This window comes from Pedobacter anseongensis (assembly GCF_037482965.1).
GTDB lineage: Bacteria > Bacteroidota > Bacteroidia > Sphingobacteriales > Sphingobacteriaceae > Pedobacter > Pedobacter anseongensis.
On record NZ_JBBHKB010000001.1, the window covers coordinates 1,498,778 to 1,556,448 of the forward strand.

Consider the following 57,671-nt stretch of genomic DNA (forward strand, 5'->3'; position numbering starts at 1 on the left):
GGTCAGGATATCATTCCTACTTGGTCTAACTATAACATCTTTACTTCTTATGCGGTTACTGCTAACGATTTAATTCGTATTAACCAGTATGCTGGATGGGGTGACGATAGAGAGATGATCTTCCAAAATGACCCTGTAGGTGCTCCTGGTATCTTCAACGTTGTTCCAACTAGTGCAGCTCAATTAGGTGCATTCCCTTTCCAAGTTGGTGCTAAATTTAGATACAGCAGAAACCAAGGTAATCCTACTGCTGAGTTTACATTAACTCAATCAGATATCGATAGATTGCAAGTTACTGGTGGTACAGCATTTGGTTATTTAACTTATGCTAAAGCATTACCTTCTTCTGTAGCTCTAGGTCAAAACTTAGTATTGGCTTCAAACAAAAACGTTCAAGTTAAAAACAGTACTACTAACTTCGCTACTCAGTATACTGCAATGACTAACTTTGACTTAAAATCGTTAGTTCCAAACTTTGAGAAATACAGACAAGACGGTAAAGTATTTGTTAAATACAAATATTATAATGCTAAAAATGCTGCTGGTGCTCAATCATTAGTTATTCACCCAGGAAATGATGCTGGTTGGGTTGCAATTGATGCATTTGCTAATGCTTTTGTAACTGGAACTGGTGGTTATAACAACAATGTAAACCCATTCGTAGGTAACTTTATGGCTTCTGGTGCACCGTTTGGTACAATTGGTACACCTGTTACTGTAGGTCCTAACCAAGTTGCTACTGTGGCTGCTGGTGCTGGTGCAACTGCAACACTTATTCAAAATGGTTTATTGCGTTTAAACTGGGATATCACTTCAGGTACAGGTTTCGGTAATGCTTCAGTTGCTACTATCGTTGGCCCAACTACTTTACAAAATGGTGGTAACGTATTAGATCCAGTAACTGCTGCTTTCGCTGCAACTGCTGGTCCTGCAACTGCTCAATTTGTAGCTCGTGGTTTTGAAACTACTTATTATTCAAGCCCTGCTTTAACAGCAACTAATAACGCTGGTAACGCTGTTGCATTAGGTGGTGTTGCTCCAAACCAAACTGTTCAACAACTTATTAGAACTGGTGGTCAAGAAGCTTCATACTTCAGTGCTACTAGTACTACTGGTACTAACTTAGTTAAATTAAGTGTATTTGTTATTCCAGGTGATGTTGTTTCAACTTTAAAAGCTAAAGGTGTTGATGTTAATAACGCAACAGAAGTTAGCAAATACGTTAAATTATAATTATTATTCTTTAGAGTTAAATTATATATAATTTAATGCAAGCAGTCCCTCAAAGAGGGGCTGCTTTTTTATTTTATACGAATTTTGTATATTTACCTACTACGTCCATTTATATGAAGAAATCTAAGTTTATTCCTGTCTTATTAATAGTTTCTATAGCTATTGCTTTTTTTTCTTTCAAAGAAGACCTCTTCTTAGTTTCTAAGAATATGGATATATTTGCCTCCCTTTACAAGGAAATTAGCATTAACTATGTTGAGGATACCGATCCTTCAGATTTAATGCGCACTGGGATCGATTCGATGTTGGAGGGATTGGATCCCTACACCGAGTATATTCCAGAATCGGAAATTGAAGAGTACAAACTTAAATATGTAAGCACCCAATACGGTGGTATCGGAGCTGGTACCGTCTCAATTGAAAAAAAATTATACGTAAATGAGGTGTTGGAAGGAAATCCAGCTCATAAACAGGATATTAGACCTGGTGATTTAATTGTAAGCATTAATGATATTCCTACATTTGGAAAGGATCGGATACAGATTAGTCAGCTTCTACGTGGCCCAAAAGGCTCGCCGGTAAAATTGCAGTTAGAGCGAGCAGGTGTAATTCTCGAGAAGTCGGTGGTTAGGGATGAGATTAAACAACCAAATGTGAGCTATTCCGGAATGCTCGATAATCAACTCGGTTATATCAAATTAGATAAATTTCTAGAGAATTCTGCACAAGAAGTTAAGGATGCATTGATTGCCATCAATAGGCAACAGCCAAAAGGTTTAATCTTAGACTTAAGAAATAATGGTGGTGGAATATTGCAGGAAGCGGTTAAAATTGTTAACCTATTTGTGGAGGAAAATTTACTTGTCGTAGTTCAAAAAGGTAGAAACCCGGCAAAAACTGTGAGCTATAAGTCGGTGGCTAAACCAATGGCACTAAATTTGCCTTTGGTAGTTTTAATTAATAGCAGTTCTGCTTCTGCGTCTGAAATTGTAGCCGGCGCTTTACAAGATTTAGATCGCGCAGTTATTATTGGCCAACGTAGCTATGGTAAAGGTTTGGTGCAACAAACCTTTAATCTTCCTTACAATAGTTTAGTTAAAATTACTGTTGCGAAGTATTATACGCCATCTGGTAGGTGTATTCAAGCATTAGATTATGCACATAAGGATCAAAATGGTATGGCTGGGAAATTTGCAGACTCTGTTATGAAAGCTTTCTCGACAAAAGCTGGCCGAACAGTTTATAATGGAAATGGAATTTACCCAGATCTTATTGTGGCACCATCACTCCATAGTTCAATTACTCAAACATTGGTGGCAAATAACCTCTTTTTCAACTACGCTAATCAATATAGAACTACCCATAAAGCGATTGGGGATGCGAAATCTTTTCAGCTAAGTGATGCAGATTACCAAGCTTTTTTAACTTCCATTAAGGGTAAGGATTATACTTATACTGCAAATACGGAGAAATTGCTTACCCTACTTACTGCTGAAGCTGAGAAAGAGAATAGATTAACGAATATGAAAGCTGATTTGGATTTATTGAAGGAAAAACTGCTCGCTACCAAGAAAAATGAATTAGAAAACCACAAGCAAGAGGTTAAACAAGTACTTGAGACCCAAATTGTAGGTCGTTATTATTTCGATAAAGGTAAAGTTGAACAATCTTTTCAATATGATCAAGAAGTTAAGCGTGCAAAAGCTCTTTTTGCTGCTAATTTCCAAATTTTATCCATTTTAAAAGGCGAAGGCGGATACAAAACAATTGGTTCGCCTAAGAAAATTGCCAATCAAAGTGAATAGTTACCGTTTAGGCTATTCTTCAAGAGTAGCCTAAAAGGTAAATTTATTTTATAACTAAAATCTAAGTTTAAAATATCCATTTATTTGACTTAGTATAGCTAGAAGTGTTAAATTTTGTTAAAATGTAAACTCTAGATAATCAAGTATTTACAATTATTTTTAGATTCAAAGTTTTGTTTTTAACATACTTTTAACCATATTTATACATTAAACAACAATTAACTAACTAATAACTAACCTAAATTTATTAATTTATGAAAAAACTTGTACTAAGTTTATTCATTTTGTGTGCTATAACTGTTACGGCGTTCGCTCAAGATCGCGTAGTAACAGGTACAGTAGTTGCAAGTGAAGACGGATTGCCCATTCCAGGTGCAACTGTAAAAGTAAAAGAGGCTCCGGCAGTAGTTGTGGCTACAGGAGTAGATGGTAAGTTTTCATTAAGAGTTCCTAATTCTGGTAAAACTTTAATGATTTCTTATTTAGGCTACACACCAATAGAGGTAGCAATTTCAGGTGCTAGCGTTGGTACGATTAAGTTATCAGCTGATGCACAAACGTTGAATGAGGTTGTGGTTACAGCGGGTGGTGTAAGCATCTTACGTCGTGAGCAAGGTAACCAGTCGACTACAATTAAATCTGAATCATTAACACAAGGTAAGGCTTTCAACGTTGCGAGTGCATTATCTGGAAAAGTTGCTGGTTTACAAGTAAACGCAGTTGGTTCAGGTGTTAATCCTTCGGTACGTTTGGTGTTACGTGGTAATCGTTCATTATTAGGTAATAACCAGGCTTTAGTGGTGGTTGATAATATCATCGTTCCAAGTTCTATTTTGGGTAACTTAAACCCTGAGGATATTGAAGATATCCAAGTATTAAATGGTGCTGGTGCTGCAGCCTTATATGGTTCTGATGCATCAAACGGAGCTTTGATCATTACAACTAAAACAGGTAAAGCAGGTGTAACTCAAATTAAAGTTGGCCAAACTACTAGTCTTGAGTCGATTTCTTATTTACCAAAAGTTCAAAAACGTTTTGGTTCAGGTACAGGTCCGGATGATATTCCTACTTATACCCCTTACGAGAATCAGCAGTATGGTCCAGAGTTTGATGGTAGCATGAAAGAAATTGGTAAACCTTTAGTTGATGGGTCGATCCAAACTGTACCTTATTCTTATAATGAGAAAGAAGGAAAACAAGCATTCTGGGAAACTGGTGTAAATAACCAAACTGATTTTAGCATTTCTTCTGGTGATGAAAAAGGTTCATATTATCTTTCATCTCAGTATTTTGATCAAACAGGTACTGTTCCTGGTGATAAATATAACCGTTTTACAATTCGTTTGAACGGAGCTAAAAACTTAGGTAACAATGTAGACTTCTCATTTAATGCGAACTATGTTCAGAATCGTTATGATTTAGGAGATTCAGGTACAGCATTTAACAACGTATTGATGACTCCAGGACAAGTGCCATTAACGCGTTATAAAGATTGGAGAAATGATCCATATTCTACGCCTGATGGTTTCTATAACGAGTATTATGACAGTCCTTATTTTACTTTGGGTAATGCTAGAACGTTAACAAGAAATGATTATTTGACTGGTTTGGTTCAAGTTAAATATAACCCAATCAAACCTTTAACGTTATTGTTCCGTGTGGGTTTAAATACGCGTAACGTATCGTCTAAATCTTGGTCTGATCGTTATACTTTTTCTTCTTATAGATTGGGAATTACGTCTAACTTTAGCAACAGACCAGGTAGTGTAAGCGATAATTCACAATATTCTACACAACTTAATCCTGAGTTCCAGGCGCAATACATTAAAAAATTAAGTAACGATTTCTCGTTAAACATCATTGGTGGTGCGAGCGTTCGTGACAACATCGCTAAAAGTGTTAGCGCTTCGTCATCTGATATGGTTACAGCAGGATTATACAACGTAAGTAATACTAGAGGTAATACCGCTGGTAGCGAAAGTAATAATCGTGTTCGTCAGATGGGTGTTTATGCTGATGCACGTTTAGGATTTAAGAGCTATTTATACCTTCACGTAACTGCTAGAAACGATTGGAGATCTATCCTATCACAAGATAACTGGTCGTTATTTTATCCAGCTGCCGATGTGTCATTCATTGCTTCTGATGCATTGTCATTCTTAAAGGAGTCGAAAGTTATCTCGACGTTAAAACTTAGAGGTGGTGTATCAAGAGTTGGTCAAGTAAACATTGGTGCTTATGGATTAACACCAACATTTGGTCAGCAGTATGGCTATCCGTATGCTTCAGTACCTGGATTTGGTGTGGGCGACCGTGTGGTTGCACCAAACATCAACCCAGAGATAACTACTCAATTTGAGGCGGGTTTCGATTTAGAGATGCTTAAATCTAGAGTAAATTTAACCGTAACAGGATATAAATCGAGTACGGTAGATCAAACTGTAGGAGTAAACATTCCAAACTCAACTGGTTTTACTTCGTATTTAACAAACACAGGAGAAGTACAAAATAGAGGTATAGAGACAAGCTTACGTTTAGTACCAGTTCGCACAGCTTCAGGATTAGAAGTTTCGCTTGGTGGTAACTTTACCTATAACGATAACGAAGTGGTTTCGATTAGTTCAGATCAAACTTTCGTAAGTTTGGGTACATTTGGTACAGCAAACATTGTTGCTCAAGTTGGTCAGCCTTTCCCTTTGTTAAAAGGTACAACCTATAATAAAGATCCACAGGGTCGTATCATTGTTGATCGTTTAACAGGTTTCCCTAGTGCAACAACTGCTACTAGTATCTTAGGTATCACTGAGCCAAAACATCGTTTAGGTTTAGACTTAACCGCATCGTTTAAAGGTTTACGCTTTGCAACTGTATTCGAATATCGTTCTGGAAACGTAATTTATACAGGTGCTAGTACTGGTTTCGATTTCTCTGGAGCTGGTATCAGAACTACTTATTTTAACAGAGAGCGTTTTGTAGTGCCTAATTCATCGTATCTTGATCCAGTTACCAATACCTATGTTGCAAATGATAACATTACAGTTAGAACAGGTGGTGTAGATTTCTGGACAAATGGTCCATCTAATACAGCTGTTAACTCTAACTATACGTATTCAGGTGCATTCTGGAAATTACGTGAGGCATCTTTGTCTTATCAGTTGCCAAAATCATTTATCAGCTCAATTAAGTTTATAAAAGGTGCTGAAGTTAGTGTTCAAGGACGTAACTTGTTCTTGTGGGCTCCTAAAACCAACTTGTATACCGATCCAGAGTACAGTGCTTTAGGTTCTGATAGCAATGCAGTAGGTTTCACATCATTAAGCCAAACGCCTCCAGGTAGATTTTATGGTTTAAGTTTATCATTAACCCTATAGAAATAAAGAATATGAGAAAATATTTTAAATACATATTGTTAGGCATGGTGGTGGTGTCAGTAAGTTCTTGTAAAAAGTTCTTAGACATTAATACCAACCCAAATAGCTTAACTTCTGCTACACCAGGTTTAGTATTGCCACAGGCAATTACAGGTGCAGCATCAATTAGTAACACATTTAGTAGAAATATGGCCGATTTTTCTGGCGCTGAGGCAAACGCAGGTGGTTTCGGTGGTTTCGGTTCGGTAGTTACCTACGATTTCGGTACAGGTAACTTTAACGGAATGTGGACGTCTTCTTACGATAACGCTAATGATTTTCAGTACATCTTAGATAATACTGCTGGTGAGCCATTGTTGATTTACTCAACAAGTATTGCTCGTATTATGAAATCTTTTGCTTTTGAGCGTTTAGTTAATCAGTACAACGACGTACCTTATACCGATGCACTAAAAGGAACTGCAAGTTTGCAACCTAAATATGATAAAGCGGAAGATGTTTACAAAGCATGTATCGCTGAATTGGATAAAGCAATTGCAGACATAACAACTGGTCAAGCTAACGCCGCAACTACTAAGATAGCTGCTACTGCCGATCCATTATTTGCTGGAAATATGGATTCATGGAAAAAGTTTGCAAATACTGTTAAGTTACGTATGTTAATTAAGATGGCTGGAGTGCCAGCTCAACAATCTTATGCTACAGCGGCCTTTAATAGTATGAATACTACTTTAGGTTTCTTAACTACTGATGCAATTAATCAACCTGTTTATGAAAAAACAGTTAGGCCTAGTCCAGTTTATGCTTCTTTAGGTTTTACAGGTACAGGAACCAACGTAAATACCTCTAGAATTCCAACTAAATGGATGTTTAGCTTCTACGACGGAACTAAATTGGCTGATAAGGGAAGAGGAGAAGTAATCTATAGAAACTATCCTTCTACCCCTAAGAACCAATTGGGCGATGAGTCTACAGGTGTACCTGCGGCGTTATCAGCTGGTTCGGCATGGTTTACAGGAAATAACGCTGCCTTAAGCTTACCAGGTGTTGTAAAAGGGCCAGGCATGGGCGTACCGGTAATGTTGGCTGCTGAAAGTTACTTTTTACAAGCTGAGGCTTATGCACGCGGTTATTTATCTGGTGATGCAGCAGCAGCATTTAACAATGGGATTACACAATCGTTTACCTATTTGTTCAAAAATGCAAGCAATGTAGTTGATCCAAGTAAAGATGTGGCTGCAGCGGTTACAAAGTACAAAAATGACAACGCCATTAGCCCATTAGCTAATTTTGCTTTAGCGACTACTGTTGAAGAAAAGGTTGAAGCCATTATCACTCAGAAGTATATCGCTTTAAACGAGATTGCTAATGATGAAGCATTTAATGAGTTCAGACGTACGGGTTATCCGCGTATTATAAACGGATCAACTGTTCCTACAGAGACTTTTGCTTCTAGACAATCGATCTCTACACACCCAACTCGCCTACCAACACGTGTGCTTTACCCACAACAAGAGTACAATTTGAATCCTGCAAATGCGCCGGCTGGTATTGACAAATTCAGTTCACGTATATTTTGGGACTTAAATTAATTTAAGTTTAAATTTAAATAATAAGAAAAATGAAAAAGATCATATATAAAGTCTTCGCACTAGCAGTGGTTGCAATAGCGTTTACATCTTGTTTGAAAGATGATTCAATGGTGTTGGATCCTGATAAAGCTGAAGGTAACGTAGTAGAGTTTGGCAATACTGGCTCTACTACCTCTCCGGGAGGTGCCCCGTTTTTTGTGTACACACCGCTTACACTAGACCCATCGGTAGCTACATCAGTAATTAAAGCCTCGGTAAGATGGGCTGGCGCAGAAAATGTAGCTCCTCAAGACATCACTGTAAACTTAGCTGCTGCTCCAGAAGCAATTACCGCTTGGAATGCCGCTTACCCTAATGCAGCAGCGTCTGCAAAATATAATCAGTTGCCCAGCAATGCTGTTACTTTCCCTAGTACGGTAACCATTAAAAAGGGAGAGAAGGTTGCTAACTTTGATATCTCTGTTAAAGCTTCATTACTTAACGCTTCTCAATCGAATGTATTGGGTATTAAGGTGGCCTCAACTAGCTACGGCAAAGTTAGTGGTAATTTTGGTACGGTTATTTATAACCTACCCCTAAAAAGTATTTGGGATGGTAAGTATACATATAACGTAACTAATACTTATGGTACAAGAGATGGAAATATTCCAGCTCCTCCAGGATATACTGAAGAAGGTATTGAATTGAGAACTGTAGGGCCGAACTTGCTTGAGGTTACCTATTTAGCGCAAACTTACAGTGGTTATGCTAGATATCAGTTCAGTGGTGATAACACTACCATTACTGGTGTAGTTGCGTTTAGTGGATCACTCCGCGCTTCTAACATTGATGAAGTAGTATTAGTAGACCCTATTAACAGAAAGTTTATTCTTAAATGGACTTGGTTAGGCAGAGGTACTACTGAGACTTGGATTCGTACAGGAGATAGATAGTTCTGTTTTATAAAAAGAAAGGGCTGCTTGAGTTTTCGAGCAGCCCTTTTTTGGTTGCATTGTTTTTTTTGTAGAAAATTTTATTTAAATTTGATATACACAAATACGATATACCATGAAAATTTTTTTAGCCACAAGCTTGTTAGCAGGCTTAACCACACTTTTAGTATTAAGTGTTGAAAAGACAGGTAAGTTAGTTGATCAGTCTAAAGTTACCTATAATATTACCGAAGATAAAAAGCTCGAAGGCGCCTTCATCATCGAAGATGCAGCCAATGTAACGCGTTTAAGAGGGAGTTATAAAGATAATAAGCGCTCAGGAGATTGGTATGCTTTCAATTCAGCAGGAAAAATGGTGTTACGCTATAACTACACCGCTAATAAATTGTTAAGCCTAGATCAGAATGCCATTGCAGGCTTAGAAATTAAGGTAATTGATAAAGATCCGAATATAGCGAATAGTGCGCGCATACCGGTTCCTATTTGCTCGGTTGATCAATTTAAAAGACTTTTAGAGGAAGAATTAAAAGATCAGATTCCACCAAAGGAACGGTCTGGAAAAGCTAAAGTAACCGCAGATTTCTTGGCCATGGTTGATGCAAACGGACAAGCCAAGTATGTTGCCAACTATGTAATCAACAATTTGGAATATAAAGCCAATCTATCTTTCAAAGACAAATTGTTCCGTATGGAGTGGTTACCTGCCGAAAGCGAAGGTAAAACCTATAAGTCTGAAGTTCGTTTTTCGAGCAGCTTCGAGATCGACCCGGCCTCGTTTAACAGAAGATTTGTCTGGAATTATTAACGGATAAAAAAAGCGCTTTAATTTTTGGTTAAAGCGCTTTTTTATTTAATCCATTGCATGGAGTCTAACTTTAAGACCATCCATACTTTGGTTTAACTGCAATTGGCAAGCTAACCTTGAGTTGGGCAATACATCCGGCAGTGTATCTAGCATCGCATACTCGTCGTCAGTCATTTCGTTCAATTTTTCTCCACCTTCTATCACATCCACACAACAGGTGGCACATAATGCCATGCCACCACAGGTAGCTAAAATATCATATTCGCTTGCCTTTAAAAATTCCATTAAGCTTAAGCCCATGTCTGTAGGGGCGGTTAGCTCGCTGATGTTGCCTTCTCGATCTTCTACTTGTATGGAAATGTCTGTCATGTTTAAAATTCTGTTACGCCGTTAACTGTAGTGTATTTCATGGTGTATTTAATACCAGGGTTCATGTACTGATAAGCGCTATGGCTCATTAGGGCAGCTTCGTGAAAACCACATAGAATTAACTTTAGTTTATTTGTATAGGTATTTATATCGCCGATAGCGTAAATGCCCGGTATATTGGTGCTATAATCGTCGGTATTAACTTCAATAGCACTTTTACTGATATTAAGGTTCCACTGTTCTATAGGCCCTAATTTTGGGCTTAAGCCAAATAGTGGAATTAAATGATCGGCTTCGAACGTAGTGGTCTCCATGGTACGATTATGGATTACCTCAACGTGTTCCAATTTACCATCACCCGATACGGAATTAAGATTGCTATTTAACACGAGGTTAATTTTTCCGCTTTCGGCCAATTCCATTACTTTGTTAACCGAATCGGGCGCGCCACGGAAACTTTCGCTTCGGTGGATTAAAGTTAGCTCAGAACAAATATCAGCTAAGAAAATGGTCCAGTCTAATGCCGAATCTCCTCCTCCAGCAATTACCATTTTTTGTCCACGGTATTTCTCTGGATCCAAGATCATATAATTTACGCCTCTGCCGTTTTCGAATTGCTCTAAACCAGCAACAGCCGGCTTGCGTGGCTCGAAACAGCCTAATCCTCCTGCAATAACCACTACTTTAGCTTCGATAATGGTACCCATATTAGTAGTTAACACAAAATCGGCTTCCCCACGTTTTTCTAAGCCTTCGATTCGTTCGCCAAGGGTATAGCCCGGATGGAAGGGCTTTGCCTGCTCTACTAGATTATCGACAAGTTCTTGCGCAAGCACCGTAGGATAACCGGGAATATCATAGATAGGTTTTTTAGGATAAATTTCTGAAAGCTGCCCACCAACTTGTGGGAGGTAATCGATTAAATGGCAACGCATTTTTAACAACCCGGCTTCGAAAATCGCAAAAAGACCAACTGGTCCGGCACCTATAATGGCTATATCTGTAGAAATCATGACTAAAATTTTGTGCAAAGTTACGAAATACACTACACTATTTAGACATGTTCCAGACTATTTCGAAAATAATCTATAAAATTGGTAGTGTTTAAAGGTGTCTTACTGCAAAACACGCTCCGTGTCCCATGCAAAAAAATATTATCTTTGCCCTAAATGAAAAACATTTACTTCGCTTCTGATTTCCATTTGGGTGCACCAAATTATATCGATAGTCGTGATCGTGAAAATCGCATAGTAAGGTGGCTTAATTTTATTGAACCTTCGTGTAGCGAACTTTTTTTAATGGGTGATGTATTCGATTTTTGGTTCGAGTACAATAAGGTTATTCCGAAAGGCTTTGTTCGCTTGCAAGGCAAATTAGCACAGATGGCCGATAATGGAATAAAAATTTATTTCTTTAAAGGCAATCACGACATGTGGGTAGATGAATATTTCACCAAAGAGCTGGGCATTGAAATTATTAGCGATGAGCTCATCATCGATCGTGGTGGAAAGAAATTTTATTTGCATCATGGCGATGGCTTAGGTCCTGGCGATGCTAAATATAAATTCTTAAGGAAAGTATTTAGGAATCCGTTTTGCCAGTGGTTATTTGCGGTGCTGCCGCCACGGATTGGCTTGTTTGTGGCAAATGGTTGGTCGGGCAAGAGCAGAATAGCAAACGCAAAAAAAGAGGTTTTTACAGGCGAAGAAAATGAATGGTTAGCAATTTTTGCCAAAGAGCAGTTGCTAAAGGAGCATTTCGATTATTTTATATTTGGACATCGACATTTACCCCTTGATATTAAGTTAAGCGAAAATAGCAGATACATAAATATAGGCGAATGGATTAATTACAATTCGTACGCTGTTTTTGATGGAAATGAATTGAAAATGAAATATTTTGAACCTACAAGCTAGACGCTCAGTTTAACTACGAATTACTATATACTAACTACTAAAAATTTCCTTATTTTTGCAGTATGTTAGAAAAACTAGAAGCGATAAAGTTGCGTTGGGAAGATGTAGAAGAGCAGCTGAGCAATCCTGATACCATACAGGATATGAAGCGTTTTGCAGCTTTAAATAAAGAATATAAAGATTTAGGCAAGATTGTAGACGAATACAAAATCTACAAAAATGTAATGAGTAATATCGAAGCCAATAGAGAGATCTTGAGTACTGAAAAGGATCAGGAAATGCGTGAAATGGCTAAGGAAGAATTGGATTTACTATTGGCACAACAAGAGAAAATGGAAGAAGATATCCGTTTAATGCTGATTCCAAAAGACCCTGAAGATGCAAAAAATGCGGTGTTTGAAATTAGAGGAGGAACCGGTGGTGATGAAGCAGCGTTATTTGCGGGTGATTTATATCGGATGTATAGTCGCTATTTTGAGCAAAAGGGCTGGAAAGTAGAAACGGTTGATGTAACCGAAGGTACAGCTGGTGGCTATAAAGAGGTAATTTTAAAGGTGAGCGGAGAGGATGTGTACGGCCAGCTAAAATACGAATCTGGTGTACATCGCGTACAACGCGTGCCTGATACCGAAACACAAGGCCGAGTGCATACTTCGGCAGCATCGGTTGCTGTTTTGCCAGAAGCCGAAGAAATTGACCTTTATATTAATCCTGCTGATATCGATCTTCAAACCTCACGATCGGGTGGTGCAGGTGGACAAAATGTGAACAAGGTAGAAACTAAGGTGCAGTTAACACACCGACCGTCGGGGTTGGTAGTGGTTTGTCAGCAAGAGCGTTCGCAATTGGGAAATCGTGTAATTGCAATGGAAATGCTTCGTAGTAAATTGTACGACATTGAGTTACAGAAGAAAAATGGCGATATTGCGGCTAGACGTAAAACGATGGTGTCTACGGGCGATCGTTCGGCCAAGATTAGAACGTATAACTATCCCCAAGGAAGGGTAACCGATCATCGTATTGGTTTAACATTATATAACTTAAATGGCGTGATGGATGGCGGGGTTCAAGAATTGATCGATGCCCTGCAATTTGCAGAGAATGCAGAGAAGATGAAAGAAGGCTCTGTAATTTAAGAACTTACAATTATTTTGTTTTTTTTATTGGAAAGTTAATTAAAGACACTATATTTGCAATCCCGAAAGGGAAACGGACCGGTAGTTCAGCTGGTTAGAATGCCGCCCTGTCACGGCGGAGGTCGCGGGTTCGAGTCCCGTCCGGTCCGCTGGTTTAACTACCGAACGCTATAAAAAGCCTGTTTTCGCAAGAAAACAGGCTTTTTTGTTTTAGCAACTTGTCAGTTTATTCAGTTTTTCGGGATCGGAACCAAAACCTGTGGATTAAGCAAATAATTTGGGATCATGTACAAAAGTTGTGGACTCATAGCCTAAAATTCTCTAAAGGCCGTTATATTTTAACTACTTATTAAATGCTGTGAAATATTTGACATATTTGTTCTATATTTTAAGGTATGTTTAGCAAAGAAGAATATAACAATCGCAGGAATCGATTAAAGTCGAATTTTAAAAGTGGAATTTTGCTTTTCCTTGGGAATGAAGAAAGTCCGATCAATTTTTTCGATAATACGTATCACTTTCGCCAAGACAGCAGTTTTCTATACTATTTCGGTATAAATGCTCCAAAGCTAGCTGCCATTATCGATATTGATGAGGATAAAACCATTGTATTTGGCGATGAAATGAGTTTAGACGAAATTGTGTGGATGGGTCGTCAACAAACCTTGCAAGATAAAGCTTTACAAGCGGATGTTAAACAAGTTGAGCCTTCAAATCGCCTTTCGGCTTACGTGAAAAGTGCACAAGATAAAAAGAGAGAAATTCATTTTCTTCCCCCATACCGGGCCGAAAATAAAATAAAATTGGCTTCTTTGCATTTGGACGCACCCTCTTTAACCTTTATCAAGGCCGTAGTGGCCCAGCGTTCGATAAAATCGAACATTGAACTTGCCGAATTAGATCTTGCCTCTTCAATTTCGGCAGATATGCATATTTTAGCCATGGAGTTGGCAAAACCAGGAATGAAAGAGCAGGAGATTGCCGCTGCATTGCAACAAGTTGCCTTAAAAGATGGTGGTAACCTAGCTTATCCGGTGATTTTAACAGTAAACGGCCAGATTTTACATAATCATTACCATGGCAATACGTTAAAGGAGGGAGATTTGGTGTTGAACGACTCTGGTGCCGAAACGACTATGGGCTATGCGGGGGATCTAACACGTACTTTCCCGGCTGGGAAGAAATTTACTACACTGCAAAAAGAAATGTATTCGGTGGTTCTAGATGCTTACAGCGCATCGGTACAAGCCCTTAAACCTGGCATTAAATATTTAGATATCCATTATACCGCCTGTTTAAAACTTGCCGAGGGTTTAAAAGGCCTGGGCCTGATGAAAGGAAATCTACAAGACGCAGTTGCTCAAGGAGCACATGCACTCTTTTTTCAATGCGGTACGGGGCATATGATGGGACTCGATGTGCATGATATGGAAGATTTAGGAGAGCAATACGTAGGTTACACCGAAGAATTTAAAAAAAATACTACGCAATTTGGCTTAAAATCGCTACGATTAGGGAAGCAACTCGAAACAGGGTTCGTAATAACCGTAGAACCGGGACTTTATTTTATCCCTGAGTTAATCGAAAAATGGAAAGCTGAGCATAAATTTGCTGAATTTATCAATTACGATAAGGTAGATGAATTTAAAACTTTTGGAGGCATAAGAGTGGAAGACGATTATGTGATTACAGCAAACAGCTATCGAAAATTAGGTAAGGAATTGGCGATTTCGATTGCGGAGATTGAAGAAATAAGAGAGAAAGCATATTCCCACTAAATCTATTTTGAAACATTAAGGCATTAAGAAAATTAAGGTATTTGGTAAGCAAATGGCCTTTATAGCCTTAACTTCTTACTGTTAAGAGTATAAAACTAACGCTATACAAAATGAAAATAAAACTTACCTTTTTAACCTTAATTTGTGGTTTAGTGTTAAACTTAAACGCACAAGTGCCTAAAAAATTTACAAAGGCAGATACCCTTAGAGGCTCATTAACACCCGAAAGAACCTGGTGGGATGTGCAACGTTATGAACTAGCCGTTACGCCTAATTTCGTCGCCAAAACCATCTCAGGTTCGAATGAAATTGCTTATAAAGTGGTAAAGGCAAATAATGGAAAGTTAAAAATGCAAATCGACTTGCAAGAACCTCTTATAATTGATAGTGTAATTTTCAACGCAAAAAAACAATTATCTTTCGAAAAAACAGGTAGCATTTGGCTTATAAAAGTGCCTGCACAAAATGTATCTGAGCTCAATAAAGTAAAAATATATTACCAGGGAAAAGTGCATCAGGCTGTTCGTGCGCCATGGGATGGTGGATTTATTTTCGGCGTGGATTCGTTAAACCGACCATATATGACGGTAGCTTGCCAGGGTTTAGGCGCTTCAATCTGGTATCCTAATAAAGATCATCAAAGTGATGAGCCAAATAAGGGGGCTTCGCTAACCATGACCGTCCCCGATTCGCTAGTGGCCATTGGCAATGGCCGATTAGCAGTTAAGAAAGTAAATGGAAACGGAACATCCACATGGAAGTATAATGTGGTGAATCCCATCAGCAATTATTGCATCATCCCGTACATTGGAAAATATGTAAACTTTAAAGAAACGTATAAAGGAGAAAAAGGCCCGTTAAGCTTAAACTATTGGGTGCTCGATTATAATTTGAAGAAGGCAAAGGCTTATATGCCAGATCAAGTGCACAAGATGTTAAAGGCTTTTGAATATTGGTTTGGCCCTTATCCTTTTTACGAAGATGGCTATCAATTAATAGATGCCTCTCATACAGGTATGGAACACCAATCGGCCGTTTCTTATGGCAATAAGTATAAATTTGGTTATGGTGGAAGAGATGCGTCGGGCTATGGCTGGGGTATGAAATGGGATTTTATCATCATCCACGAAAGCGGACACGAATGGTTCGGAAATAACCTTACCACAAAAGATTTGGCCGATATGTGGGTTCATGAAGGCTTTACCAATTATAGCGAAACCTTGTTTGTAGATTATTATTTTGGCGAAACGGCAGGCAATGAATACAATTATGGCATTCGAAAAGGCATCAGAAATGATAAACCAATTATACCGGCTTATAATGTAAATGCTCAAGGTAGTGGCGATATGTATCCGAAAGGGGGAAATCTATTGCATTCTATCAGACATAGCTTAAATAATGATGGGCTATTTAGAGGGATATTGAGAGGCTTAAATAGCCAATTTTATCATCAAACGGTAACTTCAGCACAGGTAGAAAGTTATATTTCTGCACAAGCAAAGTTTAATTATGGAAAGGTGTTTGATCAATACCTACGCACTACGCAAATTCCAAGTTTAGAATTTTATATCGATAAGGGTAAAGTATATTATCAGTATAAAAATTGTGTAGACGGGTTTAATTTGCCGCTCGTGTTAAAAAAGGGAAACGTGGTATTAAAAGTTTATCCAACAACCGCTTTGCAATCGTTAAGCTTAACACCTGCCCAATTGGAATTATTCACGCCAGATGTTATAGATAAAATTTATTATCTAAAAGTAAAAAATATTAAAGGAACTTAACAATCATCGACTTAAATTTTGCTAATATATCCCAGAATGAGCGATTACTATCAACATCTGCCTCGCCGCAGTCGATCGTGTTGCTTCTTTTGATAACCGTTTTAGTAAGATTTTGAATGATGTTAAGCTTTATCAATTCATTTAAAGCAGTTGCAAATTTACTCGCATACAAATGCCCCCAAATCTCGACCATTAACGAAGCATGGGTTATTTTTAAAGGCTTGCCAAATATTGTTAAGTAGTCGGCCTTAATTAATTTTACCAATTTTAGCGTATGTGTATTTAAATCAGCGCTGAGGAACGCTAAAAGCTGCTCAGATCCTTGTATGCGAATCAATTTTGGCACAAACTGCACGACTACTTTACAACCATCCAATTCATATTCCCTTTCCATTGGCATAGGCTAGTTTCATGTAGTATTTTACTTCTTCATTAATATCATCGATGGTAAAGATTCGTAAATGATGATTAAAATCGGCAGAGCCGGGCACCTTCGCAATCTTGCTAAAACAAAGATTGTCGGTATATGCGGCTTTAAAAGGCAATACAATATCGATATAATTTTTTCCTAGACGAATGATATAAGCGAAATTTTTGTGGGCTTTAAAGGCAATCATTGTTTTCGTAGCATGTGGAGTTATTTCTCCCATTTGCACATAAACATTAATAAAGTAATTGCACAACCGAATGGTATGTTCACTTTTCCCAATTATAAGTTCTGAAATTGTCATTTATTTAAGTAAAATGGCCCCGCTGGGGACCATTTTTAATTGAAAAGTTCTTGCTCATCGCGATCGGCTACACGAATTTTCTTTAGAAAATCATCAAAAGCTGGTCCATCGTGATCGGAATAGGTGCCATATGCATCTAACATATAGCCAATATCACCGTCCTTATCTAAAACGACATAGAGCACAGAATTATCTCCTGGATCAGACATACCTTCGAAGCGATAGGTTTTCACAATGGTTAAATCTTCTGGTTTATATATTTTGTTGAGGTTAGCCGATTGCATTTTACCATGATCGGACATCTTTATTTCGTTATCTTTTCCTTTAAGTCTTAATTTTTCTAAAATTTGACTAAGCGTGTTCATTTCTGCGGGCTGTTCCATGTTCGTTATAATTTATATAACGATAAAACAACCGGACTGCCGATTGGTTTTTAATTTATTTGATTGAATTTTAAACCCATACGAACGTTAGACAAAAAAGCCTTAGATTTATATCCAAGGCCTTCTATTTTTTAATGTTACAGGCTAAACGCTGCAGAAACTTTAGCTACGAAATCTAATTTTTCCCAGGTAAATAGCTCTACCGTAACATTTTTTTCTTCACCATTAGGGGTTCTAAAAGTTTTGGTTACCGTTTCTGGTTTACGGCCCATATGTCCGTAAGCAGCAGTTTCGCTATATATAGGATTTCTCAATTTTAAGCGTTGTTCGATAAAGTATGGACGCATATCAAATAGCTCTTCAACGATTTTTGCAATCTCACCATCGGTTTTGCTTACTTTAGCTGTGCCGTAAGTGTTGATGTAAATTCCCATTGGTTTTGCCACGCCAATTGCATAAGATACCTGTACTAAAATTTCGTCAGCCACGCCAGCCGCAACAAGGTTTTTTGCAATGTGACGCGTAGCATAAGCCGCACTGCGATCTACCTTGCTTGGATCTTTACCCGAAAATGCACCACCACCATGAGCGCCTTTACCACCGTACGTATCTACAATTATCTTTCTACCGGTTAGCCCAGTATCGCCATGTGGACCGCCGATTACAAATTTACCCGTTGGGTTAATGTGATATTCGATTTTATCGTTAAATAAGTGTGCGTATTGTGGATTATTTTTGATGATGCGTGGAATAAGAATCGTTATAAGATCTTGTTTTATCTTAGCCAACATGGTGGCTTCTTCATCAAAATCATCATGTTGTGTAGAAATTACGATGGCATCGATACGAACAGGTTTATTATTATCGTCGTATTCTAAGGTAACCTGCGATTTTGCATCGGGTCTTAGGTAGGTAATTTCTTTATTTTCGCGCCTTAAAACGGCAAGTTCTTGTAATAATTTATGCGATAAATCTAATGCCAAAGGCATAAAATCTTCGGTTTCGTTGGTTGCATAACCAAACATCATTCCCTGATCACCCGCACCTTGCTCTTCTTTAGTACTTCTATCAACCCCTTGGTTAATGTCTTGCGATTGTTCGTGAATGGCCGATAAAATGCCGCAAGAATTAGCCTCGAACATGTATTCACTTTTAGTGTAACCTATTTTTTTAATTACATCCCGAGCAATCTGCTGTACATCAAGGTATGTTTTCGATTTTACTTCTCCCGCTAAAATAACCTGGCCTGTAGTTACCAATGTTTCGCAAGCAACCTTCGATTCGGTGTCAAATGCTAAAAAATTATCAATTAGGGCGTCTGAAATTTGATCTGCAATTTTATCTGGGTGACCTTCAGATACAGATTCTGATGTAAATAAATATGACATTTTGGATGATTAGTTTAATTAGCACTTTTTTTTACGTGGTTGCAATCCAGCTCTTATTTAAGAGCATCGCAAATCGGTCCACCTTTTTAATGCTACAAAATTACTATAAATATTATTAATAGTCAAAAAATATCAATTATTTTGTCCTACCTTAAAAGCAATCCATTGTTAAAATCAAATATCTTATTTATCATTAATCCAATATCAGGAGGCAAGGAAAAGCAAAAAATCCCGGCTTTGATAGATAGGTATTTAGATCGTTCGAAGTTTAATGCCAATTTTAGTTTTACTTCTTATATTGGGCATGCGGCCGAAATTGCAGAAGAAGCCGCCAATAAGAATTTTGATATTATAGTGGCCGTTGGTGGCGATGGAACCATTAATGAAATTGCGGGCAAACTTATCGGTCAACAAAAAATACTAGGCATTATCCCTTTTGGATCAGGAAACGGTTTGGCAAGATCGTTAAATATACCCATGAATGTTAGGAAAGCAATTAAGGTAATTAATGAACTCAACATAATCACGATAGATGCCGCAACACTAAATTGTAAGTACTTTTTTAATATGGCTGGGTTAGGTTTTGATGCCCATATTAGCGCTGTTTTCGCAGGGAATAAAACGCGAGGCCTAAAAGGCTATCTTCAAATGGTGCTCAAAGAGATAAAATCTTATCGATCAGAAACCTACGAAATTACAATAGATGGAATAATTTACAAAAGAGATGCATTTATCTTAAGTGTGGCTAACTCTTCGCAATATGGAAATGATGTGCACATTTCGCCAAAATCTACGCTTGATGATGGATTATTAGAAGTTTGTATTGTGAAGCCATTAGCATGGTATAAACTTCCAGTGCTCGCTTACGAAATGTTTAGGTCTAAAACACACCACTCGAGATGGGTAGAAATTATTAGCGGTAAACAAATTAGCATTATTAGGACCATAGAAAATTCGATACATATAGATGGGGAGCCTTTTTTTATGGGGAAGAATATTGATATTGAAATTATTCCAAAGGCTTTGAATGTAATAACAACTAGATAGCCGCAGATGGGCAGATTTGGATGTTAAAATCTGCGTATCTGTAGCCAAAAACAAAAAACATGGCAAAAGAAAAAAGGAAAATCATCAACGACTTTGGCGGAATCATGTATTCTACTGATCCGTCGTTTGTGTACGAAGATCATCAATCTGAAAACGATGAACACCTAACAAACGCCCAACAAGACTTAAGGGTAACACTCGACCGTAAAAATCGTGGTGGAAAAGCCGTGACGCTCGTTACTGGATATCGGGGTAACGACGATCAGTTACACGTGTTAGCGAAGTTTTTAAAAAGTAAATGTGGGGTTGGAGGGGCAGCAAAAGAGGGTGAAATATTAATCCAAGGAGATTTTAGGGATAAGGTGATTTTACTGCTTCAAAAAGAAGGCTATAAAGTAAAAAAATCTGGCGGTTAATTATAGTTTAATTATCTGATAATCAATCATTTAAATGTTAGTGTATTTGCCACAATAAGTAAAATTTTTCCATAAAATTCATATTTTTTGCGTGAATATCTGCTTAGCTTTGCAGCGTATTAAACCAAATATATGAGCAGTATGAATTTAAATGGCGTGGGCAATCTACGTGCTAAATCTGTTAAATATCAGCTAAGCGTAGCCGAGTTAGTTGAGGAAGCATTAAAAAATGGCGAAGGAACCTTGGTCGATTCTGGCGCACTTGCTGTTGATACCGGCAAATTTACGGGCCGCTCTCCAAAAGATAGATTTATTGTTTGCGATGAATTAACACAAGATACGGTTTGGTGGGGCGATATTAATCTCAAATTTAGCCCTCAACATTTCGATGTTTTATTAGAAAAGGTACTTGAACATTTAAGTGATAAGCAAATTTATGTACGCGATTGCTATGCCTGTGCCAGTGAAAACTATAAAACGAGTATAAAAGTAGTGACAGAAGATGCTTTCCAAAATTTATTCGCACATCACCTGTTTTTGAGATACGCTGAACAAAAGGAGGTGCCTGAGCAGAGTGAATGGACAATTATTTCCGCGCCTTCATTTAATGCCGACCCAAAAACGGATGGTACACGACAAGGTAATTTCTCTATATTAAATTTTACAAAAAAAATTATTCTCATTGGAGGCACGGCCTACACTGGGGAAATAAAAAAAGGCATTTTTTCGGTGTTAAATTTTATTTTGCCGTCGCAAAAAAACACGTTATCAATGCATTGCTCAGCCAATGTGGGAAATGATGGAGATACTGCTATCTTTTTTGGGCTTTCAGGTACCGGAAAAACTACGTTATCTGCTGATCCAGAACGTGGCTTAATTGGCGATGATGAGCACGGTTGGAGCGATAGCGAGATTTTTAATTTCGAAGGAGGATGTTACGCAAAATGTGTAGACCTCACCAAAGAAAAGGAGCCTCAAATCTTTAATGCCATTAAATTTGGCTCCCTTTTAGAGAATACCAATTATTTTTTAGGTACACGAACGGTCGATTTTTCGGACATTACGAAAACAGAAAATACGAGAGTAGCTTATCCTATAAATTATATAGGTAATGCCGTTTCGCCTTCGGTTGCTAGCATACCAAAAAACATCTTCTTTTTAACAGCCGATGCTTGTGGGATATTGCCTCCAATTTCTAAATTAAACCCGGGTCAGGCCATGTTCCACTTCATTTCTGGCTATACAGCAAAAGTTGCAGGTACAGAAGCAGGAGTTACCGAGCCGCAATTAACTTTTTCGGCCTGCTTCGGAAAAGCATTTTTACCTCTTCATCCTGCTAAGTATGCCGAACTGTTAGGTAAAAAGATGCAACAACACCAGGTAAATGTGTGGCTAGTAAATACTGGATGGAGTGGTGGGGCTTATGGAGTAGGGCAACGAATGAAGCTAGGCTACACTCGAGCAATGATTACAGCTGCTTTAAAAGGAAGTTTGGAGAATGAAGATTTTATAGAGCATCCTGTATTTGGCTTACTGATGCCTAAGAAATGCACAGGTGTACCATCAGAAATATTAGACCCAAGGAATACGTGGATGGATAAAAGTGCGTACGATATAAAGGCAAATGAGCTTGCCATTGCATTTTTGAATAATTTTAAGCAATTTGAAACGTTTGCTTCAGAAGAAATCCAAAATGCACTACCCAAAGTTGTTGAAAACATAATTTAATGTATTTTTTTTCCATAAAATTTGGTTTTAATTAAATTTTTAGTTTTAATTGTGAAAGATTGTCTCGACAAAAGGCAATCTTTTTTAGTTATACACCTATGGTTACCTAAAAGGCGACAAGCAACGTAACGAATTAATTGTGTAATGATTATTTAATTTGTAATTTAAAATCAATTTATAAATTTGTTACCGCAACAATAACGTTTTAAAATCGTTGTGTGTATTACTATAATATTTAAATAATTTATCTAAATTTAAAAACAAGTACTAAAAACTAAAAAACTAAAAAAAAATGGCAAACGCACCAAAACCAACAACAGTTAAAAAAGAGAGCTCTACTGCATCTAATGTATTTGCAACGCTCGTAATTCCAATTTGTATCCTTATCGGGATAAGTTTATTCATATTTGTATTGGGTAGACCTGGTAACTTCAGTATTCCTGATGATATTGCTAAAAACAACAGTACTGTATCATTAGCTTTTTATAATGACGATACCCACAGTTTTTTACCACATCCAGGTAACTATGGCGGTATGGCTTACAAAGGTGGTTTCATCGTTCCAATTCTAATGGGTATGCTTTTAATGGTATTCGTGTTCTCAATAGAGCGTTTAATTGTAATTGGTAAAGCTACCGGTAAAGGAAGTTTAGATTCTTTCGTTAAAAAAATTCAATCACTTTTAGCTTCTGGCAACATTGCAGCAGCATCTGCTGAATGCGATAAGCAAGAAGGTTCTGTAGCGAATGTAATCAAGTCTGGCTTGAAGAAATACAGCGAAATGGAAGTTGAAGCAAATATGGATACCGACCAAAAGTGTTTAGCTATTCAGAAAGATATTGAAGAAGCAACTTCATTAGAAATGCCAATGTTAGAGCAAAACTTAACAATTATTGCTACGTTGGTATCTGTAGGTACATTAATGGGTTTGTTGGGTACAGTAACAGGTATGATTAAGGCGTTTGGTGGTTTGGCTAACTCAGGTGCACCAGATCAAGCGGCGCTAGCAACAGGTATTTCTGAGGCTTTGATTAATACAGCTACTGGTATCGGTACGTCTACCGTTGCAATTATCATGTATAACATCTTAACTTCAAAAATTGATAAATTAACGTATGCAATTGATGAAGCAGGATTTAGCATCATCCAAACTTACGCTAGTACACATAAATAAAAATTATTTTAATTTTTTTTTGCCGGCTTTATGGAAAACCGGAAAAATTAACATCATTAATTAAAATATTATAATTTTTAGATTATGCCTAGAGTAAAAGTTCCAAGAAAGAGTACGGCAGTAGATATGACTGCAATGTGCGATGTAGCCTTCTTGTTGTTAACTTTCTTTATTTTAACGGCAACTTCTCGTCAGCCAGACCCTTTGGATATTAAAATTCCATCGTCTACGGTTCAGATAAAAGTGCCAGATAAAGATTTAGCAATTTTAAGTGTTGGTAAAGGAAAAGTGTTCATGGAAATTATTGGACAGGATGTAAAAAAGTTGACGCTTCAAAAAATGGCAGAACTTTATGGTACTTCCTTCACTCCTAAACAATATCAACGTTTTGGTGTAATATCAGCTTTCGGCGTTCCGATGAACCAGTTAGCCAATTACATTGATATGAGTGGGGAGGAGCGTACCAAGTCGGGGCTAGAAGTTGGAATACCAACAGATTCGACCCAAACTGGTGAGTTGTATAGATGGATTGAGGCTTCGAGAAGAGCAACTGCTGATTTGCACAATACTAAAATGCGTATTAGCATTAAAGGAGATTCTAATGAGGAATACAAGGCCATTAGAGATATTGTAAACGTTCTTCAAAAACAACAAATTAACACATTTAGTTTAATCACATCAGCAGAAGCTGCTGCTAAATAAAAGATAAGATGGCAGAATTAAATACCGGCGGCGGTGGTGATAAAGGTGGTAAAGTAAGAAGCAAAAAACAATCTACACGTGTTGATTTAACAGCAATGGTAGATTTGGCTTTCTTGTTGATTACCTTCTTTATGCTCACCACCTCATTATCAAAGCCCCTTGCAATGGATATTGCAAAGCCTGATAAGGACGAAAAAAATGACAACAGATTGGAAGTTAAGCAGTCGTTAACCATGACCGTTATCTTAGGTAAACAAAATAAGGTAATGTGGTATATGGGTATAATGGGCGAATCTTCGCCAACTATCGAAGGCTATACTGGCGTAATGAAATCGTTGTTAGAGAATAAGAAAAAAGTGAAGGATGCTTCAGGTAAAGATATTATGGTGATTATTAAACCAACCGACGTGGCTACATATAAGAATTTTGTAGATATGATGGATTTATTAAATATCACCAAAACTAACCTTACTGCACCTGCAGTGGATGACGACCCTAAACATCTAACACCAGAAGAAAGAGAATTCATGAAGAAACAGGGAATTCTATAAATAATTAATAATACTTAAAATATTAAGCAATGTTTGGATCTAAAATAGATTTATTTAATAAAGAGTGGCTTGATGTAGTGTTTGCTAAAAAGAACAAGAGCTACGGAGCTTATGAGCTTCGTCAGACAAATGCAGCAAATACCAGCAAATCATTACTTATTGCATCGGTGGTATTTATCCTACTCTTCATGGCACCAAAGATCTACGCTTTGATTGCAGGATTGGTACCAGAAAAAGAGCCGGAAAAACAAACAGAGGTTGTTATGCAAGCACCTCCACCACTCGACGAGAAAGTGATACCACCGCCTCCAGTTGAGCCACCACCACCTAAGACGGATCAAATCAAGTTCCCTCCTCCTATTGTAAAACCGGATGAAGAGGTGCGTGATGAAGAACCACCTAAGGCAGTAGATTTGAAAGTAGCAGATCCCGGACAGAAAACCATTGAGGGCGATCCAACTGCGGATATCGTGCAGATTGCGCCAGCTGGTGAAGGGCCAAAGCAAGCTAAAATTGTAGAGGATAATACAATTTATGATCAAGTGAGTATGGAAAACCCACCTACGTACCCAGGCGGTATTCAGAAGTTTTATGATTGGGTAGGTAATACGGTTAAGTATCCGGCTATGGCTAGTGAAAATAACATACAAGGTACCGTTTACATTACGTTTACGATTGAAAAAGATGGTACGCTTACAGATGTTAGAGTTGAGGGCCGTAAATTAGGTTATGGCCTAGACGATGAGGCGATTCGCGTATTGCGATTAAGTAGGAAATGGAATGCAGGGATGCAAAATGGTAAGCCTGTACGTGTGAAATATAATATTCCACTTAAATTTACAATGCCGCAATAAGCATGTTGAATTTGAATTTTTTTAAACAGAAATCGCCTCAACAGCGATTTCTGTTTATTTTGGGGATATGCATGGTTACTATTTTTGTAACTCTGGCTATTGTGCTTATATTTTTTAGTGATATACTTAGATTAGACCCTGACAAATTTCCGAAAGAATACAGAATTGCATTTGCTATTTTGTTGGTGATTTATGCAGGGATACGGTTTGGGCGAATAATTAAACAGAACGATTAGATGATGAGGACTTTAAGTGTGGTATTAATTCTGCTGCTATTTATTTCGTGCAATAGGGGAAAAAAAAGTAAATCACTATCAGATAGCCGAACATCAGGCAAAACCACAATATTGGTTGATGAATCTTTTTCTCGAGTGCTCAATGATCAAATTGAAGTATTTACTAGTGATTATCCTGATGCAAAAGTAACCACTATAGCTGGGAATGAAGCAAAGATTTTGCCTGAACTTTTAAGTGGTAAAAAGCGGATGATTATTTTATCGCGCCTGCTAAAACCGAGTGAAGAATATTATTATAAACAAAAACAAATTGCTATTTTTAGCGATAGATTTGCCATAGATGGGATAGCCTTAATTACCAATAGCCAAAATACCGATACGCTGATTACAGCTAAAGAAGTTTTTGATATTTTAAGAGGGGTAAATACCGGCAAAAAACTTGTTTTTGATAATGCCAATTCAAGCACTGTTAGGTACTTTATGGATTCGGCAAAAGTTACCACCCTACCAAAGTCGGGTGTGTATACGTTAAACACCAACCAAGATGTAATTAAGTATGTTGCCGAGCACAAAGATTATATCGGTGTGCTGGGAATTAACTGGCTAATAAGGAATGAGGGTGACAGTTTGGCGGATGTGGCCAAAGTTAAAATAATGGCAGTTAAAGGGTTAAAAGGTAAAAATTTTTATACACCCACCCAAAATAACCTAATAAATGGGGTGTATCCTTTTTTAAGAAATATTTATATTATAAATTGCGAGGGTACAAACAGTTTAGGCACAGGATTTGCAAATTGGTTAAATAGTCCGAGAGGACAGTTAATCGTACTTAAATCTGGACTAGGTCCACATAAGATGATTTCAAGAGACATTAATATTAGATAACTAAGATTTTAATATTAAATAAATAAGTATTATATTTAAACTAAATTAATAGTTTTACTGTAGGAGAACCATAATTACTATAGAAAGCTACATATCAATTTAACAAATGACGACGATGAAAACGATCAAGAAAACAATAGCCTTAACATTAGGCTTGATAGTGATGGGTGGGGCTGCCTCATTTGCTCAAAGTTTAGCTGACGCTAAGAAGGCCATAGATGCAGAGCAGTACCAAAAAGCGACAGGTATGCTTAAAACATTAACTGTTTCGGATGCTAAAGAAGGTGAAGTTTATTTTAATTTAGGCAATGTTTATCTCGCATTAGATGAGGTAGATTCTGCAAAAGCAATATTCAGTAAAGGAACGGTTGCTGATCCGAAAAATGCATTGAATTATGTGGGTTTAGGCCATGCAGATTTGTTTAAAAAAGATCCTGCAGCAGCAAAGGTAAATTTCGATAAAGCTATTGATTTAGGTAAAAAGGATTATGAAACCTACATGTATATCGGTAAAGCCTATTTTGAGCTCCCTGAAGGTTATAAGCCTGATTATGAAGCGGCATTACCCTATTTACTTAAAGCTGATGAGTTAGATAGCAAGGATAAAGATCCTGAAGTATTTATTGCATTGGGTGATTATTGGGCAGATCAAATAAGCAATTCAAAAGCATATGAGCAATATTCAAAAGCTTCTGATATTGATCCGAATATTAAACGTGTAAAAGTACAGGTTGCAAGAATGATTAAAATGGCTGGGGGTTATGCTGATGCGGAGGCGAATGTGAAAAAGGTAATCGAAGCTGATCCTAATTATGGCCCAGCTTATCGCGAGTTAGCGGAGATTCAACTCCAATGGTCACTTAAGGATCCTACGGCAGAAGCAAAACGTACAGAAGCGTTAGCAAGCTACAGAAAGTATTTAGACTTAACCGACAAATCGTTCGACTCTCGTTTTCGTTACGCTCAGTTCCTAGTTTATGCTGCAGATTGGACTGCATTAGCTAAAGAGTTGCCGACCTTAAAGACAGATCCAAGCAATCCGAAAAGTTTTGTAATTAATCGTTTGCAAGGGTATTCGGCTGTAGATACGAAAAATTTCGACCTAGCTGTAAAGAGTTTAAACCAATTATTTGCTAAACCAGAGGACTCATCACGTATTGCAGTTACCGACTACTTTTTATTAGGTAGAGCTTATGAAGGCTTGGGAAATGACAGTTTAGCGATAGCTTATACTACAAAAGGTGTAGAATTGGATACTACTAAGGCTGAAGAATTAGCTCAAATTGGACAGAAATTGTATACTGCTGGAAAGTATGATAAAGCGGCACAAGTACTTAAGAAAAGTATCTCCTTAAAGCCAGGAAATATAAATAATCCAACAAATTATTATTATTTAGGTTTATCTAACTATTTTGCCTATTCTGATGAGTTAAAAGCTGGAAAGCCAGGAACTAGACAATACTTGGTTGAGGCAGATACCGCATTTGCAATGGTTAATATTTTAGCTCCGGCACATGATGTTGATGGTGCGTATTTGTATAGGGCTCGGATTGGTAAAGTATTGGATAACACCGAGGCTCCCGTTGGTTTGGCTGTGCCACATTATTTGAAATATATTGATGTGCTAACCGTTACGCACCCTGAAAAAGGAGCTGCAAATCCAAAAGCCTTAATTGATGTATATAATTACTTAGCATCTTATTATTCGGTAAAGGATAAAGACAAAGCAATAGGGTATTTAAATAAAACCTTGGCTTTAGATCCTGCAAATGCATTTGCTACTCAAAATTTAAAGGTATTAAATGGCGGAACACCTCCGCCACCGGCACCTCCAAAAAAATAATAGTTAAAGAATTAAATAAATAAAAAGGCAGGGTTTGTAAATCCTGCCTTTTTATTTTAATTTTGCATAAAATACTTATCATGGAAACCACCAGTACTGCTCAAGATTTCTTACCCATTATATTTCAAGTTATAGTTGCATTAGGTTTTGTAGTGGTAACCTTGTTTGCTACACATTTCTTAGGGCCAAAGCGTAAAACGAGCGATAAGTTATCTACTTTCGAAGCGGGCGTGAAAGTAGTGGGCAATGCGCGTCAGCCTTTCTCTATTAAATATTTTTTAGTTGCAATCTTATTCGTGCTTTTTGATGTAGAGGTAATCTTCATGTACCCATGGGCTGTTAATTTTAGAGAGCTGGGATGGAATGGTATTATCGAAATGTTCATATTTATGGGCACACTTTTGTTAGGGTTTATCTATATTTTGAGGAAGAAAGCATTAGATTGGAATTAGTTTAGTTGCGGGTTGCCTGTTTGCGTTTCACAACTCACAATTCACAACTCACAATTGAGGAACTTATTCTTTCTTAGCAGGTAATTCAATACACACAAGCCAAAAATTATTTATATCCATTCTAAATAATTATCGCTTCCATTTTTTAGTGCTAAATATTGTAAATTTGCTGCTTATTCTGTATTAGGAATAAGCATTTTTTGTTTATTAACATGAGTGAAATTAATATAGTTGATGCGCCCCCAGGCATAGAAGGCTCTGGCTTTTTTGCCACTAACCTCGATAAGGTTATCGGTTTGGCTCGCTCACATTCATTGTGGCCTTTACCTTTTGCCACATCTTGCTGCGGTATCGAATTTATGGCTACCATGGGTTCGCACTACGATTTTGGTCGTTTCGGAGCCGAAAGATTAAGTTTTTCTCCACGTCAGGCCGATCTTTTAATGGTAATGGGTACCATCGCAAAAAAAATGGGACCGGTTTTAAAACAGGTATACTTGCAAATGGCAGAACCACGTTGGGTAATTGCCGTTGGTGCTTGCGCATCGAGCGGAGGTATTTTCGATACCTATTCTGTATTACAAGGAATTGATGAAATTATACCGGTAGATGTGTATGTTCCAGGTTGTCCTCCACGGCCAGAAGCTATCTTAGATGGTTTTGGAAAAATACAAGAGTTAGTAAAAAATGAATCGGGAAGAAGAAGGTATTCTGATCAGTACAAACAAATGTTAGCTTCTTACGGAATAGAATAATGGCTAAAGTAACAAATACAGAGATCATTGATTTACTTGGCGAGAAATTTGGCGAGCAGTTATTTGATGTAACAGAGCCTTATGGTTTGCTCACTTTTTCAACGCATAAGGATAGATTAATCGCAGTTTTATCTTTTTTGAAAGACAACGGAAAAATCAATTTTAATTTCCTTACTGATATTACAGCGGTTCACTATCCAGAGAAAAATCAAATTGCAATAGTTTATCATTTGCATAGTATGGTAAGTGGCATACGGGTAAGGTTAAAAGTTTTTCTTCACGAAAATGATCCTACTATTCCAACTGCGTCCGTCTTGTGGAACTCAGCAAATTGGATGGAACGCGAAACGTATGATTTTTTTGGAGTGAAGTTCGAGGGGCATCCAGATTTAAGAAGAATTTTAAATATGGACGATTTGGGCGTTCACCCTATGCTTAAGCAATACCCATTAGAAGACCCGAACAGGGTTGATAAAAAAGACGAATACTTTGGTAGATAAACAGAAATGAAACATAATCAACCAGTATATACAGATAACGATCCTCAGAATGAGTTGGTAACCCTAAATTTAGGACCAACGCACCCTGCAACCCATGGTGTTTTTCAGAACGTATTGCAATTAGATGGCGAGCGTATAGTAAGTGGCGTATCTACAATTGGATATATCCATCGTGCATTCGAAAAAATTGCGGAGCATCGTCCTTTTTATCAAATTACACCCCTAACCGACCGTTTAAATTATTGTTCCTCACCCATCAACAACATGGGATGGCACATGACGGTCGAAAAACTATTGAGTATTCAAATTCCAAAGCGTGTAGATTATCTACGGGTGATTATTATGGAATTGGCCAGAATATCAGATCATATTATTTGCAACACCATTATTGCACAAGATACAGGTGCAACAACAACATTCCTTTATCTATTCCAGTTTAGAGAACATATTTATGAAATCTATGAAGAAATTTGTGGAGCACGTTTAACTACGAATATTGGAAGAATAGGTGGCTTAGAAAGAGATTTTAACGAGATTGCATTTGCAAAGATTGATAAATTCTTAAAAGAGTTTCCTGTTGCGTTACGTGAGTTTGAAAGTTTATTGAATCGGAACCGTATTTTTATTGACCGTACCGCTGGCGTAGCGGAGGTTACACAAGAAAATGCATTGAGTTTCGGGTGGACAGGCCCGCTTCTACGTGCAACGGGTGTGGATTATGATGTGCGCACCAGCGAGCCTTATTCTTCTTATCAGGATTTCGATTTCGACATTCCTGTAGGTACTAGTGGCGATATCTACGATCGTTACTTAGTTCGTAATGAAGAAATGTGGCAAAGTGTTCGCATTATTGAACAGGCTATGGAAAAAATAAAATCGGAGCCTAAAGGTATTTTTCATGCCGATGTGCCCGAATTTTATTTACCAGGAAAAGAAGAAGTTTACAATAATATGGAAGCATTAATCTATCACTTTAAAATTGTGATGGGAGAAATTGATGCTCCGAAAGCAGAAGTTTACCATGCTGTAGAAGGTGGTAATGGAGAATTGGGATTCTATTTAATTAACGATGGCGGAAGAACCCCTTATCGTTTACACTTTAGAAGACCAAGTTTTATTAATTATTCGATGTTCGCCAAAATGAGTGAGGGCATGCTGTTATCAGATGCCATCATTAATATGAGTAGCATGAACATTATTGCAGGAGAATTAGATGCTTAAAGTAGAAGAACAACAACCTGTAGCATTTTCGTCAGCTTTGTTGGCTAATTTTGATGAAATAGTAAAACGTTACCCTGTAGGGAAGCAAAAATCGGCATTGTTGCCCATTTTGCACTTGGTACAGGCCGAGTTTGGGTGGACGAGTGCGCAGGCAATGGATAAAGTAGCTGAATATCTAAACATTGAGCCTATTGAAGTGTATGAAGTTGCCTCTTTTTATAGCATGTACTTTTTGCAACCAAAAGGGAAATACGTTTTGGAGGTTTGCCGTACTGGACCATGTTGTTTGGTGGGTGCCGAAAAAATTATGAGCCATATTGAAGGGAAATTAGGCGTTAAAGAGGGTGAAGTAACGGCAGATGGACTATTTAGCTGGAGAGGTGTAGAGTGTTTAGCGGCCTGTGGATATGCACCTGTACTTCAAATTGGTCCAGAATATACATTTTACGAAAATTTAACCGAACAATCGGTTGATGAATTGATTGACAATTTACGCAAGAAATAATGTCACGTAAACTATTACTCGAACATATAAACGTACCTGGCATTAATACGCTAGAGGTATACCGTCAAAAAGGCGGTTACCGTGCTGTTGAAAAAGCGATTAGAACTTTAACACCTGATGAAGTGGTGGAAGAAGTAAAAAAATCGGGTTTACGCGGTCGTGGTGGTGCAGGTTTCCCTACGGGGATGAAATGGAGTTTTTTGGCTAAGCCAGAAGGCGTTGCATGCTATTTGGTATGCAATGCTGATGAGTCAGAACCTGGAACGTTTAAGGATAGGTATTTGATGACGTATATTCCGCATGCATTAATCGAAGGAATGATTGTGTCGAGTTTCGCTTTAGGCGCAAATACGTCGTATATCTATGTACGTGGCGAAATGATGCCGCAAATCCGCATCCTTGAAAAGGCAATTGCCGAAGCCAAAGCAGCTGGGTTTTTAGGTAAAAATATATTAGGATCTGGTTATGATCTTGAATTATATGTTCAACCAGGTGGTGGGGCTTATATATGCGGTGAAGAAACGGCTTTATTAGAATCATTAGAAGGTAAAAGAGGTAATCCTCGTATAAAGCCGCCTTTCCCTGCGATTGCGGGATTATATGGTTGTCCGACTGTAGTAAACAACGTTGAATCGATTGCAGCTGTCGTACCCATCATTAACGATGGTGGAGATGAATATGCGAAAATCGGTATCGGCAGAAGTACGGGCACAAAATTAATTTCAGCTTCGGGAAATCTAGTAAAACCAGGCGTTTATGAAATTGAATTAGGCTTACCAGTAGAAGAGTTTATCTATTCAGATGAATATTGTGGTGGCATTGCCAACGGAAAGAGGCTAAAAGCTACCGTAGCTGGCGGATCTTCAGTGCCAATTTTGCCAGCTAATTTAACGCTGAAATATGCCAATGGAGAACCACGATTAATGAGCTACGAATCGCTTTCTGAGGGTGGTTTTGCAACGGGAACGATGTTAGGTTCGGGTGGTTTTATTGCCTTTGATGAAGATCAATGTATAGTAAGAAATACGTGGAATTTCTCTCGTTTTTATCACCATGAAAGCTGCGGACAATGTTCGCCTTGTCGAGAAGGAACGGGTTGGTTAGAAAAAGTATTGCATAGATTAGAATACGGACACGGAAAAATGAGCGATATCGACTTATTGGTTGATGTGTCTAAAAAGATAGAAGGAAATACCATTTGTCCGCTAGGTGATGCAGCGGCTTGGCCAGTTGCCAGTGCCATCCGCCATTTTAGAGATGAGTTCGAATGGCATGTGAAGGAGCCAGTAAAATGCTTAACAAGTAATTATGGCTTAGCAGAGTATGCTAAACCAATAGAGAAAAAAGTTGAAGAAGTTAAACAGGATAATCTATAATCATGGCTGACTTAATGAAAGTAACAATAGACGGAATTACCGTTGAAGTAGCGCCAGGTACAACAATCCTTAATGCCGCAAGGCAAATTGGGGGCGATATTGTACCTCCTGCAATGTGCTATTATTCGAAACTGGAAGGTAGCGGTGGTAAATGTCGTACCTGTATTGTTAAGGTTAGCAAAGGTTCTGAAAAGGATCCTCGGCCAATGCCTAAATTGGTGGCTTCATGTCGAACCACGGTGATGGATGGTATGGAGGTTCAAAACATTACCTCACCTGAGGTTTTAGAAGCTAGAAGTGGTGTAGTTGAGATGTTGTTGATTAATCACCCCTTAGATTGCCCAATATGCGACCAAGCGGGAGAGTGTGATTTACAAAATTTGGGCTATGAGAACGGATTGCAACGAACAAGGTATGAATTTGAGCGTCGTACTTTCGAAAGAATCGATATTGGCGATAAAATTCAATTACACATGAATCGATGTATTTTGTGCTACCGTTGTGTATTTACAGCGGATCAAATTACAAATAAGCGGGTGCATGGAATTCTAAATCGAGGTGATCATTCAGAAATCTCTACATATATCCAGGCCGCTGTTGATAATGATTTTTCTGGAAATGTAATTGATGTTTGTCCGGTAGGTGCCTTAACCGACAAAACGTTTCGATTCAAAAATAGGGTTTGGTTTACGAAGCCAGTTGATGCACATCGCAATTGTGATCATGAAAAATGCGATGGTAAAGTAACCTTATGGTATAAAGGCGAAGATGTTTTACGAGTAACAGCACGCAAAGACCAATTTGGTGAAGTGGAATCATTTATCTGCAATACCTGCCGTTTTGATAAAAAAGCCACTTCAGATTGGAACATAGAACAGCCAACGCATATTTCAGATACTTCAGTAATTTCATCAAATCACTACGAGACCTTTAAGCCATTGCCTGTAATTAAAGAAAATCTGGCTTTGCAAGAAGCAAATAAAGTTGAACTTGAAAAAACCGTAAAATTCTAATGGATATTAATTTTGTAATAGAGAAATTTTTGCTGGTTACGGTTTTGTTTGCCATAAGCTTGCTAATTGCAATGTATTCTACGTATGCAGAGCGAAAAGTGGCAGCATTTTTACAAGATCGTTTAGGCCCGGATAGAGCAGGTCCTTTTGGCATTTTACAGCCTTTGGCCGATGGATTAAAGATGTTTATGAAGGAAGAGATTATTCCCTCGAATGCCAGTAAATGGTTGTTTATGGTTGGTCCGGGCTTGGCTATGCTTTGTGCCTGTATCGGCACGGCGGTTATTCCTTGGGGGCAAGATCTTAATGTAGGAGGAAGAATTATTCCCCTTCAAGTAACAGATATTAACGTAGGTGTACTCTATCTTTTTGGTGTAGTATCATTAGGTGTTTATGGGGTGATGATTGGTGGATGGGCATCGAATAACAAATATTCGTTGTTAAGCGCTATTCGTGCAGCTTCTCAAAACATTAGTTATGAAGTAGCGATGGGTTTATCGATTATTGCACTTTTACTTTTAACTAATACCTTAAGTTTAAGGGAAATTGTAGAAAAGCAACACGGTTGGCATTGGAATGTACTTTATCAACCACTTGGTTTTATCATTTTTATGGTTTGTTCCTTTGCTGAAACGAATCGTGCACCTTTCGATTTACCAGAGTGCGAAACTGAATTAATTGGCGGTTATCATACCGAATACTCATCAATGAAATTGGGCTTTTACCTATTTGCAGAGTATATCAATATGTTTGTTTCATCAGCCGTGATGGCAACGCTCTATTTCGGTGGGTATAATTATCCAGGTATGGATTGGGTAGCTGCCCATGTGGGTCCTATTGCAGCGCCATTAATTGGAACAGCTGTGTTATTTTTGAAAATATTTATGTTCATCTTTTTCTTCATGTGGGTACGTTGGACAATTCCTCGTTTCCGTTATGACCAATTGATGAATTTAGGCTGGAAAGGGTTGATTCCTTTAGCTATTGCGAATATTATTATTACAGGCGTTGTTATCGCCGTTGTAAATAAGTTTTAAGGAGGAGATATGGAATCATTAAGTAATAAGAAAAAAGTACTGGAACAAAAACCACTTAACTTTGCTGAACGCATGTATTTGCCAGCAATTGTTAAAGGTTTAGGTACTACAATGAGCCACTTTTTTAAGAGAAGTTCGACCATAAAATATCCAGAACAAGAAAGAGAGTTTTCGATTAACTGGAGAGGGATGCATTCTTTAAAAAGAGATGAGGAGGGGAAAGAGCGTTGCACAGCCTGTGGATTATGTGCGCTATCGTGCCCTGCTGAAGCAATTACAATGATTGCTGCAGAGCGAAAGCCAGAAGAGATAAACTTATACCGTGAAGAAAAATATGCAGCAGTTTATGAGATTAACATGTTGCGTTGCATTTTTTGTGGATTATGTGAAGAAGCCTGCCCTAAAGAAGCAATTTACCTGGATGGACCAATTGTGCCATCAGATTACTTGCGTAAAGATTTTATTTACGGGAAAGATAAGTTGGTAGAGGCGCCGTTAGAAACTAAATAATAATATACAAGTGTCATTGCGAGGAACGAAGCAATCCTAAAGCAATAGACTTAGCAAATGAGATTGCTTCGTGCCTCGCAATGACGAGGAGGTTAAAAACTAAAAAACTAAATTAATGGGTACATCAGTATTCTATTTTGTAGCAACATTAAGCATCCTATTTTCGCTGATGGTAATCTTTTCGAAGAACCCCATCCATAGCGTGCTGTATTTAATTCTTACCTTTTTTACGTTTACGGTACATTATGTTCTGTTGAACGCACAATTTCTAGCGGTAGTAAATTTTATCGTATACATGGGCGCTATCATGGTCCTCTTTCTTTTCGTATTGATGTTATTGAACTTGAACAAAGAAAACGAGCCAAATAAATCTGGCTTAGTGAAGATTTTAGGTGTAATTGCCGGAGGTTGTTTAGCTGTAACTTTAATTGGATCGTTTAAAGCTGTGTCGGTTAATAGTCCGCTGGTATTACAGAACCCTAATTTGGGCTTGGTTAAAAATCTAGGAAAAGAATTATTCGGTCCTTTTATGCTGCCGTTCGAATTGTCGTCTATTTTATTATTAACGGCCATGGTAGGTGCTGTACTATTAACCAAGAAGGAGGGAAAATTAAATGGATAATTTAACACAAACCATGCAAACCGTTCCACTTAATCATTATATCTGGTTAAGCGCCATCATATTTACAATTGGTGTAGTTGGGGTGTTAACGCGCAGAAATGCCATTGTTATTTTTATGTCGGTAGAGTTAATGCTAAATGCAGTTAATTTATTACTTACAGCGTTTTCAGTTCACCATAATGATCCATCTGGCCAAGTTTTCGTATTCTTTATTATGGCTTTAGCTGCTGCAGAAGTTGCAGTAGGATTAAGTATTATCGTAATGGTTTACAGGAATACACAATCGATAGATATTAATGTTTTAAACCGCCTTAAGTGGTAAGTATATAGAAGATGATAAATAGTTTACTTTGGTTAATTCCTTTGCTTCCGCTTTTAGGCTTTGTAATTAATGGCTTAGGCAGAAATACACTTAGCAAGAGCCTAATTGGCCTTATTGGAAGTGGTGTTATTTTCGCATCTTTTGCTTTGAGTGTGGCCTTATTTTTCGAATTAGGTGCTGGCACACAAAAGCAATTTACCATCGATTTGTTCGATTGGATCAATGCTGGTAATTTACATATCCCATTATCATTTTTATACGACCCGCTAAGCTCGTTGATGTTATTGATCATAACGGGGGTAGGATTTTTAATCCACATTTATTCAATAGGTTATATGCACGATGATGCTGGATTTGGTAAATTTTTCAGCTATTTAAACCTATTTATCTTCTTTATGTTGATTTTGGTATTAGGGTCGAATTACATTGTCATGTTTATAGGATGGGAAGGCGTAGGATTATGTTCTTATCTTTTAATCGGATTTTGGTACACCAATGGTAACTATGCAAGTGCAGCAAAAAAGGCCTTCGTAATGAACCGCATTGGGGATTTGGGCTTCCTTTTGGGTGTGTTTTTAATTTTTATAACCTTTGGTAGCGTGGAATTTGCGAAAGTATTCCCACTAGCAGCAGGCATGATGCCGGGTACCGCTGCGGTAACATTTATCACCTTATTGTTATTTGTTGGAGCTTGTGGTAAATCTGCGCAATTACCATTGTTTACCTGGTTACCAGATGCGATGGCCGGGCCTACACCTGTTTCTGCATTAATACATGCTGCAACCATGGTAACGGCAGGTATTTATATGATTGCCCGTTCGAGTGTATTGTTCGATTTGGCACCCCACACACAAGATGTAATTGCTATTATTGGTACCGCAACGGCTTTAATTGCTGCAATTATTGCTTTAACACAAACAGACATTAAAAAAGTACTCGCTTATTCTACTGTCTCACAATTGGGATATATGTTTTTAGGATTGGGCGTAGGGGCATATACAGGATCATTCTTCCATGTATTAACACATGCATTTTTTAAAGCATTGTTATTCTTAGGCGCCGGTTCGGTTATTCATGCTATGCATCACGAGCAAGATATGCGCCAGATGGGTGGATTAAAATCTAAACTTAAAATTACCTTTGCGACAATGATGATTGGTACGATCGCTATCGCAGGTATCCCACCTTTTTCTGGATTTTTCTCAAAAGATGAGATTTTAGCACATGCTTTTGCCCATAATAAAGTGCTTTGGGCAATTGGTTTGTTTACTGCTTTTCTAACGGCATTTTATATGTTTAGGATGATGTATTTAACCTTTTTTGGAAAGTACAGAGGAACACACCATGCGGAAGATCATATACATGAGTCGCCAAAAACAATGACTCTACCCTTAATTGTTCTTGCTGTTTTAGCGGCAATTGGTGGATTAATTAATATTCCTGCGGTTTTTGGAGGTAATGAATGGTTGGCACATTGGTTAGAGGGCGCAGGAATTACTCACCATGAATTGAATTTGGATCATACTACAGAGTTTGCGCTAATGGGTGTTTCGGTATTGGCGGCCTTGGGTGCTACATTATATGCGTATACAAAATATGTTAAGGGTGCGCATGTGCCTGTTGCCGATGAAGGGGAACGCTCAATTTTGGCTAAAATCTCTTATCACAAATTTTATTTGGATGAGATTTATGATTTCATCATTAGAAAACCACTCGATGCATTTTCTACCTTTTTCTATCGCATAATTGATAAAAAAGTAATAGATGGTTTAGTAAATGGATTAGGTTGGACAGCAAATGAGGGAAGTAAAGGGTTACGCTTGCTTCAGTCTGGAAATGTTGGCTTTTATATTTTTATGATGGTATTCGGTATCGTCGCGCTGTTACTATATACTTATTTATCTATCGCTTAATTCGGTTCAATATATATAAATGGAACTTTTAATACTCATATTTCTGCCATTAGTTGGCGCCCTTCTTACCGCTGCACTTGCTAAGCAAAACACGGCAAAGATAAGCGCATTAGTGTTTTCGATTCTTACGCTTGCCACAACAATTGGTTTATGGTGCAAATTTACACCAGACGCCAGCGCACAATTTGCAGTTAATTATCCTTGGATTAACCAATTGGGCATAAACTTCCATGTAGGGATGGATGGCATTAGCTTGATTACGATAATTTTAACGAATGTACTTGTACCATTAATTATCTTATCTACATTTAATCGTGAGTATAAAAATGCAAATGGTTTTTATGCATTGATTCTATTTATGCAGAGTGGTTTACTTTTAGTATTTACTGCATTAGATGGCTTTTTATTTTATATCGGTTGGGAAGCAGCTTTAATACCTATTTATTTCATCTGCGCTATGTGGGGCGGAAAAGATAGAATAAAGGTAAATATGAAGTTTTTCGTCTATACCATTGCGGGTTCGCTTTTCATGTTATTAGGAATTATTTATTTATACCTACAAAATCCTGCTCATAACTTCGATATCGGCGAATTTTACAAATTAAACCTAGATAACTATCAACAAGGTTGGATATTTTGGGCTTTTTTTATTGCCTTTGCTATTAAAATGCCAATTTTTCCGTTCCATACCTGGCAACCAGATACTTATACTGAGGCACCTACACCAGGAACCATGTTGCTATCGGGAATTATGCTAAAAATGGGTATTTATGGGGTAGTTAGATGGTTGTTGCCAGTTGTGCCTCATGGAGTTCAAGATTGGGCATGTATGGCGATGATTTTATCGGTGATAGGGATTTTATATGCATCACTTATTGCGTTCACTCAGAAGGATGCAAAACGCTTGGTAGCCTATTCATCAATAGCTCACGTTGGGTTAATTGCAGCAGGTATTTTCGCTTCCTACAATCTTGGTAATCTCGGACAACAAGGTTTGCAAGGCGTGATGGTGCAGATGCTAAGTCATGGTATTAACGTTGTAGGCTTATTCTTTGTGCTAGACATTATTTCTTCACGACTTAAAACCAATAAAATCGAAGAATTGGGCGGTTTAGCCAAAGTAGCTCCGCAATTGGCAATTGCTTTTTTAGTTATCGTTTTAGGAACAGTAGCCTTGCCAGGCACCAATGGTTTCATCGGAGAGTTTTTATTGTTATTTAGCGTATATAATTATAGTGCTTGGTTAGGCGCCATTGCTGGCTTAACCATCATTTTCGGAGCGGTGTATATGCTTAGAATGTATCAGAAAGTGATGTTAGGCACAACGAATGCATTAACAGTCACTTTCACAGATATCAAAGGGACAGAAAAAATTGTGCTTTATACGATATGTGTATTAATTGTAGTAATGGGAGTTTATCCTAAGCCGATCTTACATTTATCTGAAGCATCAATACAACATTTATTGGAACAAGTAAATCAAAAATTAACAGGGTTAAACTAAAATGAACATTATAATAACCATCGCTGTAACAGCCTTTTTAGTACTTTATGCGGGTTTGTTTAAAGCAAGGAGGGCTTTATTGCCTTTAACGCTTGTGGGTTTGCTTGTTGCCTTAGGTTTTGTTGCCTTATCGTGGAACAATCCTATTACCTACTATACCATGATGAGGATGGATAATTTTGCCTTGGCTTTCTCGGCAATTGCTATACTAGCTACTTTTTTTATATTTCTATTAACGGAGCGCTATTTTACTGAGGGAAGCGATAATGTGGCTGAATATTTTACGCTTATTTTATTCGCCCTTTCGGGAATTGTTATCATGGTTTCGTACCAAAATATGTCGATGCTTTTTATTGGGCTCGAGATTATGTCGGTGAGTTTATATATTTTAGCGGGCATTCGTAAGTTAAATTTTGCGTCTAACGAAGCATCTTTAAAGTACTTCTTAATGGGGGCGTTTTCTACGGGTTTCTTGTTGTTTGGCATTGCGCTAGTTTATGGTGCAACGGGATCATTTGATCTTACCACTATTCAACAGTACCTAGTTAATAATGTACACTCTGTTTCTCCATTATTTTATCCTGGTGTGATCTTAATTATGATTGGTTTGTGCTTTAAAGTTGGTGCAGCGCCTTTCCATTTCTGGACTCCTGATGTATACGAAGGAGCGCCTTCCCTGATTACTGCATTTATGTCTACCGTAGTTAAAACAGCAGGATTTGCAGCATTTTTAAGGTTATTTGCAGGCGCTTTCGAGCCTTTACACGATTTCTGGACGCCGGCATTAATGGTCATTGTAATCATTACCCTGTGTGTTGGAAACATTACAGCGTTATACCAACGAAATTTTAAAAGAATGTTGGCCTACTCGAGTATTTCGCATGCGGGTTATTTATTATTTTCATTAGTGGTATTAACGGCTAGTTCGGCAAGCAATGTTTTAGTATACGCTGCAGCGTATACCTTTGCGAGTATCATTGCCTTTGCCGTATTAATTTTAGTGAAGCAAAAAACCGGTAGCGATCTTATCGATAGCTTTAATGGGTTAGGAAAGAAAAATCCGTTAGTAGCAATAACGCTCACAATAGCAATGCTATCTTTGGCTGGCATTCCGCTAACAGCTGGCTTTATTGGTAAGTATGTTATGTTTTTAAATGTAATGGAAAATTACCAGACAACTTTGGTTGTTATCGCTATTTTAAATGCGTTAATTGGTTTCTATTACTATTTTAAAGTAATTATTGCCATCTGGTTTAATGAGGGCAAGGATACTGTGCTTTTAGCTCCAATATCCTATAAAATTGTATTGATTCTTTCGGCAATAGTTACCTTATTATTAGGGATTTATCCGTCACTGATTTTAAATTTGATATAACATAGTGATATAGATTATTATTTGTAGTTTTACAAATAACCGAACTATGCAAGAATTCTGGAATTCATTACAGCATTTTATTGACCCTGAAAAATTATTAAAAGAGGGTGGTTTTTACGTTGTAATATTTGTTATTTTTGCAGAAACAGGGTTGTTTTTCGGCTTTTTCCTTCCTGGCGATTACCTTTTATTTCTGGCTGGTATGTTTGTTGCAACGGGTAGGCTCGATGTTAATATTTTTGTGCTTATTTTGGGACTAATTATTGCAGCAGTTGCTGGTAATTTTACAGGATATTGGTTCGGACGAAAGACCGGCCCGGTGCTATATAATAGAAAGGACACTTTTTTTTTTAAGAAGCGGTATTTATTAGCCGCCGAAAAATATTACCGTAAGCAAGGTGCATTTGCCTTAATTATGGGGAGGTTTGTACCCATAGTACGAACTTTTGCACCCATATTTGCAGGAGTGGTGAAGTTAGAAATCAAAAAATTTGCACTTTATAACATTCTTGGTGCAATTTTATGGATAGCTTCCTTAACTTTGCTAGGTTATTTTTTGGGAAGAAGATTTGCCCAACAAATTGAAGAGTATTTAGTTTATATTATAATAGGTTTCATCATTATTACCACTATACCACTAATCATTACCTTTGTAAAAAAACAAGTGGTAAAGGCGGGTGCTGATGATGAGCCTGACAGCAATCTATAACACATGAGTAAAGACGATCATCATCCATGGCACAGTGTATCTCCAGGTAGTAATTTGCCTCAAACTGTAAATGCCATTATAGAAATTCCAAAGGGCTCTAAGGCAAAATACGAAATCGACAAAGAATCGAACCTGATTAAATTAGATAGAGTTTTATTCTCTTCGGTAATGTACCCAGCTAATTATGGCTTTATTCCGCAAACCTATTGCGATGATAATGATCCGTTAGATATATTAGTGTTATGTTCTGTTGACGTATATCCGATGACAATTATCGAAGCCAAGGTAATTGGAGTAATGCACATGGTTGATAATGGAGAGCAGGATGACAAAATTATTGCTGTTGCAAAAAATGATATGTCTGTTAATTATATCAACGATTTACCTGAATTACCACCGCATACCATGAAAGAAATAGTGAAATTCTTTCAAGATTATAAAGCCTTAGAAGAAAAGAAAGTAACCATAGAGCATTTGCTAGGGGTTCGCTATGCCCACAAAGTGATACAAGAAAGTATAGAACTTTACGACAAAAAATTTAGAAATAATTCGTAATGGTTATTAGCACGGTATTTACATATCTACTCACATTTCCAGTACCACTTTTGGCAGAATTAACGCCTCAGGACACCGATTCTATAGGTTGGCGTATTCTTTTAGCGTTATTTTTAGTTTTATTAAATGGGTTTTTTGTAGCTGCGGAGTTCGCTATAGTTAAAGTTAGAGCATCGCAGATAGAAATTAAAGCTAAATCGGGCAGTCGTGTTGGTAAAATGGCCAAAAGCATCGTTCATAATTTAGATGGATATTTGGCCGCTACACAATTAGGGATTACCCTAGCTTCACTTGGTTTAGGTTGGGTTGGTGAAGATGTAATGCATACTATTTTCCAGAATATGTTTTTAGGCTTTCATCTTCAGGTGAGTGATGCCTTTATTCACTCTACATCAACTGTTGTTGCATTTTCTGTAATCACAATTATGCATATTGTATTTGGTGAACTCGCGCCTAAATCGATTGCCATCCAGCGCCCAGTTGCTACCACCTTATTTGTTACGGTACCATTACAGGGTTTTTATGTAGTATTCAGGCCATTTATTTGGGCGCTCAATAGTTTAGCTTCTATTATTTTAAAGCCGTTTGGCATAAATACTGCAGGCGGTCATGAGTCGTTGCACAGTAACGAAGAACTTCAATACTTATTAGATCAAGGTAAAGAAAGTGGGGCCTTGGAAGATAACGAACACGAATTAATTAAAAATGTGTTTGATTTTAATGAGCGTGTGGTTAAAAATATTATGGTGCCCAGAACCAAAATTTCGGGAATAGAATTGAGTACACCAAAAGAAGATGTGGTTCAGAAAATTATTGGCGAAGGTTATTCTAGAATGCCAGTATACGACGATATTATTGATAAAATTATTGGTATCGTTCATGCAAAAGACATTTTACCATTATTGGCAGGCAATGTGCAGTGGACTTTGGCCGATATTATCAGGAAGCCTTACTTTGTTCCGGAAACTAAAAAAATCAACGATCTTTTAAGCGAGCTGCAACAAAAACGCATTCAAATTGCCATTGTGATTGATGAATTTGGTGGTACCGCTGGTATGGTGACATTGGAGGATATTGTAGAGGAGATTGTTGGTGAAATTCAGGATGAGTATGATGAGGAGAAACCAACAGTAGAAAAAATATCTGACACCGAATTTGTGATCAATGCCTATGCTACGGTTTACGATGTAAATGAGCATTTGCCGCATGATTTGCCAGAAGACGAAGACTTTGATACCATTGGCGGATTGGTTTCCCATGCATTTGGCAAAATACCAGAGGTTGGCGATAGTGAAGAGTGTTATGGGTATTTATTTACCATCTTAAAAAAGACAGAGCAAAATATAGAAACCATTAAACTTGAACTGGTAATCAGTAAAAGCGACATGGTAGACACGCATTAATGCATATTTTTTACACACCTGAGCTAAGTTCAGACACGTTTATATTGAACGAAGAAGAAAGCCGGCACTGTAGTAAGGTGCTTCGTTTGGGCTTGAGCGATGTTGTGCACTTAATAGACGGTAAAGGAGGCTTATTCGAAGCCGAAATTACCGCCATCACTAAGAAAAATGTTCAGCTTAAAGTTATTGGTAAGCAACATAATTTCGGTAAACGTAACCATCACTTGCACATCGCCATTGCTCCAACTAAAAATATCGACCGATTAGAATGGTTTTTAGAGAAGGCCACCGAAATTGGCATCGACGAAATTACGCCTTTAATTTGCGATCGTTCTGAGCGTAAAGTTATTAAGGAAGAGCGTTTAGATAAAGTGATTACATCGGCGGTTAAGCAATCGCTTACCGCTTATCACCCTCAGTTAAATCAAGCCATAACCTTTTCCGATTTTATGAAGCAGGAATTTGTGGGCGAATGTTTAATTGCGCATTGCATGGATGATTCTAGCAAGAAGTTTATTAACGAAGTCGTCTCAAAACACCAATCTTATCTAATTTTAATCGGTCCCGAGGGCGATTTTAGTGCGGCCGAACTAAACTCCGCTTTGCAAAATGGCTTTAAACCCGTAACTTTAGGTACAACACGGTTGCGGACAGAGACTGCTGCCTTGGCGGCTTGTTTTGAAGTTAATTTTTTAAATCGATGATTAGTTTTTTAGTTTTTGGTTTTTTGGCGATGGTTTTCTTGGTAAATTGTGGCTCCAAGCCCCAAGCTCCAAGCTCTAAGCTCTTTGCGCTTTGCTTCTTGCTCCTTATTCTTTCATCAAGTTTCAAATCCCCAACCTATAAAATGGGTAAGTTAAAGTACAGTGGGGGTGGCGATTGGTATGGTAATCGTACCGCATTACCAAATTTGATCGATTTCTGTAATAAAAATATAGCAACTAATTTCTCGGCAGACGAGGGCATTGTTGATGTAGGAAGTGCTGAACTTTATAATTACCCGTTTGTGTATATGACTGGGCATGGGAATGTAATTTTCAGCGATCTAGAGGTAGCTAATCTAAGAAAATATTTAATCGGTGGCGGCTTTTTGCATATTGATGACAACTATGGTCTCGATAAGTTTATCAGACCTCAAATGAAAAAGGTATTTCCAGAGCTCAGTTTTGTAGAATTACCTGCTAACCACAAAATCTACAACCAAAAATTTAAGTTCCCTGGCGGATTACCGAAAATCCATGAACACGATGGGAAACGACCTGAAGGCTTAGCATTGATATGGAAAGGCAGAGTAATTTGCTATTATACCTATGAGTGCGATTTAGGGAATGGGTGGGAAGATTTTGGTACTTATCCAACAGACACGCAAGAAAGTAGAAGTAAAGCGCTTAAGATGGGCGCTAATCTTGTTCAATACGCACTAACCCAATAGCATGTATAACGTAAAAGTAAATGATCAATATAATTTTTCGATAAAGGAAAACAACGAAACTATTATAGTAAACGATGAAACTATTGTTCTGGATAGAAAAGGCTTAAGTGATAAAATTACCCACATTATTTTTCAGAACCGGTCGTACACGATAGAGGTAATTGCTTTCGATAAGGCCGAGAAAACCGCTGCTATAAAGGTAAATGGATCCATTTATAAAGTGGCTGTAGAAGATCAATTCGATCAGTTATTAAAGCAATTGGGAATGGATAATTTGTCCACCTCAAAGGTGCAGCAAATTAAAGCCCCAATGCCTGGATTAGTATTAAATGTATTAGTTACTGAAGGTGATGAAGTAAAGAAAGGTGATAACCTGCTTGTGTTGGAAGCCATGAAGATGGAAAACATGATTAAATCGCCAACAGATGGCATCATTAAAAAGGTAGCCATTAAACAAGGTGATAAAGTAGAGAAGAACGAAGTTCTAATTAACTTTTAAATTATTTTCCTCCTAATTTAAAACCACTTTTACTTTTTCCTACTGCTGATGGGCCAAGCATGGTCATAGCGCACCTAAAGCCCACATCAGCTGATGAGTCGTCTTCTTGCATGTGTCTACGTGCAGCCGGATTTAGCCATTGTGCCTGATCGTTCCATGAACCGCCTTTGTATACTCTAGATTTATCATTTACTAAGGTAGTAACACCGTAAAGTGGACTTTGCTCATCGCGGTATCCTCTTTGATCTGCATTATAAGGTTCAGAACCTGCGGCTTTATTGGCTTGTAGCTCTTCCCAAGTTTGTTTTTTACCCGAATTGGCTTGAACCATGGTCGCTTTACCGTATTTATCGGCTTTTAACGCACCAGTTGCAAAGTCTCTTTCTTTATTTTCAAATCGGTTACCTCTAAATGGGTTTAAGGCATCGGCTTGTTCAAATGTAGCCGCTCGGTATACATCGGCAACCCACTCGCTTACATTTCCGGCCATATTATATAAACCAAAATCATTTGGGAGGTAGCTTTTTACATTTTCAGTAAACGCTGCTCTATCATTTAATGAGCCACCAACACCCATAAAATCGCCTTTACTACGTTTAAAGTTTGCTAAGATCTCTCCCCTAGTTTTTTTCTGAGCAGAGGTAATGCCTAAGCCATCCCAAGGATATATTCTTTTGGCATCTATATTTTGATCTCTGGTATTGCCAATTAAACCTAAAGCAGCATATTCCCATTCTGCCTCGGTTGGTAAGCGGTAAGGCTGCAAAATTACACCATCTTCTAAGCGTACGTTTCTTGTTGCAGTTGGAGCGCCTCTTCTGCCTGTAGTGGCTGCGCTAGCTGTAGGAGTTGCACCTGGATTTAAATCTGCTTTTGCTCTTGGACCTTTATCGTCAATCTGGCCATTTAAGTATAAATCGGTATTAAAAGGTTTTTCGGGTTTAACAACAGGGGTTGTTGGTGCATTCCTTCTTCCTGTGGCCGTTCCATTAATCGCTGCAAAAGAATTCATATAACCCTGCCCTCTCAATAAACTTTCGTTTACCATGTCTGTTCTCCAAGCACAATACCTTTCTGCTTGTTTGGCGCTCACACCTACTACAGGATAATCTTTATAAGCTGGATGTCTAAGGTAATTGTTTACAAAAGGTTCGTTAAAGGATAAGGGGCTCCTCCAAACTAATGTATCAGGTAATTCTTCGTAATAATATTGTGCATCTGTTGGATAGTTTCTTCTGATCCAATTTAAGTATTCTAGCCAGTTGGTGTTCGATACTTCTGTATCGTCCATATAAAATGAACTTATTGTAACTTCTCGCTTATAATTATAGGTGCTTAAATCTTGCCCTGGTATATCAACGGCGCTACCCCCCATGATAAATTCTCCCCCTTCAATTTCGACTAAGCCTACACCGGCATTACCGCGTTTAAAATTTGCAGCCACTTCGAAACCTCCATTTGCTTTCTGATTGTAAGCATATCCCGTTTTATTGGAAATGCCCGCTGCATTTTTCTTGTTTTTACAAGAGGTAAATACAGTAAGGGCTAGTAAAAAAGTTAAAGCGTAGTAAAATATTTTCTTCATCAGTATATAGTTTCTTTGCCCTATGAGCAATTAGCGGCTGTTTGCAATAAAGTTAAAATTACATAAAAAAAGCACTATCTGCCAAAAAATAATTACAATTTACAGCTATAGCAGGTTAACGAAAGTTTTATAAATTTATTGCGATTGCTAAATCAATACTATTTTATACATTTATGTTAAAATGTACGTTTAGTATTGGTACGCATGGTTTCGGAAAAATAAGCTGAGGTTGTGCTTTGAAATTAGTAAACACTATGTTAACTTGCGTTTCCATTCTCATTCACTCGTAAATGAATTTAAAGTACTTTAGCACACTAGCAATCTGTATACTTTCTTTAGCGATCTTTTGTGGCAGTACACTACGAGCGCAGGTTGTACAACCTGGTACACAAACTAACGGAAGCCAGTCTAACAATGTGTCTACTGCAGTGCCTTTCTTGTTAATTACCCCAGATGCACGTGCAGGAAGTATGGGTGAGGCTGGGGTTGCGATACAGCCGGATGCGAATGCAATGTCTATAAATCCAGCTAAACTCGCCTTTTTAGATAGACCGTATGGATTTTCTGCATCCTACAGTCCTTGGTTAAAAAGTTTAGTTCCCGATATTAATTTAGCCTACATCAGTGGCTTTTATAAAGTGAGTGATGTGAGTACAATTGGAGCATCAATGCGTTATTTTTCGTTGGGACAGATTCAATTAACTGATGAGGGACAGCAAGATTTGGGGATTTATAGTCCCAATGAATTTGCTTTCGATGCATCCTATTCCCGTCGATTTGGTGAAGAATTTTCATTAGGCACAACTTTTCGATATGTATATTCGAATTTAACTTCTGGTCAATTTTCAGCAGGTCAGCAAACAAAAGCAGGTACAGGGTTTGGTGTCGATGTTTCTGCCTATTATACTAAACCAACGGTAATGTTTGGTAGCGATGCTATTTTTTCATTGGGTGCAAATATTTCTAATATTGGCGGAAAAGTGGGATATGTTGATGGGGGAAATAAATATTTTCTTCCAACAAATTTAAAGTTAGGTACAGCGTCTACTTTTATTATTGATGATTATAGCCAGTTTACTTTTGCACTAGATTTTAATAAACTATTAGTGCCTACCCAACCTATTCGTGATGCAAATGGTAACATTATTTCAGGTAAGGATCCAGATCGCTCGGTTCCAGCTGGCATTTTTGGCTCGTTTAGTGATGCACCTGGTGGTTTTAGTGAGGAACTTAAGGAGGTAAGCATAGCAGCAGGTATGGAATATTGGTATAATCAGCAGTTTGCATTAAGGGCAGGGTATTTTTATGAAGCGCCAGAAAAGGGAGATAGGCGTTATTTTACGCTGGGCGCTGGCTTGAAGTATAATATTTTTAACATTGATTTCGCTTATTTATTGGCAAATCCACAAAAGAGTCCGTTAGCAAATACGTTGCGATTTAGCTTGCTATTTAATTTCGGCAGCACCAAATAATGAGGATAAAAGTTGGCTTTGGCTTCGATGTTCATCAATTAAAAGATAATCATCCATTTTTTGTTGGCGGCGTAAATTTAGAACACCATAGGGGCGCATTCGGACACTCGGATGCCGATGTACTTTTACATGCTATTTGCGATGCCCTATTAGGCGCTGCAAACTTAAGAGACATTGGTTTTCATTTTAAAAATACCGACCCTCAGTGGAAAGGAATAAGCAGTATTCATTTGCTTAAAGAAACCATGAAATTGGTTCGTGAAAAAGGTTGGGAAGTAAGCAATATCGATGCGATGCTTTGTTTAGAAGCTCCAAAAATTAATCCACATATTCCTCAAATGCAAAAAAATATCGCCGAGGCTATTGCAATTTCACTCGACGATATTTCTATTAAAGCTACTACCAACGAACAAATGGGTTTTATTGGCAGAGAGGAGGGTGTGGTAGCGTATGCAGTGTGTTTATTACAAAATGGTTAATTGTGCGGGTTCCGATTTGCGTTATAGCCATTTCGCCATAACCGCCCGATCCTGCAACTCGCAATTATTCTAAATACCCAAATCTACCTTCATTATAATCGGTAATGGCTTGCTTAATTTCTTCTTCTGTGTTCATTAGAAAAGGGCCGTATTGTGCAAGAGGTTCATCAATTGGCTGGCCGCTTAACACTAAGAACACACTGTTTGTTGTAGCTTCCACTTCAATAATTTCTCCTTCATTTTTAAAATAGACCATTTGGTCTTTTTCTGCAATTGAAGAATCATTTATCTTTATTTTACCTTCGATAATTAGAAAAGCGGTATTGAAATGTGCGGGAAAACTAAAGCTCATTTTTTTATCTTTATTTAAATGAGAATTGTACACTTCAATCGGTGTAAAGGTGCTTGCGCTTCCTTTTGTACCATTAAAATTTCCAGCAATTACTTCAATTGTTCCTGCACCGTTCGGTAAAATAACTTTTGAAATTTCGCTATGCTTAAGTGCCTGGTATTTTGGGGTACTCATTTTATCTTTAGCAGGTAAATTAACCCATAGTTGTACCATTTGAAATAATCCACCCTTTTTACTGAACACTTCTTCGTGATATTCTTTATGTAAAATTCCACTTGCTGCGGTCATCCATTGTACATCACCTGGGTAAATTACGCCGCTATTTCCAGCGCTATCGTGATGAGCTACTGCCCCATGATAAGCAATCGTTACTGTTTCAAATCCACGATGCGGATGAACGCCAACGCCTCGCGGTTTTTTGCGAGCAGAGAACTCTATTTTTGCATTGTAATCGAGCAAAAAGAAGGGACTCATGGTTAACTTATATCCGCTAGGGAAAAAATTGTGTACCCTAAATCCGTCGCCAACCATGTGTGGGGCTGGAGAATTTAGGATGGTAGAGATAGCTTTATTAGGCACCTTTAACAAACTGCAATTCGCCCAAAATTCTTACCTCTTCACTAACCATTACACCGCCAGTTTCTAAGGCTGCATTCCAGTTTAATCCAAATTCAGAACGGTTAATTTTTGCACTCAAGGTAAAACCTGCTTTAGTATTTCCCCATGGATCGGTGGCTATACCACCAAATTCTGCCGTTAATTTTACCGGTTTGGTTGTATCCTTAATAGTTAAATCACCTTTGATCACATAATCGTCTCCATCTTTTTCCATCGAGGTAGATTTAAAATCCATTGTTGGGAATTTCTCTGCGTCGAAGAAATCGCCACTTTTCAAGTGATTATCGCGATCCGAATTTCCAGTATCTAACGAGCTAATATCGCCGCTAAACGAGATGGTTGCTCCAGTAAATTCATCGCCTTCAGATGAGAGTTCGGCCGAAAAAGATTTTAAACTACCCGTTACCGTAGTGATCATTAAATGTTTTACTTTAAATTGTAATTCGCTGTGGGTTGGGTCTAATGCCCATTTTGTAGTTGCCATAATTTAGTTTTTTATGTTTTCTTTAATTTGATAACACAAAGTTAGGGCAAGTAGTTTTGTTAGACGTTGATGTATGGTAAGTAATTAGCTAATCTACCTAAAATGCTTTTTAGCAAGGTCTTTCCGTACGCGACTTAGTGATTCTGGAGTGATTCCTAAATAGGAAGCTATCATCCATTGCGGCACGCGCAGGGTAAGGTTTGGATAGAGCTTGATAAAATCGAGGTATCTTTCTTCCGCAGTTGCGCTTAACAACATATTAATTCGCTTTTGCATAAAGCGAATCGAATTGTGGAGCATTAAAATGTTTAGTTCCAAAATTTCAGGAACAATGTTTTGGATTGCAGGAAAGAAATCTTTTTTAACAATAACTACTTCAGTGTCTTCAATAGCATCGATATAAAAAAATGCAGGTTCGTTAAAAACTGAAGTGTCGCGATCAGATAGCATCCAGTTTTCAGGAGCAAATTGAATAATGTGTTCTTTACCTTTTTCGTCAATCGAGAAGTAGCGTAATAAACCGCTATTGATGAAGTAAGCTTCAGATTTTAAATCGCCAGAACGAAGAAGGATTTGCCCTTTTTTAATCGTTTTCGTTTTTAGACAGCTTACGGCTTCGCTTGCTTGCTGATCGGTAATGGATAATCGATCTCTTAAATATTGAGCGAAATTTTCTAGCATGTAAACTATTGCTTTGGCGATGGGATGTTCTCAAAATTAGCGGCACATTTGCCACATCCAGAAGCACAGCCATTACTTTTTGGTGAAACGGAACGATAAATCATCCGCCCTACATAGAACAATGCAGCAGCAAAAATGATAATCACTAAAATGAACTGGATATCCATATGGCAAAATTACGATTTTTTAGGGATTGCTGTTCAGCGGATTGTCAAAAAAAAGATTCTCCATTAAACCAACCGTACCACCAACCCAATCGAAATCTTTATTATAGCGTACGCCAATCATCTTGCCTCTGCTTAGCCTTCCTAAATTGATGCAAAGTTGTGGTTCTTCGCCTTCTGGCCAAACATACATCATTCTAATTTCTGCTTTTACACCTCCATCTGGAGACTCTATAAAGGGTTCGTAAGTTACTTTTCGTTGTAGGATCCAATTCTCTGGGTCTTTAATGGCTTTCACATCTTCTTCTGTAACATCGATAATTACGCCCATTCCTGCAAAGCTAAATAAAGGCTTTAAGACGTAGTTCTCTAAATCGGCCGGAATAGTTTCTATTGTATTTAGGAAGTTGGTTTCGGGTACAAATTTGCTTTTTAAGAAAGGCATAGTATACTTGCTGATGCGGTAAAACCAATTTGGGTGCGTTACCCATTCTATATCTAATTCGTTGCGGGGATCGAAGCTTTTTTCGAAGATAGTTGTGTCATTTTCGAGTTCATCAAAAATGAGACGGTTATAAATGCGCTTAAGGCGGATATTTTCTCCATTTTCTTGATAGAACAAGTGTTTTCCCTCTTGCTTAATTTCTTCAAGCCCTAGTATTTTAATGCCTAATTTTTTCGCTGTTACAAAGAAATCGATTGCTGTTTTCTGATTATGCGCATCGATGTCCATTAAGGCAACCTCATTTGGGGAATGATTTCCAACAATTACTTTTCGTAGTAAATCAAAATAGGATGTTTCAGTTAAACCATCGAAATAAGGTGTTAGGTTCTCATCTAATTCATATGCTGCCTTAAACGTTTCGGCTAAATGCGATTGGAAGCCATAAAGCGAAGGGAAGCCTTGCATCTCTATGAGCATTGGGGTTACCTCTCCATACTCATCTTTACATAATCCATAGTCGAATGTTAAAAAATGAGGGTTTCCAGTTTCATTTTTAACATTCCATTGTAAAGGAATTGCTTTTTGAGTAAGTTCTTTGAAGTCGTCTCGTTTAATTAGCGCAATGATTTCTTCGCCCGCAGCAATTAATTTGTGTTTTAGTGCTTCTGGAATGAAAATTGGTGTTTCGGCAACTCGGAAGGGAATTTCTGGGTAACCAGTTTCCAGGGTTTTAACAAAATTACGATACTTTTGCTCCGTAAAATTGGCGTTAAACGACTGGCGGTATTTTTGGATCATGATAACTTATTTAGGTTAGCTCGAGAGAACGACGTTTAACTTATGTGCCACCACCTCGTCTAAAAAATTCGGTAAAATCACGCTTTGTGTTAAGGTAATGTGCCCAGGGTTGTCTAAGCTATTTAACATATCCAAATATTTATCTTCTCCGTGATTTTTAATAATAGCTACTTTCTTATCCTCTTGAAGTAAATACATTTTCATTCCGATAGGGTCGGCCTCTGGATGAAACTGGGTGCCAATAATCTGTTCAGAAAAACGAATCGCCATTACACATCGTTCCAAGGCAACATGTGGACGCTCTTTCTCGATTGCCAAAATTTTTGCTCCTTTTGCTTCAAAATCAGCAAGATTAGGCTCTATAACCTGCCAGTCTCTACTATCGACAGCGTAAAATGGATTGGATAAACCTTTAAAATTTGTTTCCAATTCGCCATTTTCAGTTAAACTGATGGGAAAAATCCCAAATGCATTCGATTTTCGTTGGGTAACCTTCCCCAAACCGTATTTACGACAAGCGAGTTGAAAAGAATGGCAAATTAAAAAAACATTCTTTTTACTATCATTATGAGCATTAAAAAGCTCAATATCATCTAATAAGTTAAAAAAATTAAATTCCCATTCAGATTGTTCTCCATCAAAAGGACTACCCGGGCCACCGCTAGAAATGTAAACATCATAGCTTAAATCGGGCACTTCATTTTTTTGTCTGATGTTGAAAATATCGTAAGTTAAATCAAGTTGGTTTTTTTCTTGGTATTGCTGTAAAACTTCCTGTATCCCTCTCATTCCTTGATTAGGATTACCATTGTTCATGTCTATTACAGCTACCTTGATATTGCTTTTCTCCGTCATTTTATTATCCTGCGCCTATTAACGTTTGTGTAGTAATGTAGTCTACCACCGATTCAAAGCTACCAGTTTTATCGTAAACTTCAAGTTGCCGATCAGCACCAGTTCCATTTTGCAAGATTTTATGGACATAGTTAATGTCGTTTCTGCTACCGAGATCGTCAACAACATCATCAACAAAATCTAACAATTCTAAGATAAGGTTTCGGCAGTTTACTTCCATTTCTTTCCCGAAATCGATGAGATTACCATCTATACCATAACGCGCTGCACGCCACTTATTTTCGTTAATTAGTGCCCTTGAATAGCTAATAAATTCCATGTTTTGTAAACGTAACTTATACAATTTAGCACACAAAGCTTGAAATAGTGCTGTAAAAGCCATGGTTTCATCGATGAGCATCGGACAGTCACAAATACGGAATTCGACCGTATCGAAAAAAGGATGCACGCGAATATCCCACCAAATCTTTTTGGCATTATCCATGCAATTGGTTTTAATTAGCAGCTTTACATAATTATCGTAATCTTCTATACTGTTAAAAATATCTGGAATTCCGGTACGAGGGAATTTATCGAAAATTTTTGTCCGGAAAGATTTATACCCTGTATTTCTGCTTTCCCAAAATGGAGAGTTCGTAGAAAGTGCAAAAACGTGGGGCAAGAAATAGCGCACTTGATTGGCAATGTGGATAGCTAATTCGCGCGATTGAAAACCAACATGTACATGCAATCCGAAAATTAAGTTCGAACGCGCAGCCTCCTGTAATTCATTTACAATCTCACTGTACCGAGGGTGTTCGGTAATTAACTGTTTCTCCCAATGAGAAAAGGGATGGGTTCCGGCGGCACCAATGCGTAAACCTTGCTCTCCCGCTAATTGCGAAACGGTATAACGAAGTTGAGAAATTTCTTTTCTCGCCTGATCGGTATTATGGCAAATTCCCGTTCCAACTTCTACTACCGCCTGGTGCATTTCAGCTTTAACTTGGTCTTTATGAATCTTTTGAGCCGATTCCACTATTTTTTGATCATGTGAGGTTAATTCCCTGGTTACTGGATCAACCACCATGTATTCTTCTTCAATGCCGAGCGTAAATTCATTCATCATTTGAGTACATTGTTTTAATACAGGTTATTTTTTTGGAGCTGCTTTTTTAGCTGCGGCAGGCTTGGCTTTTGGAGTTGCTTTGGTTTTTACGGCAACTTTTGCTGTAGCAACAGGTTTCGGTTTGGCGACTAAAGATGTGCCGGCAGCCCCGGTTTTTACGTATTCACCCCAAGTTAAATTGTCTTGTCCGAACTTTTGTGCTTTAGCTTTCTCAATCGCATAGGTAGCTGCAGTTTCTACAACCCACTCGAAATTTTCGGCGCCAACACTTTCTACGCCAGCGTCTGGAGCGGGATTACAGAAGTCGATTGCGATTGGTATTCCGTTTCGTACCGCAAATTCTACCGTGTTAAAATCATATCCCAAATATTTGTTCAATCTTAACGTATACTCTTCTATTGTTTTTAAAAGTTTTTCGCTTGGTTTTGGTCCGTCAATTACATAACGCAAATGATGCGGGTTGCGAGGCTCGTATTGCATAATGCGAACATATTTTCCACCGATGCAATAACATCTAAAATATTCTTCGAACATAATTTCTTCCTGCAACATCATTACCGTTTGTTTGGTTTGACTGTGTTTATCGAAGAAATCTTCTTTGTTATGCAGTTTATACACCTCTTTCCACCCACCCCCGTCAAAGGGCTTCATATAGGCAGGGAAGCCTGTGTATTCAAATATGGCATCCCAGTCCATCGGCATTGCCAAATTACTAAAAGACTGCTCGGAAGTGTCGTTCGGGTGTTCCCTAGATGGAATTAAGGCAGTTTTTGGAACAGGTACCCCAATGTTTTCTGCGAGTGCATTGTTAAAGAATTTCTCATCAGCACTCCACCAAAATGGATTATTGATTACCGCTGTTCCGCCCATTGCGGCATTTTTTAAATACGCACGATAGAAGGGTACATCCTGCGAAATGCGGTCTATAATAACGGCATATTCTGGTTCTTCAGCCTGAAAAACTTTACTAATTTTTACAAACTCAGCAGTTATGCCTTTCTCTGCCTTTTGATTTACCCTATCTACAAAAGCTTGTGGAAAAGATCGTTCTTGCCCAAATAAAATTCCTATTTTTTTCATTGATATACTGTTTAATCGGTTAATTGTTGAATTTGATTAGTTGTTTTGGACGGGCTAGGCTTCCGACTTTCGGTCCAGTTTTAAAGTTGCGCTATATATTCCGGAAACATCTGGCGCCATATTGGCCAATCGTGATCAGCATTTGGTCTGATATCTAACCAATGGTTAATACCTTTCTGATGTAAAATGCCCGATAATCTTTCGTTATCCGGTTTGCACATGTCGCGGTCTGTTGTTCCTAAGACAATTTTCATGTTCCAGAGTTCTGGATTCATGTCGTTCGGTAGAAAATCGACTGGGTTATTAAAAAAAATATCATCATTGTAAAAACCGTTTAGCTGACTGGTAATGTCGAAAGCGCCGCTCATGCTAAATAAGTGGCTTACTGCCCATGGATGGCGAAAAGCAAAATTAGCAGCATGATAGCCCCCAAAACTACAGCCTGCCGTAATCACTTTATGGTGGAAAGTTTCATTTTTGGCAAGAGGGAAAAGTTCTTCGAGCAAAAATTTATCGTACCAAATATGATTTTTAACTCTGTCGGCAGGATGAATCTCTTTGTTGTACCAACTTAACTTATCGATCCCATCTGGGCAATAAATTTTAATTTTGCCAGCATCGATGAAGCCTTGAACAGAATCGATCAATTTAAAATCTTTATTCTCAAAATAGCTGCCCATACTGGTTGGGAAAAGGAAGATAGGGTATCCGCTATGCCCAAAAATTAGGGTTTTAATATTTGTACTTAAGTTATGACTGTACCACTCTTTTAGTTCTTCTTGCATGGTAATAAATTTAGATGCTTTAAGATATAAAAATCTAATCCAAACACAAAGGAATTGAGGAAGTTTATGGAGATAATTATAAGATTTGTACCTTTGCAGTCGATAAGTGAGAAAGCATATGTATACTACCTTAACATTACCTACCGTTATTAAAGCGAGCCATCACATACCCTCTGGTTATTTAAAGCGAACTGTTGATATTGAAATTTTCAGTCCTGATAATTTATTGGGCAATGAACGCATCAATCTGTTATTGATAAATGACGGGCAAGACTTGGAGCAAATGGACATGGCGAATATGCTGACGAATTTGTATGAAAAGTGGAAGATTGAACCGACGATAGTTGTGGGTATTAACGCTTCGGCAGACCGGTTAATGGAGTATGGAGTTGCAAATCGGCTCGAT

58 protein-coding genes and 1 tRNA gene (2 of these 59 running past the window's edge) are annotated in these 57,671 nt (G+C 37.9%); 43 read left to right on the forward strand and 16 right to left on the reverse strand.

The features are described from left to right. The 6 genes from WG904_RS06670 to WG904_RS06695 all read left to right on the forward strand — a co-directional run. Positions 1-1,233, forward strand: the 3' portion of a protein-coding gene (locus WG904_RS06670; RefSeq protein ID WP_339578515.1) for a hypothetical protein. Its footprint begins 681 nt before the window's first position; the window shows 1,233 of its 1,914 coding nt (coding positions 682-1,914); its start codon lies off the left edge, out of view; the stop codon is at positions 1,231-1,233. A 113-nt stretch (positions 1,234-1,346) separates the two neighbouring features. Next, complete coding sequence (locus WG904_RS06675; protein ID WP_339578516.1) at positions 1,347-3,038, forward strand: S41 family peptidase; 1,692 nt, start codon at positions 1,347-1,349, stop codon at positions 3,036-3,038. Between the two features lie 254 nt (positions 3,039-3,292). Further along, positions 3,293-6,409: a SusC/RagA family TonB-linked outer membrane protein gene (locus WG904_RS06680; protein WP_339578517.1), complete on the forward strand. Its 3,117-nt coding sequence runs from the start codon at positions 3,293-3,295 to the stop codon at positions 6,407-6,409. Between the two features lie 11 nt (positions 6,410-6,420). Further along, positions 6,421-8,001, forward strand: coding sequence for a SusD/RagB family nutrient-binding outer membrane lipoprotein (locus WG904_RS06685; RefSeq protein ID WP_339578518.1), 1,581 nt, complete (start codon positions 6,421-6,423; stop codon positions 7,999-8,001). Positions 8,002-8,030: 29 nt separating this feature from the next. Beyond that, on the forward strand, positions 8,031-8,933 hold the full coding sequence (locus WG904_RS06690; RefSeq protein ID WP_339578519.1) for a DUF1735 domain-containing protein: 903 nt from the start codon (positions 8,031-8,033) through the stop codon (positions 8,931-8,933). 115 nt (positions 8,934-9,048) lie between these two features. Continuing rightward, entirely contained in the window at positions 9,049-9,738 is a 690-nt protein-coding gene (locus WG904_RS06695) for a hypothetical protein (protein WP_339578520.1), read from the forward strand. 45 nt (positions 9,739-9,783) lie between these two features. Here WG904_RS06695 and WG904_RS06700 read toward each other — a convergent pair whose 3' ends face one another. Together WG904_RS06700 and WG904_RS06705 are read right to left on the reverse strand one after the other, a co-directional pair. Continuing rightward, positions 9,784-10,107, reverse strand: a complete 324-nt coding sequence (locus WG904_RS06700) for a 2Fe-2S iron-sulfur cluster-binding protein (protein WP_339578521.1) — start codon at positions 10,105-10,107, stop codon at positions 9,784-9,786. Positions 10,108-10,109: 2 nt separating this feature from the next. Then, positions 10,110-11,120 (reverse strand): NAD(P)/FAD-dependent oxidoreductase, encoded by a 1,011-nt coding sequence (locus WG904_RS06705; protein WP_339578522.1) that lies wholly within the window; start codon positions 11,118-11,120, stop codon positions 10,110-10,112. 156 nt (positions 11,121-11,276) lie between these two features. Here WG904_RS06705 and WG904_RS06710 point away from each other — a divergent pair, with 156 nt between their 5' ends. The 5 genes from WG904_RS06710 (at position 11,277) to WG904_RS06730 (ending at position 16,718) form a co-directional block, all read left to right on the forward strand. Further along, a complete protein-coding gene (locus WG904_RS06710; RefSeq protein ID WP_339578523.1) occupies positions 11,277-12,023 on the forward strand; it encodes a UDP-2,3-diacylglucosamine diphosphatase in 747 nt (248 codons plus the stop codon). 62 nt (positions 12,024-12,085) lie between these two features. Beyond that, entirely contained in the window at positions 12,086-13,159 is a 1,074-nt protein-coding gene (gene prfA, locus WG904_RS06715) for a peptide chain release factor 1 (RefSeq protein WP_339578524.1), read from the forward strand. 75 nt (positions 13,160-13,234) lie between these two features. Continuing rightward, positions 13,235-13,308: transfer RNA gene (locus WG904_RS06720), tRNA-Asp, on the forward strand. A gap of 246 nt (positions 13,309-13,554) precedes the next feature. Further along, complete coding sequence (locus WG904_RS06725) at positions 13,555-14,937, forward strand: aminopeptidase P family protein (protein WP_339578525.1); 1,383 nt, start codon at positions 13,555-13,557, stop codon at positions 14,935-14,937. 110 nt (positions 14,938-15,047) lie between these two features. Next, on the forward strand, positions 15,048-16,718 hold the full coding sequence (locus WG904_RS06730) for a M1 family metallopeptidase (protein ID WP_339578526.1): 1,671 nt from the start codon (positions 15,048-15,050) through the stop codon (positions 16,716-16,718). Here WG904_RS06730 and WG904_RS06735 read toward each other — a convergent pair. The 4 genes from WG904_RS06735 to metK form a co-directional block, all read right to left on the reverse strand. Further along, positions 16,705-17,112 (reverse strand): hypothetical protein, encoded by a 408-nt coding sequence (locus WG904_RS06735; RefSeq protein ID WP_339578527.1) that lies wholly within the window; start codon positions 17,110-17,112, stop codon positions 16,705-16,707. The two genes, WG904_RS06730 and WG904_RS06735, sit on opposite strands and share 14 nt — an antisense overlap. Next, positions 17,096-17,449, reverse strand: a complete 354-nt coding sequence (locus WG904_RS06740; RefSeq protein ID WP_339578528.1) for a DUF5655 domain-containing protein — start codon at positions 17,447-17,449, stop codon at positions 17,096-17,098. The genes WG904_RS06735 and WG904_RS06740 overlap by 17 nt, the downstream gene beginning before the upstream one ends. A gap of 35 nt (positions 17,450-17,484) precedes the next feature. After that, positions 17,485-17,832, reverse strand: a complete 348-nt coding sequence (locus WG904_RS06745; protein ID WP_339578529.1) for a hypothetical protein — start codon at positions 17,830-17,832, stop codon at positions 17,485-17,487. Positions 17,833-17,969: 137 nt separating this feature from the next. After that, a complete protein-coding gene (gene metK / locus WG904_RS06750) occupies positions 17,970-19,220 on the reverse strand; it encodes a methionine adenosyltransferase (protein WP_339578530.1) in 1,251 nt (416 codons plus the stop codon). Positions 19,221-19,385: 165 nt separating this feature from the next. On the opposite strand from metK, the gene WG904_RS06755 reads away from it, so the two are divergent. The 29 genes from WG904_RS06755 to WG904_RS06895 all read left to right on the forward strand — a co-directional run bounded on the left by WG904_RS06755 (position 19,386) and on the right by WG904_RS06895 (position 46,359). Beyond that, positions 19,386-20,267: a diacylglycerol/lipid kinase family protein gene (locus WG904_RS06755; protein ID WP_339578531.1), complete on the forward strand. Its 882-nt coding sequence runs from the start codon at positions 19,386-19,388 to the stop codon at positions 20,265-20,267. Between the two features lie 59 nt (positions 20,268-20,326). After that, positions 20,327-20,683, forward strand: coding sequence for a translation initiation factor (locus WG904_RS06760; RefSeq protein WP_339578532.1), 357 nt, complete (start codon positions 20,327-20,329; stop codon positions 20,681-20,683). Positions 20,684-20,815: 132 nt separating this feature from the next. Next, complete coding sequence (pckA, locus tag WG904_RS06765) at positions 20,816-22,411, forward strand: phosphoenolpyruvate carboxykinase (ATP) (protein ID WP_339578533.1); 1,596 nt, start codon at positions 20,816-20,818, stop codon at positions 22,409-22,411. 292 nt (positions 22,412-22,703) lie between these two features. Continuing rightward, positions 22,704-23,585 (forward strand): MotA/TolQ/ExbB proton channel family protein, encoded by an 882-nt coding sequence (locus WG904_RS06770; RefSeq protein ID WP_339578534.1) that lies wholly within the window; start codon positions 22,704-22,706, stop codon positions 23,583-23,585. Positions 23,586-23,669: 84 nt separating this feature from the next. Then, positions 23,670-24,287 (forward strand): ExbD/TolR family protein, encoded by a 618-nt coding sequence (locus WG904_RS06775; RefSeq protein WP_339578535.1) that lies wholly within the window; start codon positions 23,670-23,672, stop codon positions 24,285-24,287. Between the two features lie 8 nt (positions 24,288-24,295). Next, entirely contained in the window at positions 24,296-24,838 is a 543-nt protein-coding gene (locus WG904_RS06780) for an ExbD/TolR family protein (protein ID WP_339578536.1), read from the forward strand. A 29-nt stretch (positions 24,839-24,867) separates the two neighbouring features. After that, the gene (locus WG904_RS06785; protein WP_339578537.1) at positions 24,868-25,692 is read left to right on the forward strand and encodes an energy transducer TonB; all 825 of its coding nucleotides are present in this window, start codon (positions 24,868-24,870) and stop codon (positions 25,690-25,692) included. A 236-nt stretch (positions 25,693-25,928) separates the two neighbouring features. Beyond that, positions 25,929-26,813 carry a substrate-binding domain-containing protein gene (locus WG904_RS06790; protein ID WP_339578538.1) on the forward strand — a complete coding sequence of 295 codons (885 nt, stop codon included), beginning with the start codon at positions 25,929-25,931 and terminating at the stop codon, positions 26,811-26,813. 115 nt (positions 26,814-26,928) lie between these two features. Next, positions 26,929-28,656 (forward strand): tetratricopeptide repeat protein, encoded by a 1,728-nt coding sequence (locus WG904_RS06795; RefSeq protein ID WP_339578539.1) that lies wholly within the window; start codon positions 26,929-26,931, stop codon positions 28,654-28,656. An 80-nt stretch (positions 28,657-28,736) separates the two neighbouring features. Continuing rightward, positions 28,737-29,108 carry an NADH-quinone oxidoreductase subunit A gene (locus tag WG904_RS06800; RefSeq protein ID WP_339578540.1) on the forward strand — a complete coding sequence of 124 codons (372 nt, stop codon included), beginning with the start codon at positions 28,737-28,739 and terminating at the stop codon, positions 29,106-29,108. A gap of 212 nt (positions 29,109-29,320) precedes the next feature. After that, on the forward strand, positions 29,321-29,863 hold the full coding sequence (locus WG904_RS06805; protein ID WP_339578541.1) for an NADH-quinone oxidoreductase subunit B: 543 nt from the start codon (positions 29,321-29,323) through the stop codon (positions 29,861-29,863). Next, positions 29,863-30,363, forward strand: a complete 501-nt coding sequence (locus WG904_RS06810) for an NADH-quinone oxidoreductase subunit C (RefSeq protein ID WP_339578542.1) — start codon at positions 29,863-29,865, stop codon at positions 30,361-30,363. The genes WG904_RS06805 and WG904_RS06810 overlap by 1 nt, the downstream gene beginning before the upstream one ends. 6 nt (positions 30,364-30,369) lie before the next feature. Then, a complete protein-coding gene (locus WG904_RS06815; RefSeq protein WP_339578543.1) occupies positions 30,370-31,584 on the forward strand; it encodes an NADH-quinone oxidoreductase subunit D in 1,215 nt (404 codons plus the stop codon). Then, positions 31,577-32,089, forward strand: a complete 513-nt coding sequence (locus WG904_RS06820; protein WP_339578544.1) for an NADH-quinone oxidoreductase subunit NuoE family protein — start codon at positions 31,577-31,579, stop codon at positions 32,087-32,089. The genes WG904_RS06815 and WG904_RS06820 overlap by 8 nt, the downstream gene beginning before the upstream one ends. Next, positions 32,089-33,465, forward strand: a complete 1,377-nt coding sequence (gene nuoF / locus WG904_RS06825; RefSeq protein ID WP_339578545.1) for an NADH-quinone oxidoreductase subunit NuoF — start codon at positions 32,089-32,091, stop codon at positions 33,463-33,465. The genes WG904_RS06820 and nuoF overlap by 1 nt, the downstream gene beginning before the upstream one ends. A 2-nt stretch (positions 33,466-33,467) precedes the next feature. Then, positions 33,468-34,478: an NADH-quinone oxidoreductase subunit G gene (locus tag WG904_RS06830; protein ID WP_339578546.1), complete on the forward strand. Its 1,011-nt coding sequence runs from the start codon at positions 33,468-33,470 to the stop codon at positions 34,476-34,478. Continuing rightward, positions 34,478-35,515: an NADH-quinone oxidoreductase subunit NuoH gene (gene nuoH, locus WG904_RS06835; protein ID WP_339578547.1), complete on the forward strand. Its 1,038-nt coding sequence runs from the start codon at positions 34,478-34,480 to the stop codon at positions 35,513-35,515. Before WG904_RS06830 ends, nuoH begins: the two co-directional genes overlap by 1 nt. A 9-nt stretch (positions 35,516-35,524) precedes the next feature. Continuing rightward, the gene (locus WG904_RS06840) at positions 35,525-36,025 is read left to right on the forward strand and encodes a NuoI/complex I 23 kDa subunit family protein (RefSeq protein WP_339578548.1); all 501 of its coding nucleotides are present in this window, start codon (positions 35,525-35,527) and stop codon (positions 36,023-36,025) included. Positions 36,026-36,140: 115 nt separating this feature from the next. Beyond that, complete coding sequence (locus WG904_RS06845) at positions 36,141-36,647, forward strand: NADH-quinone oxidoreductase subunit J family protein (RefSeq protein ID WP_339578549.1); 507 nt, start codon at positions 36,141-36,143, stop codon at positions 36,645-36,647. Then, positions 36,640-36,969, forward strand: coding sequence for an NADH-quinone oxidoreductase subunit NuoK (nuoK, locus tag WG904_RS06850; protein ID WP_339578550.1), 330 nt, complete (start codon positions 36,640-36,642; stop codon positions 36,967-36,969). The genes WG904_RS06845 and nuoK overlap by 8 nt, the downstream gene beginning before the upstream one ends. Positions 36,970-36,980: 11 nt before the next feature. Next, positions 36,981-38,882 (forward strand): NADH-quinone oxidoreductase subunit L, encoded by a 1,902-nt coding sequence (gene nuoL, locus WG904_RS06855; protein ID WP_339578551.1) that lies wholly within the window; start codon positions 36,981-36,983, stop codon positions 38,880-38,882. Positions 38,883-38,901: 19 nt separating this feature from the next. After that, positions 38,902-40,386: a complex I subunit 4 family protein gene (locus WG904_RS06860; protein WP_339578552.1), complete on the forward strand. Its 1,485-nt coding sequence runs from the start codon at positions 38,902-38,904 to the stop codon at positions 40,384-40,386. Between the two features lies 1 nt (position 40,387). Continuing rightward, a complete protein-coding gene (locus WG904_RS06865; RefSeq protein WP_339578553.1) occupies positions 40,388-41,761 on the forward strand; it encodes an NADH-quinone oxidoreductase subunit N in 1,374 nt (457 codons plus the stop codon). A 46-nt stretch (positions 41,762-41,807) separates the two neighbouring features. Beyond that, positions 41,808-42,470: a DedA family protein gene (locus WG904_RS06870; RefSeq protein WP_339578554.1), complete on the forward strand. Its 663-nt coding sequence runs from the start codon at positions 41,808-41,810 to the stop codon at positions 42,468-42,470. A gap of 3 nt (positions 42,471-42,473) precedes the next feature. Beyond that, on the forward strand, positions 42,474-43,025 hold the full coding sequence (locus WG904_RS06875) for an inorganic diphosphatase (protein ID WP_339578555.1): 552 nt from the start codon (positions 42,474-42,476) through the stop codon (positions 43,023-43,025). Next, a complete protein-coding gene (locus WG904_RS06880; protein ID WP_339578556.1) occupies positions 43,025-44,428 on the forward strand; it encodes a hemolysin family protein in 1,404 nt (467 codons plus the stop codon). The genes WG904_RS06875 and WG904_RS06880 overlap by 1 nt, the downstream gene beginning before the upstream one ends. After that, positions 44,428-45,132, forward strand: coding sequence for a 16S rRNA (uracil(1498)-N(3))-methyltransferase (locus WG904_RS06885; RefSeq protein ID WP_339578557.1), 705 nt, complete (start codon positions 44,428-44,430; stop codon positions 45,130-45,132). Before WG904_RS06880 ends, WG904_RS06885 begins: the two co-directional genes overlap by 1 nt. Positions 45,133-45,275: 143 nt before the next feature. Next, positions 45,276-45,860, forward strand: a complete 585-nt coding sequence (locus tag WG904_RS06890; protein WP_339578558.1) for a DUF4159 domain-containing protein — start codon at positions 45,276-45,278, stop codon at positions 45,858-45,860. 1 nt (position 45,861) lies between these two features. Next, positions 45,862-46,359 (forward strand): acyl-CoA carboxylase biotin carboxyl carrier protein subunit, encoded by a 498-nt coding sequence (locus WG904_RS06895; protein ID WP_339578559.1) that lies wholly within the window; start codon positions 45,862-45,864, stop codon positions 46,357-46,359. 1 nt (position 46,360) lies between these two features. Here WG904_RS06895 and WG904_RS06900 read toward each other — a convergent pair whose 3' ends face one another. Beyond that, the gene (locus tag WG904_RS06900; RefSeq protein ID WP_339578560.1) at positions 46,361-47,944 is read right to left on the reverse strand and encodes an SUMF1/EgtB/PvdO family nonheme iron enzyme; all 1,584 of its coding nucleotides are present in this window, start codon (positions 47,942-47,944) and stop codon (positions 46,361-46,363) included. A gap of 290 nt (positions 47,945-48,234) precedes the next feature. Between WG904_RS06900 and porV the strand changes: the two genes are divergently transcribed. Together porV and ispF are read left to right on the forward strand one after the other, a co-directional pair. Beyond that, complete coding sequence (gene porV, locus WG904_RS06905; protein WP_339578561.1) at positions 48,235-49,416, forward strand: type IX secretion system outer membrane channel protein PorV; 1,182 nt, start codon at positions 48,235-48,237, stop codon at positions 49,414-49,416. Next, positions 49,416-49,895, forward strand: coding sequence for a 2-C-methyl-D-erythritol 2,4-cyclodiphosphate synthase (ispF, locus tag WG904_RS06910; RefSeq protein ID WP_339578562.1), 480 nt, complete (start codon positions 49,416-49,418; stop codon positions 49,893-49,895). Before porV ends, ispF begins: the two co-directional genes overlap by 1 nt. A 64-nt stretch (positions 49,896-49,959) precedes the next feature. On the opposite strand, the gene WG904_RS06915 is transcribed toward ispF, so the two are convergent. From WG904_RS06915 to WG904_RS06955, 9 genes are all read right to left on the reverse strand, one after another. Further along, positions 49,960-50,826: a pirin family protein gene (locus WG904_RS06915; RefSeq protein ID WP_339578563.1), complete on the reverse strand. Its 867-nt coding sequence runs from the start codon at positions 50,824-50,826 to the stop codon at positions 49,960-49,962. Continuing rightward, on the reverse strand, positions 50,819-51,349 hold the full coding sequence (locus WG904_RS06920; RefSeq protein WP_339578564.1) for a YceI family protein: 531 nt from the start codon (positions 51,347-51,349) through the stop codon (positions 50,819-50,821). The genes WG904_RS06915 and WG904_RS06920 overlap by 8 nt, the downstream gene beginning before the upstream one ends. 93 nt (positions 51,350-51,442) lie before the next feature. Next, positions 51,443-52,030, reverse strand: a complete 588-nt coding sequence (locus tag WG904_RS06925) for a Crp/Fnr family transcriptional regulator (RefSeq protein ID WP_339578565.1) — start codon at positions 52,028-52,030, stop codon at positions 51,443-51,445. Positions 52,031-52,035: 5 nt separating this feature from the next. Then, entirely contained in the window at positions 52,036-52,197 is a 162-nt protein-coding gene (locus WG904_RS06930) for a FeoB-associated Cys-rich membrane protein (RefSeq protein WP_339578566.1), read from the reverse strand. A gap of 19 nt (positions 52,198-52,216) precedes the next feature. Then, complete coding sequence (locus WG904_RS06935) at positions 52,217-53,437, reverse strand: ATP-grasp domain-containing protein (RefSeq protein WP_339578567.1); 1,221 nt, start codon at positions 53,435-53,437, stop codon at positions 52,217-52,219. 15 nt (positions 53,438-53,452) lie between these two features. After that, positions 53,453-54,292 carry a type 1 glutamine amidotransferase gene (locus WG904_RS06940; RefSeq protein ID WP_339578568.1) on the reverse strand — a complete coding sequence of 280 codons (840 nt, stop codon included), beginning with the start codon at positions 54,290-54,292 and terminating at the stop codon, positions 53,453-53,455. Between the two features lie 4 nt (positions 54,293-54,296). Then, positions 54,297-55,400: a carboxylate-amine ligase gene (locus WG904_RS06945; RefSeq protein WP_339578569.1), complete on the reverse strand. Its 1,104-nt coding sequence runs from the start codon at positions 55,398-55,400 to the stop codon at positions 54,297-54,299. A gap of 24 nt (positions 55,401-55,424) precedes the next feature. Beyond that, the gene (locus WG904_RS06950) at positions 55,425-56,480 is read right to left on the reverse strand and encodes an ATP-grasp domain-containing protein (protein ID WP_339578570.1); all 1,056 of its coding nucleotides are present in this window, start codon (positions 56,478-56,480) and stop codon (positions 55,425-55,427) included. A gap of 80 nt (positions 56,481-56,560) precedes the next feature. Continuing rightward, complete coding sequence (locus WG904_RS06955; RefSeq protein ID WP_339578571.1) at positions 56,561-57,265, reverse strand: alpha/beta hydrolase-fold protein; 705 nt, start codon at positions 57,263-57,265, stop codon at positions 56,561-56,563. 118 nt (positions 57,266-57,383) lie between these two features. On the opposite strand from WG904_RS06955, the gene WG904_RS06960 reads away from it, so the two are divergent. Next, positions 57,384-57,671: the beginning of an alpha/beta hydrolase gene (locus WG904_RS06960; RefSeq protein ID WP_339578572.1), read on the forward strand. The gene runs 522 nt beyond the window's last position; the window shows 288 of its 810 coding nt (coding positions 1-288); its start codon is at positions 57,384-57,386; its stop codon lies beyond the right edge, outside the window.

Coding starts and splice junctions, on each gene's coding strand:
- WG904_RS06675 (WP_339578516.1), top strand. CDS start 1,347: ATGAAGAAATCTAAGTTTATTCCTGTCTTATTAATAGTTTCTATAGCT.
- WG904_RS06680 (WP_339578517.1), top strand. CDS start 3,293: ATGAAAAAACTTGTACTAAGTTTATTCATTTTGTGTGCTATAACTGTT.
- WG904_RS06685 (WP_339578518.1), top strand. CDS start 6,421: ATGAGAAAATATTTTAAATACATATTGTTAGGCATGGTGGTGGTGTCA.
- WG904_RS06690 (WP_339578519.1), top strand. CDS start 8,031: ATGAAAAAGATCATATATAAAGTCTTCGCACTAGCAGTGGTTGCAATA.
- WG904_RS06695 (WP_339578520.1), top strand. CDS start 9,049: ATGAAAATTTTTTTAGCCACAAGCTTGTTAGCAGGCTTAACCACACTT.
- WG904_RS06700 (WP_339578521.1), bottom strand. CDS start 10,107: ATGACAGACATTTCCATACAAGTAGAAGATCGAGAAGGCAACATCAGC.
- WG904_RS06705 (WP_339578522.1), bottom strand. CDS start 11,120: ATGATTTCTACAGATATAGCCATTATAGGTGCCGGACCAGTTGGTCTT.
- WG904_RS06710 (WP_339578523.1), top strand. CDS start 11,277: ATGAAAAACATTTACTTCGCTTCTGATTTCCATTTGGGTGCACCAAAT.
- prfA (WP_339578524.1), top strand. CDS start 12,086: ATGTTAGAAAAACTAGAAGCGATAAAGTTGCGTTGGGAAGATGTAGAA.
- WG904_RS06725 (WP_339578525.1), top strand. CDS start 13,555: ATGTTTAGCAAAGAAGAATATAACAATCGCAGGAATCGATTAAAGTCG.
- WG904_RS06730 (WP_339578526.1), top strand. CDS start 15,048: ATGAAAATAAAACTTACCTTTTTAACCTTAATTTGTGGTTTAGTGTTA.
- WG904_RS06735 (WP_339578527.1), bottom strand. CDS start 17,112: ATGGAAAGGGAATATGAATTGGATGGTTGTAAAGTAGTCGTGCAGTTT.
- WG904_RS06740 (WP_339578528.1), bottom strand. CDS start 17,449: ATGACAATTTCAGAACTTATAATTGGGAAAAGTGAACATACCATTCGG.
- WG904_RS06745 (WP_339578529.1), bottom strand. CDS start 17,832: ATGGAACAGCCCGCAGAAATGAACACGCTTAGTCAAATTTTAGAAAAA.
- metK (WP_339578530.1), bottom strand. CDS start 19,220: ATGTCATATTTATTTACATCAGAATCTGTATCTGAAGGTCACCCAGAT.
- WG904_RS06760 (WP_339578532.1), top strand. CDS start 20,327: ATGGCAAAAGAAAAAAGGAAAATCATCAACGACTTTGGCGGAATCATG.
- pckA (WP_339578533.1), top strand. CDS start 20,816: ATGAGCAGTATGAATTTAAATGGCGTGGGCAATCTACGTGCTAAATCT.
- WG904_RS06770 (WP_339578534.1), top strand. CDS start 22,704: ATGGCAAACGCACCAAAACCAACAACAGTTAAAAAAGAGAGCTCTACT.
- WG904_RS06775 (WP_339578535.1), top strand. CDS start 23,670: ATGCCTAGAGTAAAAGTTCCAAGAAAGAGTACGGCAGTAGATATGACT.
- WG904_RS06780 (WP_339578536.1), top strand. CDS start 24,296: ATGGCAGAATTAAATACCGGCGGCGGTGGTGATAAAGGTGGTAAAGTA.
- WG904_RS06785 (WP_339578537.1), top strand. CDS start 24,868: ATGTTTGGATCTAAAATAGATTTATTTAATAAAGAGTGGCTTGATGTA.
- WG904_RS06790 (WP_339578538.1), top strand. CDS start 25,929: ATGATGAGGACTTTAAGTGTGGTATTAATTCTGCTGCTATTTATTTCG.
- WG904_RS06795 (WP_339578539.1), top strand. CDS start 26,929: ATGAAAACGATCAAGAAAACAATAGCCTTAACATTAGGCTTGATAGTG.
- WG904_RS06800 (WP_339578540.1), top strand. CDS start 28,737: ATGGAAACCACCAGTACTGCTCAAGATTTCTTACCCATTATATTTCAA.
- WG904_RS06805 (WP_339578541.1), top strand. CDS start 29,321: ATGAGTGAAATTAATATAGTTGATGCGCCCCCAGGCATAGAAGGCTCT.
- WG904_RS06810 (WP_339578542.1), top strand. CDS start 29,863: ATGGCTAAAGTAACAAATACAGAGATCATTGATTTACTTGGCGAGAAA.
- WG904_RS06815 (WP_339578543.1), top strand. CDS start 30,370: ATGAAACATAATCAACCAGTATATACAGATAACGATCCTCAGAATGAG.
- WG904_RS06820 (WP_339578544.1), top strand. CDS start 31,577: ATGCTTAAAGTAGAAGAACAACAACCTGTAGCATTTTCGTCAGCTTTG.
- nuoF (WP_339578545.1), top strand. CDS start 32,089: ATGTCACGTAAACTATTACTCGAACATATAAACGTACCTGGCATTAAT.
- WG904_RS06830 (WP_339578546.1), top strand. CDS start 33,468: ATGGCTGACTTAATGAAAGTAACAATAGACGGAATTACCGTTGAAGTA.
- nuoH (WP_339578547.1), top strand. CDS start 34,478: ATGGATATTAATTTTGTAATAGAGAAATTTTTGCTGGTTACGGTTTTG.
- WG904_RS06840 (WP_339578548.1), top strand. CDS start 35,525: ATGGAATCATTAAGTAATAAGAAAAAAGTACTGGAACAAAAACCACTT.
- WG904_RS06845 (WP_339578549.1), top strand. CDS start 36,141: ATGGGTACATCAGTATTCTATTTTGTAGCAACATTAAGCATCCTATTT.
- nuoK (WP_339578550.1), top strand. CDS start 36,640: ATGGATAATTTAACACAAACCATGCAAACCGTTCCACTTAATCATTAT.
- nuoL (WP_339578551.1), top strand. CDS start 36,981: ATGATAAATAGTTTACTTTGGTTAATTCCTTTGCTTCCGCTTTTAGGC.
- WG904_RS06860 (WP_339578552.1), top strand. CDS start 38,902: ATGGAACTTTTAATACTCATATTTCTGCCATTAGTTGGCGCCCTTCTT.
- WG904_RS06865 (WP_339578553.1), top strand. CDS start 40,388: ATGAACATTATAATAACCATCGCTGTAACAGCCTTTTTAGTACTTTAT.
- WG904_RS06870 (WP_339578554.1), top strand. CDS start 41,808: ATGCAAGAATTCTGGAATTCATTACAGCATTTTATTGACCCTGAAAAA.
- WG904_RS06875 (WP_339578555.1), top strand. CDS start 42,474: ATGAGTAAAGACGATCATCATCCATGGCACAGTGTATCTCCAGGTAGT.
- WG904_RS06880 (WP_339578556.1), top strand. CDS start 43,025: ATGGTTATTAGCACGGTATTTACATATCTACTCACATTTCCAGTACCA.
- WG904_RS06885 (WP_339578557.1), top strand. CDS start 44,428: ATGCATATTTTTTACACACCTGAGCTAAGTTCAGACACGTTTATATTG.
- WG904_RS06890 (WP_339578558.1), top strand. CDS start 45,276: ATGGGTAAGTTAAAGTACAGTGGGGGTGGCGATTGGTATGGTAATCGT.
- WG904_RS06895 (WP_339578559.1), top strand. CDS start 45,862: ATGTATAACGTAAAAGTAAATGATCAATATAATTTTTCGATAAAGGAA.
- WG904_RS06900 (WP_339578560.1), bottom strand. CDS start 47,944: ATGAAGAAAATATTTTACTACGCTTTAACTTTTTTACTAGCCCTTACT.
- porV (WP_339578561.1), top strand. CDS start 48,235: ATGAATTTAAAGTACTTTAGCACACTAGCAATCTGTATACTTTCTTTA.
- ispF (WP_339578562.1), top strand. CDS start 49,416: ATGAGGATAAAAGTTGGCTTTGGCTTCGATGTTCATCAATTAAAAGAT.
- WG904_RS06920 (WP_339578564.1), bottom strand. CDS start 51,349: ATGGCAACTACAAAATGGGCATTAGACCCAACCCACAGCGAATTACAA.
- WG904_RS06925 (WP_339578565.1), bottom strand. CDS start 52,030: ATGCTAGAAAATTTCGCTCAATATTTAAGAGATCGATTATCCATTACC.
- WG904_RS06930 (WP_339578566.1), bottom strand. CDS start 52,197: ATGGATATCCAGTTCATTTTAGTGATTATCATTTTTGCTGCTGCATTG.
- WG904_RS06935 (WP_339578567.1), bottom strand. CDS start 53,437: ATGATCCAAAAATACCGCCAGTCGTTTAACGCCAATTTTACGGAGCAA.
- WG904_RS06940 (WP_339578568.1), bottom strand. CDS start 54,292: ATGACGGAGAAAAGCAATATCAAGGTAGCTGTAATAGACATGAACAAT.
- WG904_RS06945 (WP_339578569.1), bottom strand. CDS start 55,400: ATGATGAATGAATTTACGCTCGGCATTGAAGAAGAATACATGGTGGTT.
- WG904_RS06950 (WP_339578570.1), bottom strand. CDS start 56,480: ATGAAAAAAATAGGAATTTTATTTGGGCAAGAACGATCTTTTCCACAA.
- WG904_RS06955 (WP_339578571.1), bottom strand. CDS start 57,265: ATGCAAGAAGAACTAAAAGAGTGGTACAGTCATAACTTAAGTACAAAT.